Source organism: Terriglobus roseus (assembly GCF_900102185.1).
Classification (GTDB): Bacteria; Acidobacteriota; Terriglobia; order Terriglobales; family Acidobacteriaceae; genus Terriglobus; species Terriglobus roseus_A.
On sequence record NZ_LT629690.1, the window covers coordinates 4,258,732 to 4,316,402 of the forward strand.

General features: G+C 57.2%; 36 protein-coding genes (2 of these 36 only partly in view). 23 read left to right on the plus strand and 13 right to left on the minus strand.

All coding sequences use genetic code 11. The annotated features are described in order from the left end of the window. Positions 1 to 897: the 3' portion of a family 16 glycoside hydrolase gene (locus BLT38_RS17885; protein WP_156785197.1), read on the plus strand. It extends 282 nt beyond the left edge of the window; 897 of the gene's 1,179 nt are visible here — the last part of the coding sequence; the start codon falls outside the window, past its left edge; the stop codon is at positions 895 to 897. A gap of 151 nt (positions 898 to 1,048) precedes the next feature. Next, positions 1,049 to 1,687, plus strand: a complete 639-nt coding sequence (locus BLT38_RS17890) for an NAD(P)H-binding protein (protein ID WP_083346402.1) — start codon at positions 1,049 to 1,051, stop codon at positions 1,685 to 1,687. A gap of 78 nt (positions 1,688 to 1,765) precedes the next feature. Here BLT38_RS17890 and BLT38_RS17895 read toward each other — a convergent pair whose 3' ends face one another. After that, positions 1,766 to 2,326, minus strand: coding sequence for a TlpA family protein disulfide reductase (locus BLT38_RS17895; RefSeq protein ID WP_083346403.1), 561 nt, complete (start codon positions 2,324 to 2,326; stop codon positions 1,766 to 1,768). A gap of 209 nt (positions 2,327 to 2,535) precedes the next feature. On the opposite strand from BLT38_RS17895, the gene BLT38_RS17900 reads away from it, so the two are divergent. Both BLT38_RS17900 and BLT38_RS17905 read left to right on the plus strand, forming a co-directional pair. After that, a complete protein-coding gene (locus BLT38_RS17900; protein ID WP_083346404.1) occupies positions 2,536 to 3,363 on the plus strand; it encodes a DUF4159 domain-containing protein in 828 nt (275 codons plus the stop codon). 125 nt (positions 3,364 to 3,488) lie between these two features. Next, positions 3,489 to 4,271, plus strand: coding sequence for a TIGR03435 family protein (locus tag BLT38_RS17905; protein WP_172838336.1), 783 nt, complete (start codon positions 3,489 to 3,491; stop codon positions 4,269 to 4,271). A 6-nt stretch (positions 4,272 to 4,277) separates the two neighbouring features. Here the strand turns inward: BLT38_RS17905 and BLT38_RS17910 are convergent, their stop codons facing one another. Further along, a complete protein-coding gene (locus tag BLT38_RS17910; RefSeq protein WP_083347179.1) occupies positions 4,278 to 5,414 on the minus strand; it encodes an NAD(P)/FAD-dependent oxidoreductase in 1,137 nt (378 codons plus the stop codon). A gap of 104 nt (positions 5,415 to 5,518) precedes the next feature. Here BLT38_RS17910 and BLT38_RS17915 point away from each other — a divergent pair, with 104 nt between their 5' ends. The 6 genes from BLT38_RS17915 to BLT38_RS17940 all read left to right on the plus strand — a co-directional run bounded on the left by BLT38_RS17915 (position 5,519) and on the right by BLT38_RS17940 (position 24,169). Continuing rightward, on the plus strand, positions 5,519 to 6,499 hold the full coding sequence (locus BLT38_RS17915; RefSeq protein ID WP_172838337.1) for a mechanosensitive ion channel family protein: 981 nt from the start codon (positions 5,519 to 5,521) through the stop codon (positions 6,497 to 6,499). Between the two features lie 340 nt (positions 6,500 to 6,839). Continuing rightward, positions 6,840 to 10,328: a TonB-dependent receptor gene (locus BLT38_RS17920; protein WP_083346407.1), complete on the plus strand. Its 3,489-nt coding sequence runs from the start codon at positions 6,840 to 6,842 to the stop codon at positions 10,326 to 10,328. 380 nt (positions 10,329 to 10,708) lie between these two features. Then, positions 10,709 to 14,053, plus strand: coding sequence for a TonB-dependent receptor (locus BLT38_RS17925; protein ID WP_083346408.1), 3,345 nt, complete (start codon positions 10,709 to 10,711; stop codon positions 14,051 to 14,053). A 406-nt stretch (positions 14,054 to 14,459) separates the two neighbouring features. After that, complete coding sequence (locus BLT38_RS17930) at positions 14,460 to 17,756, plus strand: carboxypeptidase-like regulatory domain-containing protein (protein ID WP_231966601.1); 3,297 nt, start codon at positions 14,460 to 14,462, stop codon at positions 17,754 to 17,756. A gap of 116 nt (positions 17,757 to 17,872) precedes the next feature. After that, complete coding sequence (locus BLT38_RS17935) at positions 17,873 to 19,525, plus strand: M28 family peptidase (protein ID WP_083346410.1); 1,653 nt, start codon at positions 17,873 to 17,875, stop codon at positions 19,523 to 19,525. A 165-nt stretch (positions 19,526 to 19,690) separates the two neighbouring features. Next, on the plus strand, positions 19,691 to 24,169 hold the full coding sequence (locus BLT38_RS17940; RefSeq protein ID WP_083346411.1) for a beta strand repeat-containing protein: 4,479 nt from the start codon (positions 19,691 to 19,693) through the stop codon (positions 24,167 to 24,169). A gap of 76 nt (positions 24,170 to 24,245) precedes the next feature. Here BLT38_RS17940 and BLT38_RS17945 read toward each other — a convergent pair whose 3' ends face one another. The 3 genes from BLT38_RS17945 to BLT38_RS17955 all read right to left on the minus strand — a co-directional run bounded on the left by BLT38_RS17945 (position 24,246) and on the right by BLT38_RS17955 (position 29,456). Next, positions 24,246 to 26,882: an ABC transporter permease gene (locus BLT38_RS17945; protein WP_083346412.1), complete on the minus strand. Its 2,637-nt coding sequence runs from the start codon at positions 26,880 to 26,882 to the stop codon at positions 24,246 to 24,248. Next, positions 26,879 to 27,223: a PadR family transcriptional regulator gene (locus BLT38_RS17950; protein ID WP_047491323.1), complete on the minus strand. Its 345-nt coding sequence runs from the start codon at positions 27,221 to 27,223 to the stop codon at positions 26,879 to 26,881. The genes BLT38_RS17945 and BLT38_RS17950 overlap by 4 nt, the downstream gene beginning before the upstream one ends. A 160-nt stretch (positions 27,224 to 27,383) precedes the next feature. After that, positions 27,384 to 29,456, minus strand: coding sequence for a glutaminase family protein (locus BLT38_RS17955; protein WP_083346413.1), 2,073 nt, complete (start codon positions 29,454 to 29,456; stop codon positions 27,384 to 27,386). 332 nt (positions 29,457 to 29,788) lie between these two features. Between BLT38_RS17955 and BLT38_RS17960 the strand changes: the two genes are divergently transcribed. Both BLT38_RS17960 and BLT38_RS17965 read left to right on the plus strand, forming a co-directional pair. Beyond that, positions 29,789 to 30,547: a DUF305 domain-containing protein gene (locus BLT38_RS17960; protein WP_083346414.1), complete on the plus strand. Its 759-nt coding sequence runs from the start codon at positions 29,789 to 29,791 to the stop codon at positions 30,545 to 30,547. Beyond that, entirely contained in the window at positions 30,544 to 32,568 is a 2,025-nt protein-coding gene (locus BLT38_RS17965) for an LVIVD repeat-containing protein (protein WP_083346415.1), read from the plus strand. The genes BLT38_RS17960 and BLT38_RS17965 overlap by 4 nt, the downstream gene beginning before the upstream one ends. 78 nt (positions 32,569 to 32,646) lie before the next feature. Here BLT38_RS17965 and BLT38_RS17970 read toward each other — a convergent pair whose 3' ends face one another. From BLT38_RS17970 to BLT38_RS17980, 3 genes are all read right to left on the minus strand, one after another. Then, positions 32,647 to 32,964, minus strand: a complete 318-nt coding sequence (locus tag BLT38_RS17970; protein WP_083346416.1) for a DUF5666 domain-containing protein — start codon at positions 32,962 to 32,964, stop codon at positions 32,647 to 32,649. 34 nt (positions 32,965 to 32,998) lie between these two features. Next, the gene (locus tag BLT38_RS17975) at positions 32,999 to 33,589 is read right to left on the minus strand and encodes a c-type cytochrome (protein ID WP_156785198.1); all 591 of its coding nucleotides are present in this window, start codon (positions 33,587 to 33,589) and stop codon (positions 32,999 to 33,001) included. A gap of 432 nt (positions 33,590 to 34,021) precedes the next feature. Continuing rightward, positions 34,022 to 34,837 (minus strand): TIGR03435 family protein, encoded by an 816-nt coding sequence (locus tag BLT38_RS17980; RefSeq protein ID WP_083346417.1) that lies wholly within the window; start codon positions 34,835 to 34,837, stop codon positions 34,022 to 34,024. 220 nt (positions 34,838 to 35,057) lie between these two features. Between BLT38_RS17980 and yajC the strand changes: the two genes are divergently transcribed. From yajC to BLT38_RS18005, 5 genes are all read left to right on the plus strand, one after another. After that, the gene (gene yajC / locus BLT38_RS17985) at positions 35,058 to 35,381 is read left to right on the plus strand and encodes a preprotein translocase subunit YajC (protein WP_083347181.1); all 324 of its coding nucleotides are present in this window, start codon (positions 35,058 to 35,060) and stop codon (positions 35,379 to 35,381) included. A gap of 61 nt (positions 35,382 to 35,442) precedes the next feature. Then, positions 35,443 to 37,014, plus strand: coding sequence for a protein translocase subunit SecD (gene secD, locus BLT38_RS17990; protein WP_083346418.1), 1,572 nt, complete (start codon positions 35,443 to 35,445; stop codon positions 37,012 to 37,014). 33 nt (positions 37,015 to 37,047) lie between these two features. Continuing rightward, positions 37,048 to 37,995, plus strand: coding sequence for a protein translocase subunit SecF (gene secF / locus BLT38_RS17995; protein ID WP_083346419.1), 948 nt, complete (start codon positions 37,048 to 37,050; stop codon positions 37,993 to 37,995). Between the two features lie 82 nt (positions 37,996 to 38,077). Continuing rightward, positions 38,078 to 39,019: a hypothetical protein gene (locus tag BLT38_RS18000; protein WP_083346420.1), complete on the plus strand. Its 942-nt coding sequence runs from the start codon at positions 38,078 to 38,080 to the stop codon at positions 39,017 to 39,019. Between the two features lie 84 nt (positions 39,020 to 39,103). Continuing rightward, entirely contained in the window at positions 39,104 to 40,720 is a 1,617-nt protein-coding gene (locus BLT38_RS18005) for an energy transducer TonB (RefSeq protein ID WP_156785199.1), read from the plus strand. Positions 40,721 to 40,731: 11 nt separating this feature from the next. On the opposite strand, the gene BLT38_RS18010 is transcribed toward BLT38_RS18005, so the two are convergent. Continuing rightward, positions 40,732 to 41,703, minus strand: coding sequence for a quinone oxidoreductase family protein (locus BLT38_RS18010; RefSeq protein WP_083346422.1), 972 nt, complete (start codon positions 41,701 to 41,703; stop codon positions 40,732 to 40,734). 179 nt (positions 41,704 to 41,882) lie between these two features. Between BLT38_RS18010 and BLT38_RS18015 the strand changes: the two genes are divergently transcribed. After that, on the plus strand, positions 41,883 to 42,509 hold the full coding sequence (locus BLT38_RS18015; protein WP_083346423.1) for an FMN-dependent NADH-azoreductase: 627 nt from the start codon (positions 41,883 to 41,885) through the stop codon (positions 42,507 to 42,509). A gap of 49 nt (positions 42,510 to 42,558) precedes the next feature. Here the strand turns inward: BLT38_RS18015 and BLT38_RS18020 are convergent, their stop codons facing one another. Then, a complete protein-coding gene (locus BLT38_RS18020) occupies positions 42,559 to 43,473 on the minus strand; it encodes a hypothetical protein (protein WP_156785200.1) in 915 nt (304 codons plus the stop codon). 110 nt (positions 43,474 to 43,583) lie between these two features. Between BLT38_RS18020 and htpG the strand changes: the two genes are divergently transcribed. From htpG to BLT38_RS18035, 3 genes are all read left to right on the plus strand, one after another. Beyond that, entirely contained in the window at positions 43,584 to 45,473 is a 1,890-nt protein-coding gene (htpG, locus tag BLT38_RS18025) for a molecular chaperone HtpG (RefSeq protein WP_083346425.1), read from the plus strand. 149 nt (positions 45,474 to 45,622) lie between these two features. Next, positions 45,623 to 47,509: an alpha-L-arabinofuranosidase C-terminal domain-containing protein gene (locus tag BLT38_RS18030; RefSeq protein WP_083346426.1), complete on the plus strand. Its 1,887-nt coding sequence runs from the start codon at positions 45,623 to 45,625 to the stop codon at positions 47,507 to 47,509. A 126-nt stretch (positions 47,510 to 47,635) separates the two neighbouring features. Next, the gene (locus tag BLT38_RS18035) at positions 47,636 to 48,103 is read left to right on the plus strand and encodes a GreA/GreB family elongation factor (RefSeq protein ID WP_083346427.1); all 468 of its coding nucleotides are present in this window, start codon (positions 47,636 to 47,638) and stop codon (positions 48,101 to 48,103) included. Between the two features lie 68 nt (positions 48,104 to 48,171). Here BLT38_RS18035 and BLT38_RS18040 read toward each other — a convergent pair whose 3' ends face one another. From BLT38_RS18040 to BLT38_RS18050, 3 genes are all read right to left on the minus strand, one after another. Next, a complete protein-coding gene (locus BLT38_RS18040; protein ID WP_156785201.1) occupies positions 48,172 to 50,961 on the minus strand; it encodes a hypothetical protein in 2,790 nt (929 codons plus the stop codon). 206 nt (positions 50,962 to 51,167) lie between these two features. Continuing rightward, the gene (locus BLT38_RS18045) at positions 51,168 to 53,309 is read right to left on the minus strand and encodes a M28 family peptidase (protein ID WP_083346429.1); all 2,142 of its coding nucleotides are present in this window, start codon (positions 53,307 to 53,309) and stop codon (positions 51,168 to 51,170) included. Between the two features lie 65 nt (positions 53,310 to 53,374). Then, positions 53,375 to 54,727, minus strand: a complete 1,353-nt coding sequence (locus BLT38_RS18050; protein WP_083347182.1) for a dipeptidase — start codon at positions 54,725 to 54,727, stop codon at positions 53,375 to 53,377. Positions 54,728 to 55,021: 294 nt separating this feature from the next. Here BLT38_RS18050 and BLT38_RS18055 point away from each other — a divergent pair, with 294 nt between their 5' ends. Both BLT38_RS18055 and BLT38_RS21225 read left to right on the plus strand, forming a co-directional pair. After that, the gene (locus BLT38_RS18055; protein WP_083346430.1) at positions 55,022 to 56,539 is read left to right on the plus strand and encodes a sialate O-acetylesterase; all 1,518 of its coding nucleotides are present in this window, start codon (positions 55,022 to 55,024) and stop codon (positions 56,537 to 56,539) included. 656 nt (positions 56,540 to 57,195) lie between these two features. Then, positions 57,196 to 57,671, plus strand: partial view of a CDP-alcohol phosphatidyltransferase family protein gene (locus BLT38_RS21225; protein ID WP_083347183.1) — the 5' portion only. Its footprint extends 169 nt past the window's final position; only the first 476 of its 645 coding nucleotides appear in the window; its start codon is at positions 57,196 to 57,198; its stop codon lies off the right edge, out of view.

The window sequence follows — 57,671 nt, forward strand, 5'->3', positions numbered from 1 at the left end:
AAGCCGGACAGCTTCTTTCTTGGCGTGGGGTTCAGGGTCGAATCCGAAGCAAATATGGAGGTCATCTATTTGCGACCAGGAGCTTCTGACACGGTGGAGGCGGTGCAATATACGCCGCGACTTAATGGCGACGCGGTCTGGCAACTTCTCAACTCCACCCATGAAAAGGCCAGCGCACACATTCCGAAGAGTGAATGGTTCCATATCAAGATCGTTGTGCAGGGCCGATCCTGCAAACTTTTTATGAACGGAAGCAATGATCCGACGCTGGAAGTGACGAACCTGCGCAGGGAGCCCAATGAGGGCGGAATTGCTTTATGGGCGCTTGGTGGAGGTGGATATTTCAGCAATCTAAGCTATCGTCGTGATCCTGATCCAAAGCCCGTGTCCAAGTTGCCGCGCTATGAGCGTGCAGGTCTGTTGTCCGATTGGGAACTGTCGCCCGCATACGATACGAGCGAGGTTGCTGCGGACAAGTATCCGAATTTAGCCGGTCGATGGGAAAAGGTGTACGCGGAAGATCCCGGATTTGTTCTGGTCAATCGGTATCGAACCAGCCCGGCGATGTTTCCGATGCCGTCTCGTGACGAGATGCTGAAAGGGCGCGTGAAGGGAGCAAAGGTCGTGTTCGCACGTACTGATATCCGATCGGCGAAGGCGCAAGACAAGATACTCAAGATTGGCTATAGCGACGATATCGTTGTCTACCTGAACGGCAAGCAGATTTTTTCGGGCAAGAATGCTCTGTCCTATCGCAGCAATGACTCGCTTGGCACCTTTGGTCTTAATGACGAAGCACCGATCCATCTCAACGCGGGGGCGAATGAACTGCTCGTCGCAGTTACGGAATATAACGGCGGATGGGCATTCCAGTGCGAGCTCTCACCTGCTCCATAGCCGGATGAGATGGGTTAATCGGAAAGTTCTGTGCCGAGAAGTTTGCTTGTCATCATTGATCGACGGCTGACGAGAAGAGTGTTTATCGGGACTGATCACGGGTCTAGAATGTCTCAGGATTTCGGAGGCATGGTGAAGTGAGAGGACAGCGATGAATCTGCTTTTGCTTGGTGCTACTGGTCTGGTGGGGAAAAACGTATTGGCGCAGGCACTTGCGGATCCGACTGTAACCAGCGTGGTGGCGCCAACGCGTCGTGCGTTGGCGCCGCATCCGAAGCTGAGAAACCCTGTCGCTGATTCATTGGGTTCATTTTTATCGGACGGGTTCCCAGATGGAATCGACGGCGTGATCTGTGCGTTAGGGACGACGATCGCGAAGGCCGGTTCGAAAGAGGCATTTCGAGAAGTGGACTACCAGTTGCCTTTATCGTTTGCGAAGTCTGCGCGTGAGCATGACGTAGGAACGTTTGTTCTGGTCACGGCGAGTACGGCGAATGCCAATTCTTCCATCTTTTATTCGAAGACGAAGGGCGAAGTGGAAAGAGAGATTGAGCGCGTGGGATTCCCATCGCTCACCATCGTTCGCCCTGGCCTGATCGAAGGTGAACGAGAGGAGTCACGCTTCATGGAAAGCGTGGGTCTGCGATTGATGAGTCTCCTGGGGCCGCTTGTTCCGAAGAAGATGCGGATCAATCCTGCTCCTGTGATCGCAGCGGCTTGTCTGGGTGCATTTCGCGATGGCAAACCGGGAGTTCATTACTGTCTTGCTGAAAGTATGGTCGGAGCCTGATCGCGGGAAGTTGGCTTGTCGGCGGCTGTAGGCATGAGCTCCTTCGTCTGAAGGCGTTTTGTCTCTACTTGTTACGAGCTACTTTGCGCGGCTCTTCAGTCCATCAATGAAAGCGGAAACACTTGGATCGTTCCAATCAGCTCCCCCTGCATGCTGGGCGGCAATTCTGCCGTCTTTCGAATAGAGAAATGTTGCCGGGTATTGGTGAAAGTACATTGACGGCGGAATGTCTTCATCTCGCGTTACGAAGAACGGCAAGGAGTAGTGGCCGAGTCGCGCATAGTGTTCCACGCGTTGTGGCGTATCCAACCGGGAGACGATTAGAAAGACTACCTCTGGATCATTCTTGTATCGGTCGTAGAGTGCCTGCACCGTGGGCATTTCTGCTACACACTGTATGCACCATGTTCCCCAGAGATCGAGAAAGATCACCTTTCCTTTGTAGTCGCTGAGGTGCCGCTCGTGCCCATCGAATGTTTGGAACGCGAGGTCCGGCGCTGGCAGTGATACAGCGATGAGCCCAGGCGACCGCGATTCAACGTTTCTTCGGACGACGTGAAAGAGCAGGAACCCCGCGAGAGCCACGAGAACGCACAAAACGATAAAAGTTCCGCCGATCCACTTCCACGCTCGTTTCATGTGCTCCTCGTTGAAACCGAAAATCGAATGACAATGCAGGGCAGGCACAAATGCAGGGCAAGCATATCAGTCCTGTAAAGTGGGCCTGTCGGGCGGCTCTAGACATGAGTTGCTTCGTCTAAGTGATATCGGTATTGGCCGTGCTGAGGGTTGTCGCTACGGCTACTCGGTTTGCGTCTCATAGTGCCCTGGGAGGGATGCGGGTGAGAATGCGGTTGAAACTGGCTCTCGCGCTTGTCCTGCCGGCTGTTTTGATCACCGCTTTGTGGGCGCAGCGGGCGTTTCGGCAATATCCGTCTGTCGAGTATGGCTTGAGTATTCCTCTGCCGCCGGATTGGAATGTGCCCGCTGAATTTGTGTGGGCGCGGTTGATGTATGCCGGGGGGCCGCTGGACGGGTATCAGCGGACGGGACGGTTTACCGGGCCGTGGCAGGAGGGTCTTTCGCTGTGGACGCAGGATTATCCACGCGCGGACCGCTTGCTTGCTGCCACGCTGCGGCGGCTGACACGGATCGATGTGCGGTCGGTGGAGCAGTCGGTGAACCCGGACGATGGCGACGAGATTTACAACTGGCCGTTCATTTATGCGGTGGAAGTTGGTGAGTGGCAGTTGACCCAGGCGCAGGCTAATAAGCTGCGTGATTACCTCCTTCGCGGCGGATTCTTCATGGCTGACGGCTGCCATGGTGCAGAAGAGCGGGCCTTCTTCGAGAAGACGATGAAGATGGTGTTTCCTGAGCGGCAGCTCGTGGATATTCCGAATGATGACCCCATCTTTCATACCGTGTTCAACCTGGACGACCGGATGCAGATTGTGGGTGCGGAACATCTGCGGGAGGGGCACAAGAAGGATGGCTATGTGGCACGGTGGATGGGGATTTACGACGACAAAGGACGGCTGATGGTGGCGGCCGATCTGAACTCGGATATGGGTGATTCGTGGGAGTATCTGGATGATCCGCGGTATCCGGTGGATTACTCGATCATGGGCGCCAAGATCGCGACGAATTATGTGACGTATGCGATGACGCACTAGCGCGATTCGCTGGCTTGTGGGCGGCTGTGGACGTCGTGAGGAAAATGCGGATGAACGAATGTAGGTATCGATCTTCGCTTGTGATGTGTGCCGTTGCCTCGCTGTCCTTTTGGGGGCCGCAGGTTATGGGGCAGGCTAACGCGCAGCCGACAGCGCCTGTGTCTGCGCATTCGGCTTCGGATTCGACGCTGCCTGCATTTGACGTGATCACCATTAAGCCCAACAACTCCGACGAACGACCGAGCATTGATTTTGATGGTGGGAACTTTTCAGCGACCAACTTTTCTGTGAAGATGCTTGTCCTGTTCGCCTATGACCTCAAGGACGATCAACTTTTCGGCGTCCCCAAATGGGCGAGCGAACTGCATTTTGATATGAAGGCGAAGGTGCTCGACGCGGACCCCACCGTACTTCAGCAGCTCAGTAATGATCAGAAGCGCGTGATTGAGCAGACGATTCTGACGGAACGCTTCGGGCTGACATTCCATCGCGAGACGAAGGTGCTTGCCGTCTACGAACTGGTAGTGGATAAAGGTGGGCCAAGGTTCCAGCCGTCGAAGATTGAGGCGGGACAAAGAGGAGCGAACGGCCTGGGAGCCGGAAGCCTGCACACGAACAATCACAACGGGAATGCAGACATGACGTCTACCGCTGTTCCCATTGCCTCACTGGTGAATGTCCTGTCGCGACAGACGGAACGCATCGTGGTGGATCAGACCGGGCTGACAGGAAGGTACGACCTGAACCTGACCTGGTCACGCGATGATGGCGGGACACCGGCAACCGATCAAAATAGCCCGCCAATCGTGACTGCAATCCAGGAACAACTTGGTCTGCGTCTTCGTCCTGCGAAGCTTCCGGTCAGCACGTTTGTTGTTGACCATGTTGTATTGCCGTCCGGGAACTAGGCGCGACTAGCTGAGGAACCAGCGTTGTATGCGGCTTGATCCAAAGAGGCTCTTCTCCGCGGCCATTGCTTCTGAGGGAGCTTGATAGCTGCCTACTGGCGGTCCGTGCAGGAAGGTGACGTCTACGCGCGCGACCTTTTCGTCACCGAACTCGATGTAGCATGCGCCCTTGCCGCCGTACTCATCGGGAGCCGGGCTACCGGTCAGGTCGGCGAGGATTCTCTTGGCAACGACAGCCGCCGAACCCTCTGCGAAGATGCCGGCTTTTGGTGTGCCCACGCCGTTGACATCGCCAACGGCGTATACACCTGGGAAGCTGGTCTCCAATGTCTGCTTATTCACCGGCACCCATGCGAATGGATCGGCGGACAGGCCGGATTCGACGACGACCTGCGGCACGCGATGCACCGGTATACCGAGAAAGAGGTCGTAAGGAATTTCTTCGCCACCGCTCAACACGGCCACCTTACGCGCGGGGTCCAGGCTGGCAACGAGGTTGTCTTTCACGAAACGGATGCCGCGTTCTGCAAAGGCTGCGAGCAGAGCCTGCGATGTTTCCGGAGACGGCGGGATCGGTACGCCGAATGGCATTACGAGAGTGATCTGAGTGGCGTCGCGAAGGCCTCGTGACTGCAGAAAGTCATGGAGCATGAGGGCAGTTTCACTGGGTGCGGGCGGGCACTTGAACGACTTGCCTGTGACGCCAATGACAGCGTGGCCGCTTCGGAACTCTGCCAGCACGTCGCGCAAGGCGAAAGCGCCTGCGGGGGAATAGAACTCGTTGCCGCCTTCGGCGAGGCCGGGCGTGGCGGCGATGTCATAGTCCGCTCCGAGAGCGACTACCAGGTAGTCCGCTTCGAATGTCTGGGCGTCTGTGACGACAATTTTCGATGCTGGATCGATCGATCGCACGGTGGTCTGAAAGAAGCGCACGCCGGGCTTCAGGATCTGGCTATAGGGATGGCGTACTTCTGAGGGCAGGTGTCGACCAAACATGACGTCGAGCTTTGAGAATCCGAATACGAAGGCATCATTCTTGTCGATCAAGACGATGTCGATCTTGTCTCCCAAAGCTTCAGAAAGAGCAGTCGTCAATTCAAGGCCGCCGAATCCGGCTCCTAATACAACCACACGTGTGCGCATGGCCAGAAGCATACACCCGTGGAGTTGAATGCACTGCTGGATTTTCCTAAAAAGCTGGCATATCGGAAGTAGAATTTCGCCGAGACAATCACAAGGATTTCCGCGTGCGTTTAAAGGGATCGGGAAGGCTGCTTTTGCTTGCTGTGGGTGTCACGGCATGCCTTGTTGCGGCGCGACTCGTTCTGGAAGGCCATCACCTGCCTGATTTCGTTTATCGGTGGGGCGGCAGTTTGCAGGGAGTCCTGGCGACAGAGCTTTTCAGCGTTGGGAACAGCCCTGTTCGTTTGTTGTTTGTGATCAAGGTTGCGGTGTTCTTCTTTGTGCTGAGCCGCTTCACGCGGGTGGCTCGCTGGATTCTGAAAGGGCTGCTGCAGTCTGATCCTCGCTTTGATAACCACCGCATCTATGTTCTGTCGCGACTGCTGACGATCACGATCTTTGTGATCGGGTGCCTGCTGGGCATTCACGTGGAGCACATTAACCTGCACACGTTTGTGCTGGTAGGCGGAACGATTGGCGTTGCCGTTGGTCTGGGTGTGCAGCGGTACGTTGGCAATCTTGTTTCGGGGCTGTCCATATTGTTCGAGGGCCAGTTGCGGCTGGGAGACTTTGTTCAGTTTGGCGATCAGCAGGGCTTCATCGAGCGGCTTGGCGCGACGAGTTCGCAGATACGCACGCCGAACAATACGACTGTGGTGATTCCCAACACAGAGCTTTCGAACAGCAAGTTCATCAACTACAGCGGAAGGCATACGACATTCCGGTTGGTGTTGCCACTGACTGTCTCTTATGGAGTGGATGCAGAGATTGTTCTCTCGGAAGTGATGAAGACGATTGCTGCTCACCCGGCGGCGCTTGAGCGTCCTGAGCCGTCAGTGATTCTGACGGAGATGAAGCCGGACACGATGAACTTTCAGGCGCGGCTGTGGACGAAGACGCATCCGGAGGACTTCGACGTTCTGACTTCGGAGTTGTACGTGGCAATCAAGCGGATGTTCGAGGCGAACGGAATCACGCTGCCGCGTCCTGCGATGGATGTTTGGCTTGCTGGGAACGACGGTTCGGAGAACTCGCCGCGCGCGTAATCAGGCTTTGATATATCACCCTGTTGCCAATGTGGTTTTGACTCTGTCGAAAGCGGTGCGCCAGTTCCGTGGATTTAGGGCGCGTTTTATGCGGTTCCTTTCAGGGCACAAAATGTCCGATTTGGGCGTTGCACCAAAGATGGTGAAGGACTACGCTTTTTGCTATCCCGTTTCTGTTCACGGGATGTTCACATAACGGCCCCGCTGGCGTCTTACCTTCCCCCGATATGCAAGGAAGATAGCCGGCCCCCCACTTGCGCCGACTGGTCCACGGAAATCCCGATGGTCTCAGCAGCGTTTGACGGTCCCCTTAGCAGTAACACTTCTGGAGGCAGTACCCATGATGAATCGCAGGACGCAGAGCGCCTGTTGGGGCTTAGCCCTGATTGCGCCGCTCGCACTTTCCGCCACACTTGTCGCGCAGGACGTGAGTGGCTCCATTTCCGGTACCGTGCGTGATGCCAGCGGCGCCGTTATTCCCAATGCCACGGTGAAACTGACCAACACGGATCGCAACCTGGTGGTTCGTACGTTGAACACTGGCGGTTCCGGAACCTACAGCGCCCGTTCCCTTCCCCTGGGCAACTACACGGTTGAGATTGCTGCTCCGAACTTTGGCACGCAGACCGTCACCGGCGTTGTGGTGCACGTGAACGATTCGCTGACGATCAACGGTGATCTGAAGGCAGGCGGCGGCAATGAAGCTGTGACCGTGACCAGCGAACAGCAGTCCATCAACCTGGAGAATGCGACGCAGGCCGGTTTGATTAACGGCACGCAGGTGCGCGAACTGGTTCTGGGAACGCGTAACTATGAGCAGCTTGTTGGATTGCAGCCCGGTGTTTCCTATTCCGGTGGCGACCAGATCTACATTGGCAACAGCAGCCCGAATGGCGCGACGAACGTTGTGAACTTCAGCGTGAACGGCGCGCGTACCAGTGGCAATGCGTGGACTGTGGATGGTGCGGATAACGTGGACCGCGGATCGAACTTCACGTTGCTGACCTATCCCTCGGTGGATGCGATTGCCGAGTTCAAGACGTTGCGTGGACAGTACTCCGCAGAGTTTGGACGCAGCGCGAGCGGTCAGATCAACGTGGTGACCAAGAGCGGCACGAACAGCCTGCACGGCAGCGCGTACGAGTTTGTTCGCAACGATGTGTTCAATGCGAACGATGTATTGAACAAGTTGACGACGACGCCTGCGGGTGCGTCGAAGACGACGAGCGCACGCAGCAAGCTGCGTTACAACGACTTTGGTTACACCATTGGCGGACCGCTGTTCATTCCGAAGGTGTATGACGGCCGCAAGCACAAGACATACCTGTTCTTCTCGCAAGAGATTCGCCGTGTGATCACGTACAAGCCGGTGACATTGACCGGTGTGCCAACGATTGCTGAGCGTGGCGGAACGTTTGCTGCACCTGTCTGCGTGGCTGTGAGTCCGACTGGAACCTGCACGACGCAGAACACGCGTGTGACGAATTTCAGCCCGCTGGCGCAGGCGTATGTGAAGGACATTTACGCCGGTGTGCCTGCGCCTGATGCTTCGGGAACGCTAGTGACGCCGCCACTGCAGAACATCTTCAATGCGAACCAGCAGATTGGCCGCGTTGATCAGAGCTTTGGCGATAAGGTGCAGGTGTTCTTCCGCATCATCAATGACAGCATTCCCACGGTAGAGCCGGGCGGCCTGTTCCAGGGCTCGGGATATCCGGGTGTTGGCACGACGGCGACGAATGCACCTGGCCGTATCTATCTGGGTCATGCAACGTGGGTGATCTCGCCGACGTGGCTGATGGATGGTGGCTATGCGTTCTCGCAGGGCGCGCTGCTGAGCGATCCGATTGGATCGATGCGGAACTCGGCATCGCCGGATGTGGCGGCGTTGGTTAAGCTTCCTTACCAGTCGTCATTGGCGCGTGTTCCGGGCCTGACGTTCACGGGTGGAACTGGCCTGGCAACGTATGGTCCGTATCGCGATTACAGCCGCAATCACAACATCTTCCTGAACGTGACGAAGACGCTGGGAGCGCACACGCTGCGCTTTGGTGCGAACTACAACCACTATGAGAAGAAGGAAAACAACGCCAGCGCAAATGCGGGTTCGTTTGCGTTTACCGATGCGGGTGTGCCGACGGGGCAGCAATCGTATCGACAGAGCTGGGCGAACTTCCTGACGGGCTTTGTCACGACGTTCTCGCAGGCCAGCTATGACGTGACGCCGGACATCAAGGTGAACCAGTGGGAAGGCTACTTCCAGGATGACTGGAAGGCGACGCCGCGCCTGACGGTCAACCTGGGTATTCGTTACTCGAAGTTTGCGCAGCCGATCGATGCGAACCATCAGTTGACGACGTTTGATCCTTCGCTGTATGTGGCGGCGAATGCTCCGACGATTGATACGACGAACGCCGGCAACCTGTGCGTAGTGGGTGCACCATGTACGGGAGCGACGCCGAATCCGAATGCGAACCGGTTGAACGGTATCAGCATCAACAGCGGTTCAAGCCAGGCAGCTACGTCTCCTTATGGAAACAAGGTGGGCAAGAGCGACAACCTGAACTTTGCTCCACGCCTGGGCTTTGCCTATGACGTGTTTGGCAATGGCAAGACGAGCGTGCGTGGTGGTTACGGCATTGCGTATGATTCGTCGCTGTTCGGTATCTACGAACAGAACATCTTCCAGAACATTCCCTATGTGCAGACGCCCACGATTTCGAACACGAGCTTCGATAATCCTGCGGCTGTGTCAGCGAATGTGAGCTATGCGGCGCCGGTGTTGCGTGCAACATCGCCGAAGTTCCGCACGCCGTACAACCAGCAGTTCTCGCTGGGTGTGCAGCAGTCGCTGGGCTGGGGTGTGACGACGGACGTCAGCTACGTGGGTAGCCACCAGGTTCACCTGATTGGTCTGGTGGACATTAACCAGCCTGCACCGGGTGCGTTTGCTACACCCACCGTGGGTACGCCGAGCGGTGGTTATTACACGATCAATACGACGACGATTAACAAGATTAACCAGATTCGTCCGTATCGCGGCTATGGCGTGATCAACAGCGTCCAGCCCATCTTCGACGGTAACTACAACTCGCTGCAGATTGGCGGACGCAAGTCGTGGAAGCACGATTCGCTGGTGAGCGTGAACTATACGTGGTCGCGCGCGCTGACGAATGCGAATGCTGACCGTACCGGCGCACCGCAGATTTCGTCGCGCACGGACCTGGAATATGGCCGCAGCGCTGCGGATCGTACGCACATCTTCAACTTCAACGCGGTGTATGCACTGCCGTTCTTCTATGACCAGAAGGGCTTTGTGGGCCATCTGCTGGGAGGATGGGAGGTTTCGGCGCTGGGTTACTTCAACAGCGGCCTGCCGCTGGGTGTGACCACCAGTGGTCTTGATCCGGCGGGCGTGGGCGTGATCGTTTCGTCCAGCGCTGCGAGCGGACGTCCGGACCAGGTGGCGAATCCGAACGTAGCAAGCGCGACGAGCGGGCCGATCCACACACGGCAGCACTGGTTCAACATCAACGCTTACCAGGCAGTTCCGCTGGGCCAGTATCGCGGCGGCAACTCGCAGCGTAACGGTGTGAACGGACCGGGATGGTGGCGTGTTGATCCGGGTGTGTTCCGGAACATTCGCATCTGGCAGGAAGTGAACCTGCAGCTTCGCGGCGAAGCGTTCAACATCTTCAACCACACCAACCCCGACACCATCAGCACCAGTGGCCTGATCACGGCGAGCGGTTACAGCGCCACGGCAGGCAACATCACGGGCTATCGTGACAAGCGCATCCTGCAGCTTGGTGCGAAGCTGGTGTTCTAACAACTGTTCCAAAACGGACAGTATTCAAGAGGGAGGCGCTTCGGCGCTTCCCTCTTTTTGTCTTTTTGCGTAGTTCTGTTTCTTAACTGAATTGGTTCGTTTTGTGAACGAATTGTGCCTTCTACGGAACGATTTGCAACGTATTCAGTGCAAGCCACCAGAAATGATGACTTTTTTCAAAATGAACAGTTGCATTGTGAACGTTCCTTGAATAGGGTGATAGCTACCTTGTCAATTCAGATGTTCTGTCGTTCCTAACCGCCCCCGCATCGCTGGCAGTCAGCGTTACAGGAGGTTTTGGGACCGCATTGGGATACGTGTATCTCATTGCAGCCCCGTAGGTTCGGTACGACCCCCAGGCAGCAGGAGAAAAGAGCACCATGAGTATGTTCACTAAGAGGTCACACCTGGCGCTATTCGCGTCAGCAGTATTGGTAGGCAGCGTTACAGCAGGCGCACAGACGTACCGCGGCGGTATTGGCGGCACGGTTGTAGACGCTTCGGGCGCAGCCATCCCACAGGCAAAGATTGTTCTGAAGAACACGGAAACCGGCGAAACACGTACGACGAACAGCACGCAGGCCGGCACCTATGTGTTCCAGGATCTACAGCTGGGTACTTATGCGGTGACGATCTCCGCGCCTGGCTTCGGCGATTTGACCCTGAACAAGATCGATGTGAACCCGGGTGCGGTGACTCCGGCGAACGGCAAGATGTCTGTTGGTACATCGGAGGTTGTGGTCGATGTGGCTGCGGATACTACCTCTGAGATTCAGACGTTGTCGTCGGCGAACAACGCCGTTATTGGAAGCAAGGCCGTTTCGGAAATTCCTCTGAATGGTCGTAGCTTTACCTCGCTTCTGACGTTGGCTCCTGGTTATAACGCAAACGGCTCCTTGAACGGCGCCCGCAGCAACCAGATCAATTACCAGATTGACGGTACGGACAACAATGACATCTGGCAGGGCGGCACGGCCGCTAACCAGGGCGGCGTTGGTCCCATCGCAGGTGTAACCCTGCCCATTGAAGCGATCGACCAGTTCTCGATTCAGTCATCGGGTAACGCAGAGGTCGGTCACAGCGCCGGCGGTCTTGTTTCACTGGGCTTGAAGACCGGTACGAATAGCTTCCACGGCTCGGCCTACTTCTACGGTCGTAGCGAATTCTTCGCGGCGAATGACTTCTTCGCCAAGACCGGTGCGCGTAAGACGAAGACCCGCAACCAGCAGTTTGGTGGATCGATTGGCGGACCGGTTTTCAAGGACAAGCTGTTCTTCTTCACCAACTATGAGCGTCAGGCGTACGGCATTCAGCTCTCCAGCAACTCGCTGACGGAGCCCGGTGCGGCTTATGTGACGCAGGCTACGCAGTTGCTGGCGCGTCACGGTGTCAACTCAGTCAATCCGCTGTCGGTGAATTTGCTTCAGAACCTGTGGGCGGGTGGTAATGCCGCGGGACTTGCTGCGAACACCAACAACTATGTCGAGACCCACCAGCGGCATGGTTACAGCGATAACTTTGTGGGGAACCTGAATTACATCCTGTCGCCGAAGCAGACGATTCGTCTGCAGGCCTTTGTCGGCACTGGACGCCAGGCAGAACCCGCGAACAGCACCAGCACCTACTGGTATTACCAGGTGGCTCCGGATATCACGCAGAGCTTCTCGCTGTCAGATAACTGGGCACCGACGGATCGCCTGTCGAACCAGGTGATCATTGCAACCGGTATCTTCAACCAGACATTCAACGATCTCCGTCACGACTTCAACATGCCGGGCCTTGGTCTGAACACCGGCGTGACGAGTCCGGCGCTGTTCGGTGCTCCGTCCATCACGATGGGCAGCTTTGACACCGTGGGTGTCACGCAGCCTCTCGGACGTAAGGATTACACCGGCCACATCACCGATGCAGCAACGTGGGTGAAGGGTGCGCATCAGATCCGTTTCGGTGGTGAGTTCCGTCGCAGCTACATCGATCTGCAGTATCAGAGCGGTGTGCGCGGCAACTTTACCTTCAACGGATATGCTTCGCAGAACACGACCCTTGGAGCTGGCGTAACTGGATGGTCTTCCAGCAAGACGACGGCACAGGTGTGCGGTACGCCAAACGCGACAGCTACGGCGAGCTGCGGTGGCGTCAATGACTATAGCTACATCGGCTCACACAACGAAGTGCTGGCGCTGGCGGACTTCCTGAACGGTAGCTATTTCTCGGGATCGTTCGTGCAGGGCAACCTGCGTCGTGATCTGTACAGGACCGATCTGTCTTTCTTCCTGCAGGATCAGTTCAAAGCGACATCCAAGCTGGTGCTTAACTACGGCGTCCGGTATGACTACTTCGGAGCACTTTCATCCACCGGTCCTCTATCCATCTGGCGTCCCGGTGCCTCGGGTGCAGATGCGAACGGCCTGATCAGGGTCGGTACTCCTGGAAGTCCCTCCACCTATAGCCCGAGCAAGATCAACTTCTCTCCGCGCGTAGGTATCGCCTACACGGCTACGGACAAGCTGGTGATCCGCGGCGGCTATGGCCTCTACTTCGACGCGCCGCCGTTCAATGGCTTTGGTAACAACGGCAGCATCGCCACCGGTAGCACGGCGACTGGTCTGCAGGCCAATCCATTTGGCGGTGTGCAGAACGTGTCTCTGGGTGTAGGTACATGGCAGACGAACCAGTATGTCTGGGCAAGTGCTGCTGGCGCCTCCAACTACGGTTTGTTCTCCATCAATCCGAATCTGAAGACGGCCTATTCGCAGACCTTCAACCTGGGCACGGAGTATCAGCTCAGCCGCAATACCGTTGTCACTCTGGGATATGCCGGTTCCACTGGAACTCACCTGTATGGTCTCCGCGATGCGAACCAGGCTGCGCCGGGCGTAGGTACCTCGGCTACGGCTCTGATTCCACGCCGTCCTTGCTACATCAATAAGTGTGTTGCTAACTACGCTTCCATCGGCCCCGTGCAAGAGGTTGCGAGCTGGGGCGCATCGAACTTCAACTCGTTGCAAGCGACGATCAAGTCGAACAACTGGCACCATCTGACCAGCCAACTTTCCTGGACCTATGGCCATTCGCTGGATAATGGTTCGGGCTTCCGCAGCACCGGCCCGATCGATTCCAACAACCTTGGCCTGGACTACGGAAACGCCACCTTCGATATCCGTCACACGTTGAATGGATATCTTGTGTGGGAAGCCCCGCAGTTCACGAAGCATCTTGCTCCGTTGACCGCAGGTTGGCAGACGACGCTTAACGCTCAGCTTCACACTTCGGCCCCCATCAACATCACCGTCGGCGATAACACCGGCCTCGGTATGAACAACAAGGACCGTGTTAACTACAACGGCGGCGTCTATAAGACAGGCAGCCGGAACATTCAGACCAACCCAGACGGCAGCAAGTTCATCCAGTATTGGGCCACTGCCGCAGCAAATTCGGTCATTAGTGTTCCAACCTATGGATCGCATGGTAACGTGGGCCGCGACTTCTTCCGTGGACCTGGTTTCTATGTTGTCGACGCAGCACTGGCGAAGAACACGACGATCTATGAGAACGTCAAGTTCCAGTTCCGTGCGGATCTGTTCAACCTGTTCAACATCCTGAATCCGAATACGCCGACGACATCCGTCTCGAGCAATACGTTTGGTCAGATCTCGGGCGCTCCGACCGGTATTTCTTCGGGTGCTCCGTTCAACGTACAGTTCGCCGGAAAGATCATCTTCTAACTTCGGCGTAACGCAACACACTAGCCCGCATGGCTTCCAAGCCATGCGGGCTTTTTCTTTCTATCGCTCTGTTCCGGTTTGGGAATGTCTCACGATGTTGTGTCGCACATGCGGTGCAATGCTATCCGTGTGCAAGAAAAATATGAAAGTTACTTAACTTTATCTCTTGCGTCACGGGACGTTAACGATTACTGTGGGCCTATCGTTCAACCTTTTTCACCGGAATTACGTTCCGGGACTGCGATGTGCTGTGTTTCTTACAGCGCAAACGCTCTCTTGTATCTGCCCACAGGCGCAGGCTGCACAGACGCCATTGGGCTGAACTTTGCAGGACCTCAGGGAGATTCAGATGACCATGTATTCGAGGAGCAGCCGTTTTTCTTTCGGCAGGCGTGGCAGCATTGCATTGGCAACTTCAGCTGTTCTCATCGGCAGCGCTGTTGCAGGAGCTCAGACGTTTCGTGGAACGGTGAGCGGTACGGTTACTGACAGCACAGGCGCGATCGTTGCGAATGCTTCGGTGGAGTTGAAAAATCCCGCAACAGGTGCGGCGATTCAGAGCAAGACAAACGGTGCGGGTAACTATAGCTTTCCGGAAATTGCTCCGGGCAAATATGAGTTGACGGTAAGTGCTCCTGGTTTTGCGACGCGCAAGGTTTCGGACATTGATGTGCAGGTGACGAAGGTTGCCACCATTGATGTGCCATTGAGCGTTGGTGCAGAGAGCACGATTGTGGACGTTGCTGCTGGCAACACGGTCTCGCCTGATACGGAATCAAGCGCACTGGTGACAGTGGTTGATAACAAGGCTGTTGCGGAACTGCCGTTGAATGGCCGCGACTTCACGCGACTAGTGCGTTACTCGCCGGGTGTGGCTGCACTCTCGAACTCGGTGAATGGTTCGCGTACAGCGTCGATCAACTTCCAGGTGGACGGCGCGGATAACGTAGATGCGTGGCTTGGCATTGTGGCTTCGAATCAGGGCGGTATCGCGAGCGTTGCAGGTGGTCTGATTCCGATTGAAGCGATCGATCAGTTCTCCATGCAGAGCGGCGGCGCTGCCGATCAGGGCCGTAATGCTGGCGCGAACAGCAACATGGTGTTGAAGTCCGGTACGAACAATCTGCACGGCGACGTGTTCTACTTCGACCGCAACGAGTTCTTCGCTGCTATCTCGCCTGTGGCCCCTGTGGGAAGCCGCAAGCAGTTCCTGCGCAATCACCAGGGCGGATTTACGTTGGGTGGTCCAGTGTGGAAGGACAAGACGTTCTTCTTTGTTGCTGGTGAAATTCAGATTGCGAAGATCAACACTGCTCTGACGGATACGGTGCTGACCGACTCATGGATTTCGGGTGCAACATCGTTCATGAATGCGTGGCGTGGCGGGCTTGCGACTTCGCCAGGGGTGAGCCAGCTCAGCACGAATCTGTATGGCTTGCTATTCCCTGCGAATTCCAAGGGCGGCGCTGCGACGACGAGCAACTACTTTGCTCAAGGAACGACGAATTACAACTCATACAACGGCATCATCAAGCTGGACCAGCATTTTGGTGAGAAGAACACGCTGAGCGTGCGCTATCTGGGCACCACTGGTAAGCAGACCGCGCCGACGGGTTCGTATTATGCGGACTACTATCAGACCGCACCGATGCACATCCATAACTTCTCTGTTGTGGACAACCACATCTTCAGCAGCAAAATCTTGAACCAGTTGACGTTGGGCGTGAACTACTTCCTGCAGACGTTCAATGATGCGAATCAGAACTTCTTCCCACAGGCGAAGGCTGGTTTGAACCTGGGCATCACAAATCCGATTGTGGCGCAGGGCGCACCGACTATCAGCATCAGCAGCTTCGATATCACCGGCGCGACGCAGCCTTCAGGACGTACCGACGTAACGGGTCACATCACGGATTCACTTCACTGGACGCTGGGACGTCACCAGTTGGTATTTGGTGGTGAGTATCGCCGTGGCGATATCAACCAGCTTTACTTCTCGTCGTCGCGTGGCACGTTTAATTTTGATGGCACGCGTGGCCCGTGGTTCCGCGCCACGAATGGTACGGGTGCAACAGGTTCCACGTGCAATGCCAACTCGCTGACGTATGCGGCAAGCCTTGGCTTCAATACTGCTTCTGCATGCAACAACCTGGCGTACATTGCGGACTTCCTTGCAGGCCAGCCGACGGCATCGTCCGGTGCACGACTGTTGCAGGGTAATGCGCAGCGCGTGTGGTTGATGAACACGGAAGAGGCATGGGTCGCAGACACCTTTAAGGTGAATCCGAAGCTGACGTTGAACCTGGGGGTGCGCTACTCGGTTCCAGGCGTAATTCATTCGCAGGTGGATGACACGTACAGCTTCCGTCCAGCGAGTGGCTCGAATGCGGCAGGCTTCTACAAGCCGATGTACAACCAGTACTACGCTTCGGTTGCACCGCGTATCGGTTTTGCATACTCGCCACGTGAAGACAACTCCACTGTTATTCGCGGCTTTGTCGGGCGCTTCTACGATACGGTTGCGATGAGTGCGTTCGCCTCGGGCACTACGGGCAATGGCGGTGCAGCGTATTCGCAGAACAATCCTGCGGGTCCCGATGCAGCTGCTATCTATATCAACAATGCAGTGAGCTGGCAGGTAAATGTGAATCCATTCGTTGGAGCGGCTGCTCCCACGGTTGGTGCTGTTGGTGTCGATCCGAGCATCCGCATGCCGTATGCGGATGAGTTCAACCTGAACATTGAGCAGCAGGTGAGCAAGAAGACGCTGATGACGGTTGGTTACGTTGGAACGCTCGGCCGCAATCTGCTTACTTATTTCGATCTCAACCAGCCGCTTGCCAGCGGATCGACAACCTACAACGCTCGTCCTTACGCGACGCAGACCTCGTTCGTGAATGAGAATGCAGCGTTCGTTGGCGGTGCGTTGCAGGGCATCAATCAGCTTCGCGGATCTGCCACATCAAACTACAACGCGCTCCAGGTGAGCGTACGTCAGGCTGATTGGAAGGGCTTTTCTGGAAACCTGAACTACACATGGAGCAAGTCCATGGATACTAGTTCTGCAACCGGAACGCCGATGAACAGCTATAACCTGAAGGCGGATTACGGCCCGAGCACGTTCGATGGTCGTAACAACCTGAACGGATATGTCTTCTATACGGTGCCACAGTTCTTCCATGCGATGCCACGCGTGACGAAGGGCTTCCAGTTGAATGCGTCGTTCCAGTACTCGTCGGGTCTGCCGTTGAGCCCTACGGTGAGCACGGACAACAGCCGCACGTACCAGCTGAAGGATCGTCCGAATGTGAACGCCGGAGTGAATCCTTATACGGGTCTGCAGTTGTCTACCAGCACCAGCAGTGGACGGCAGTATCGCTGGATGCAGAATGCTGGAGCATTTACTGCGGCTCCTGTTGGTACTTACGGTAACGAACGTCGTGATGCGTATGTTGGTCCGAACTTCCGCACGATTGACTTCTCTCTGTTCAAGCACACGCCGATCACAGAGAAGATCAACACGGAGTTCCGTGCTGAGGTATTCAACATTTTCAACTTCAACAACTTTGCCAGCCCGAGCGTAAGCAATATCAGCAGCAGCACGTTCGGCCTGATCACCAATACGCGTAACGGTGCATCGGCTCCGGGTATCGGATTTGGCGAACCGTTCAATGTGCAGTTTGCCTTCAAAGTTACTTTCTAAAAACAGTGACTAACTGAAACAATGGCCGGGCCCGTTTCGTTCTGTATCTATCGACAGAATGCAGCGGGTCCGGATGTTTTCAGGGCATCGATGCGCTTTTTGCACCTTCAGGGGAGATGACAGTGATTGGTTTGAAAAACAAACTGGCGGCAGTTGCTTGCGCGGCTGCAGTGGTAATGGGACAAGGTTCGTTCGCGCAGGAAGCGGGCGGCGACAAGGTGGATCTGACCACGTTGAACGCGATTAAGCGCGAGGCGTTTGAGCGTTCGCAGGTGATGGAGAACCTGTATTACATGAGCGAGGTGTACGGCCCGCGTGTGAACAACAGCAGTAACCATCGCGCTGCTGCAGAGTGGGCCATGAAGCAGATGAAGGAATGGGGTCTGCAGAATGTTCACCTGGAATCGTGGGGACCGTTTGGATACGGCTGGCAGATCAAGAAGTTCTACGGCGCGCTTGAGACACCGGCGTATGCTTCGTTGATTGGATTCCCGCTGGCGTGGACGCCGGGCACGGAAGGCCCTGTGACGGCTGAGGCAGTGTGGGCACCGTTGCATACCGAGCGTGACTTTGAGAAGTACAAGGGCAAGCTGAAGGGCAAGATTGTTCTGATCTTCGATCCGCGGGAACTGGAGATGCACACCGAGGCGGAAGCCAAGCGGCTTACCGATGCTGAGGTGATGGCGCGCACGATTACGAATGATGTTTCGCGTCCTGGTGGTTTTGGTGGTGCGCGTCCGGGGGCTGCTGCTCCGCGTCCCGGTGACATTACTCCGACCACAACTTCAACCGCTGCGGCCACTGGCATGGTGTTGCGGAACAAGATCAACAAGTTTCTGAAGGACGAAGGCGCTGCAGTTGCGATCACACCGGGATACAACGGCGATGGTGGCACGGTATTCGCGTCGTATGGTGGTTCGCAGAATCCGAATGATCCTGTTGGTCCGCCGATGGCTGCGATCACTCCGGAACAGTACAACCGCGTGGTGCGTTTGCTACAGCATGGCGAGCATCCGAAGCTGACGTTCGATATCCAGGTGGATTATCAGAAGGATGATCTGAATGGCTTCAACGTGATCGGCGAGATTCCGGGAACGACGAAGGCTGACGAAGTTGTGATGGTTGGCGGTCACTTCGATAGCTGGCAGGGTGGCACAGGTGCAACTGACAACGGCACCGGTTCTTCTGTTGCAATGGAAGCGATGCGTATTCTTGCCACAATCAAGAAGCCGATGGCGCGTACGGTTCGTGTTGCGCTGTGGGGTGGCGAAGAAGAAGGTCTGTACGGATCGCTGGCGTATGTGCAGAAGCACTATGCACCGCGCACCACGATGGTGAAGACGCCAGAGTATGACAAGCTGGACGTCTACTTCAACGATGACTCGGGTTCGGGCCGCTTCCGTGCTGTGTCTGCGCTTGGATCGGACGAGATGGCATCAATCTTCCGTTCGTGGATTGAGCCGATCAAGGATGTGGGCATCATTGCTGTGACGGGACAGACCGCTGGTGCGACGAAGGCTCCGGGTGGTACGGATTCCACTTCGTTCTCGTGGATTGGCCTGAACGGCATTGGCTTCATGCAGGATCCGTTGGAATACGGCTCGCGCACGCATCACTCCAACATGGATCTGTATGACCGTGTGCAGAAGGGCGATGTGATGCAGGGCTCGATGATTGAAGCCTGGTTTGCTTACAACGCTGCGACGCGTGCTGAAATGCTGCCTCGCATTGAAACGCCGAAGCCGGATCCTACGGCGAAGGGTTTCTAAGATAGAAGCCTGAAGATAAGAGAGAGGGCAGGCCGCCAACAGGAGGCTTGCCCCCTTCGTCTTTAGGGCCAGAGCGCCTACCTTGGATGGGTCTTTCACTGCGGGAAACGATTCCAATTTTCACGATTCCTGTGACGCATTGCGACATATAATGGCGCAATTCGTATGACTTCGCTAAACTTGCGCCTTCGCTGCCTTCTTTCTCTTCTCCTAGTTGTCTTCTTGCAAGGATGTGCTGGTGGTGGTTCGGGTTCAGGCTCGAATCCGTCCGGCGGAACGACCACGCCGACACAGACAACGTTGACCGTGACGGGAATTAGTCCGACAAAGATACAGGCTGGTGCGTCTGATTTAACCCTGACGATTACAGGCACAGGGTTTCAGCAAAGCACTCAGTTACAGCTGGCAGGGGCGACTGTCACATCGGCCTATGTAAGCGGTACTCAGATGACTGCCCTTGTTCCGGCGAAGTCACTCACGAATGGAGCTCTGCTCACAGTGGTGGCCATGAACGGCAGCACAACTAGTAGTTCTCCTGCGAATGCTCTTTCGCTGGAAGTGGATAACCCTGTACCGCAGGTGACTGGATTTAGCCCTTCTTCATTGATGGCTGCTGCGGGCTCATCGACGATGTCGCTGAGCGGAAGCGGCTTTGTTCCCAGCAGTGTAGTGCAGATCAATGGCACACCAAGACCAACGGCATTCGGAAACTCCGGGCAAGTCACTTTTACCGTAACGGATGAAGATCTGGCTTCTGGGGGCTCGCTAAACCTGACCGTATTTAATCCAGCACCAGCTGGTGGTACGTCGTCCGCTGCATCTGTTCCAGTGCTTTATCCGTTACCGAGTCTTGTTTCGCTTTCACCGTCTTCGGTGCCACAGGGTAATACCTCAGCTAAGACCATCACGGTTACTGGCACTAACTTTATGTCTGGTTCAGTAGCCATGGTGAATGGCAGTGCTCGGCCGACGAGTGTTCTGAACAATTCGCAACTGACATTTGACCTGAGTGTCGCAGACCAGGCGACGGCTGGCACAGTGAGTGTGACGATCACCAATCCCACACCGGGGGGTGGAACTTCATCTGCCGCGACATTGACGATTGCAAAATCGACTCCGAGCTCCGTTGTGTCTTCGGTCACGCCCACACAATTTGTGGTGAACACCGCGGCGAGCTTCACGGTCCAGGCAACAAATATCTCCGCATCGTCAGTCGTTAACTGGAACGGAACACCGCTGACGACGACTTACACCTCCTATACCGTGTCAAACGCCACGTATTACTATCTGGTCGCGACGCTACCGGCCAGCTTAGTTCCAGCCGTAGGTACTGCCTCCGTGACGGTGACTAATCCGACCTCTGCACCTTCCAATGCGATAACTGTACAGGTTGTGAATCCGCCGGTTCCAGTGCTAACAAGCATCGCACCCAACGGAACTCCCCTCGGTACTGGTACGACGGTGACTGTCACTGGCACTAGTTTTACTTCGAGTTCATCTGTCTTCTGGGACGGTGTTGCACAACCCACTACGTTTAAGAATTCCGCAACGTTGACTTTCCAAGTTGCGGCATCGCAGGTAACACTGCCGGGCAATCACCAGGTCACGGTCAGCACTCCGGCACCGGGCGGTGGAGCGTCAGCGCCGGCAGGATTTACCGCGTACATCTCGATTCCCACCAACGCGATGGTGAAGCATCCCACGAATGGTCTCCTGTACGTGTCTGTTCCAGGTTCGGCGGGACCGCCATATGGTAATACGGTCGTTTCAGTGGATCCAGCAACGGGGACGTTCGGAAAGCCCATTCTGGTGGGCAGTGAGCCGAACAAGCTGGCTATTTCGTCGGATGGCACCACGATGTGGGTTGGTTTGGATGGCGTAAGTGCTGTACAGAAGGTTGATCTAACGACGGGAACTCTTGGGATGCAGTTCTCATTGGGTGGCGGCGTGGGCACATACAGCTATACACCGGTCGTCCATGCTATTGCGGTGTTACCGGGAACTACCAATTCCGTTGCGATCAGCGCGTTGGCGAGCCCGTATCTCTACGAAGACTATTTAACGATCTATGACAACGGCGTTGCACGCACGAACAACGCACTGCTTTCCACCGTCGGCACCATGCCGGCGATTGCAGTTGATCCGTCGCAGTCGTTGTTGTATGCGACAAGCTATGAATCTGGTTACCAGGTGTTCTCGTATGACTCCACTGGTCTGCATCATCAGGCGGGCGATAGCGGGACAGCTGTGCTCGACGGCAACTATGGTTCAGCTTTGCAAATTGATAGGGGACGGGCCTATCTGAATCTTGGCAAAGTGCTGAATTCCGCGGACGGAACGCTATTGGGCACGTTTTACAGCGCAGGCACTACGGTGGCGGTAGGTCCCATTGTGTCTGACAGTGCACAAGGCAAGGTGTTTATTCTGAATGTCCCGCCAACGTATTACTACGGGACTCCGGTTACGGCGACGATCCAGGCTTTCCGCCAATCAGACTTTACCGCTATTGCCAACGCTTCGATCCCGATGGGCGGTGCAATGGTAGGAACGAAGTATGGCGGGGGAGGTTCCTCAGTAACTGCGTTCAATGCAAGCAACGGTATCGATACGTTAGTGCGGTGGGGCAGTAACGGATTGGCATTCCGGGCAGCGAATGGTATCTTCAGCGTTCGCTCGAACGTGGTGCAGGACCTTAGCAACACTAATGCAGATCTGGCAGTTGCAGTTAACACGCCAGCCAGCGCGACCACAGGGACCAGCTATACCGCAACCATTAACGTAACCAACAATGGTCCATCGGCGGCAACGGCTGTTGCGCTGTCCGGAGTCCTGCCGACGAATGCATTGCAGGTATCCACATCCAGCTCTGTTGGTAACTGCACGGCGGTTAACACGCTCACGTGCAGCCTCGGCAATCTGGCATCTGGCGCCAGCGCAACCATCACGGTGGTGCTGAAAGGTACTGATAACGGCAGTGCAACGATTGCAGCGAATGTGCAGGCCGGGGAGAACGACCCGACGTCTTCAAACAACAGCGCCAGCGCTTCTACCACTCTGTCGGGAGGAACGTATGCTGCTGTACCAAGGATTGGTGCCATCGCGCCGAACGCTGCTGCCCTGGGCTCGGATGACGTTACTGTCACAGTGTCGGGAGCAGGGTTTATCAGTGGTTCGGTGGTGAACTGGAATGGCACCGCACTGAACACGTCGGTAGTCAGCAGCACACAACTTAAGGCAACGGTACCGGCCGCGTCGTTGAAGACGCTAAGCTGGGCATCGATTACTGTGTCTACTCCAGCACCGGGTGGCGGCCTCAGCGCAGCGCTACCGTTCACGGTTTACAACGTGTTGAAGTTAACCGCAAATCGAATTGCAGTGGAGCCCTTTACCGGGAAGCTGTATGCGACAGTCAACTCGGCAGCTACGGAAACCACGGGTAATTCTCTGGTTACAGTAGACCCTGTCGGCGGTACGTTCTCAACGGGTATCAGCATAGGCAGCCAGCCCACGAAGATGGCATTCACGGATAGCGGTAACTACATGTATGTTCTGCAGACCGGTGCAACCTCCGTGGGCCGCTATAACCTGCAAACTAAGACGCTGGATTTCTCCTTCCCGGTATCTACTACGGACGGTACTAGCAGCGCCGGATATACGCCACGCGATCTGGCTGTGGTCCCAGGATCAGAGACGAGCCTCTCGGTCGATCTAGGCTCATGGCCTGGCATTGCGATGTATGACGTGAATCCAACGAGCCACACTGCGACAACGCGAACAGGAACGTACGGGCAAAATGCAACGGGTCCATACACAGGTTCAAGTTTGCAATTCCTGAACAGCAACACCATGTTCAGCTTCAACATTGACACTACTGGTGGCACGTTGAACAAGTTCTCTGTCGCGTCTACCGGGCTGGTGGGTTCTTCTCAGCAGCAATATACTCTCAACAGCTTTAACTCGTTCAGCTTGAAAAACGGGATTGGCTATGCCAATGCAGGTGGTGTGGCGAACCTAGGTCTGCCGATGCCTGCTTCACTGGGTGTGTTCCTGCACACCGCGTCGAACATAACTGCGAGTACGACCTCAACATCTAGCCAGTTAACCGCGCCAGATCCGTCGCTAGGTCGTTCTTTCTTTGCGTTGACCACCGCGCAGGGATCTGCGCCAACGCAGCAGACGTTCTATGCCTTCGATCAGAAGTCTTACCAGCAGACGGATGCACTCACCACCACGGTTACAGGATCAACCGCGACGTCGAGTTCCATCACGGATGTGGACTTTGTCCGATGGGGACAGGACGGCCTCGCCTTATTACAGTCGGACGGCTACATTGTTTTTCTGCGTGGCCCGTTTGTTGTACCCGGCCTGATGTGGCAGAATGCAGCGGCCACTCTTACTTCTGCCTCCAGTAATATGCTGACGCATGGTAGTGGCAATGTCACGCTAACGTTTACCGGTACCGGTTTCCTGCCAGGTATGGCAGTGCTCTGGAACGGAAGTTATCGCACCACAACGTTGGTCGACTCAACACATGCGGCGGTAGCCATTCCAGCGTCGGACCTGGCAAGTGCTGGCTCGGCAACGGTGACTGCCGTGAATCCCGGTGCATCTGCTTCCACGGGACTTACGATCACCATTCAGTAACACGGAAGCAAAATACAGAGGCCCGGCAATCTTTGCCGGGCCTCTGTACGTTCAGTCTTTTTTCCAACGCTCCACCTTACTGAGTGCGCAAAGCAGCCATGGGGTCGATTTGTGAGGCTCGTCTTGCTGGCAGATAGCCTGCGAGGAGGGCTACTGCGAGCAGCAGTATGAGTGTTGCGGTGAAGGTGGTTGCATCTGTTGGTTGGGTTCCGTAGAGCATGGCGCTGATGCTTTGCGCGACGATGAAGGATGCGATGGAGCCCACGATGATGCCGATGGCGGCGAGTTGTAGAGTTCTGCCGATGATGCCGCGCAGCACCACGTCGCGTGATGCGCCGAGAGCCATGCGGATGCCGATCTCTTGTGTTTTACGCGTGACGGAGTACGAGATGACGCCGTAGATGCCGAGGCAGGCGAGGATTAATCCTGTTCCTGCGAATGCTGCGACGAGGATTGCGAAGAAGCGCCGCGGTGAAGTGGAGTGATCCACGAATTCCTGCAAGGGGCGCAGTTGCATGGCGGGTTGGCCGGGGTTCAGTTTGCGCAGGGTTTGCATGATGGTGGCGCCGAGTGTGTCTGCGGGTAACGTGCTGCGCACAACGAGTTCTGCTCCGTCTTCTCCCCAGCCCTGCGTGAGCGGAAGGTAGAGTTGCCATGCGGAACTGGCTTCTACGTCCGTCTCGTGAATGTCTGAGACAACTCCCACGATGCGTATTTCCTTATCGCCCTGCATTACTTTGTGATCGATTGCGTCGCCGTTGGGGAAGAGGAATCGTGCGGCTTTTTCGTTGATAATGGCGACGTTTTCGCTGGTCGAATTGTCGGTCCAGGCGATGTCGCGTCCGCGAAGATGCATGCCCATGGTTTTCACATAGCCGGGCGTGACGATGTAAATGAACGTGGGTTGTAGCTCATGCGGTTTGTAATCTACGCCCTTGATGCGTGGCGCTCCCCACGTGCGATTGCGTGCCAACGGAAGATTGTCTGAGAGGCCAACGCTTTGTATGCCGGGTATGTTTGAGACTTCGTTGAGCATGTTGCGATAGAAGGCGTAGCGAGGTTCATCCTTCAGATTGGGGACGTCGACTGAGATGGCTGCGGCTTGCGTGGGCCGATAGCCGAGATCGACGTCCATGACGTGCAGGAAGCTGCGCAGTAGAAGGCCCGCGCTTATGATGAGCACGCACGCCAGAGCGATTTCGCTGACGACCAATGTGTTGCGCAGACGATCGTGCGAACGGCCTTCACTGGTGCCGGGGCCGCTGTCTTTCAGTTGCGATTGCAGATCGCCGCCAGTGACGCGAAGGCTTGGCATGACGCCGAAGAGCAGCGTCGCACCGAAGGCAAGCACTAGCGTCCACAGTAGGGACGAGGTGTCGATACGCAGTTCTGAGAGTAGCGGAAGTGCGACGGAGCCTTGATGTGCGAGCCACTGCACGATGATTGCTGCGAGTCCGATGCCGAGCAGAGCTCCGAAGAATGAGAGTAGAGCACTCTCTGTAAGGAGTTGGCGGATCAGGCGGCCGCGACTGGCACCGAGAGCGAAGCGCAATGAAAACTCTTTGCTACGCGTGGCTGCGCGACCCAACAGAAGGTTGGAGAGATTGACGCAGACGATGAGCAGAATCATTGCAACAGCGCCCCACAGCATATAGAGCGAACGGCGTATCTGGCCTGCTACATGTTCTTTAATCGGCGTTGCGACGGTGGGGCCGTAGTCGCCTTTGGAGTTGGGATACTTCTTGTTGTTGTAGAACTGCGGAAACAGGATCGCTGCTTCTGAGCTGGCCTGTTGTACGGTCACGCCGGGTTTCAGGCGCGCAATGAATGTGATGATGTTGCCCCAGTTGCGACCCATGTCGAGACTGAATGGGCTGAGGACATCCACGCGTGTGCCTGGCGAGAAGGTTGCGCCAAAATCAAAGCTCTGCGGTAGGACTCCAACGATGGTCAGTGGCTTGTCGTCGACGGAGATTGCTTTGCCCACGATGTTGGGATCGCCCTGAAAGTGAGTCTTCCAGAAAGCATGTGAGAGCAGTGCGACGGCGGGCGCATTCATCTTGCCTTCGCCGGGTAGGAAGTTGCGACCGAGTTCGGGCTTGATGCCGAGCACATCCAGAAAGTTTGGAACTACGCCGATGCCCGTGATGGGCTGCGGTATGCCGTTGCCCGTGAGCTTCATGTTGTTGGGCGACGAGAATGCGAAGTAGCCGGTGATGCCGTCGTACGAACGGTTCATTGCAACAAGATCGTCGTATGCGTCTGAGGAGTACGTAGAGCCTGAGAGACCGCCGGCTTTCTTTGCAGGCTCAAGCCAGACAAGTTGTTGCGGATCCTTGAACGGCAGCGGCCGTAGAAGGATGGTGTTGACGAGGCTGAAGACGGCAACGTTGGCACCAATACCCAGCGCGAGGATCAGGATGGAGACGATTGCAAAGCCACGGTCGCGACTGAGAGAGCGCAGACCAAAGCGCAGGTCCTGCTGAAGGACGCCGAACCATGAGCGCGGATGTGCGCCTGCCGATTGTTCGCGTGCGGCTTCCATGCTGCCGAACTCAATGCCTGCCTGACGACGTGCTTCTTCTGGCAACATGCCGGATGCGATTTTGCTTTCGATGGACTGTTCCATGTGCGTGCGAAGCTCCTCGTCGAGGTCGTTAGCGGGTCGGCGGCGGAAAAGGAAACCGAGGCGAGTGAAGAGTTCGTGGATCATGCGAAGTCCTCCTTCGGTGCAGCGAGCACGAGAGAGATGGCAGAGCTGAGGCGGTTCCACTGATCGATTTCGCTACGCAGTTGTTTGCGGCCGACGGCGGTGAGTGCGTAGAACTTTGCCTTGCGATTGTTATCGCTGGCGCCCCACGAGGATTCAATCCAGCCTTTGTATTCCAGGCGATGCAGCGCGGGGTAAAGCGAGCCCTGGCCCACTTGCAACACGTCGTCCGACACCTGCTGGATGCGCGAGGCGATGCCCCATCCGTGCATTTCGCCGTGAGCAAGTGTTTTCAGGATCAGCACATCGAGCGTGCCCTGCAGAAGGTCTGTGGATGGTGGCATTTAGCTTTCCCCTTGATACTCGACAAGAGTGGCGCTTCTTCTGTCGGATGTCAAGGGGAAGTACGTTTGGTTCTCGGATGAAGTTCCGTGGTTTTTTGTAGCGCACGCGAAAGCCCCGCTTTTGGCGGGGCTTTCGTTTTACTTCCTATTCGGTTTGGAGTTACTTGGCTTCTTTGCGGTATTTGTCTGCCAGCGGTTTGTCGGCGAGGGCCTTGATGAAGAGGCCGCCGACTACGCTGCGGGCCTGGAAGCCAACCTGCTTGCCGGTGATGGTGTCGTACCAGTCCGTCATGGGGACGCGGCTGGTGGTCTCATTGGCCCATGTGTAGAGCGGGTCAACGAGTGTGTTGAAGTCTTTATCGTTGTCTGCGAGTGTGGCGGTCCACATCTCCCAATCGAGCTTGGTGTAGTCCTTGCGGCTGTCGAGCGGCAGACCGTACTTGTTCAGCTTCGTCTTGTAGAAGGCGATTTCGCTTTCACGCACGCTCTTGGGGAAGAGGTCGAAGCCAAGGAGCTTGTCCCAGATGAGGTTGTACTTCTGGCTCCAGGTGTTGGGCGAGTCATAGGCGAGTTTGTAGTGATCGCCTTCCTTGTCCATCTCCATCCACTTCTTCGCGTAGGCGTGTGCATCGTCGTTGTATTTCTTTGCTTCTGCGTCGTGATGCAGGAGCTTTGCGAGGTCGGCGTATGCGGCCATCGCGTCGATGGCTTTCAGCGCGAGATTCGCGTTATGCGTGACGTGTCCAGCGAAGTCGTCGGTGGTGAGCTGGTTCTCAGGATCGAGGCCGTGCTCGTGCAGGAAGTTGGCCCATTGCGAAAGCTGCGGCCAGAACTGCTCGGCGAGTTTCACGCCTGCGTTGTTCGGTTCGAAGCGTGCCAGCGCGTCGACGAGCAGGATCATGTTGCCCGACTCTTCGACAGGCATCTGGTTCTCTTCTGTCTTTTCACCGCCGCCGTAGTCCTGTCCGTTGGCCAATGGGTAGCGGCCAAGGTCATGCGGAGCGAACGGGAACTTCCAGCGATTGGGCAGCGCGGAGTACTCGAGAATCGGCAACACCTGCGCGTGCAGCAGACGCGGGTTGAAGAAGAGGAAGATGGGCGCAGAGGGGTAGAAGACGTCGACGGTTGCCGTGTCGCCGTTGCTGAAGTTTTCTTTTGCGAAGAGCAATGGTTGGCCGTCGGAGTCGGCAATGAGTTTGTGTGCGGCGATGCTCTGGCGATAGGACAGCGTGCAGAGCCATGCGTACTTCTCGCCTGCACTCTTGGTCAGGTCATCCTTCAGCTTTGTGTCGAAGGCGTTGCCCTTTGCGTCGAGCTTGGTCTGTTCTGCGAGCGCCTCTTCCAGCATTTGCGAGACGGGCTTGCCTTCACGCTGCCACCACGGGCGCAGGCGCTTGTTCAGCACTTCCATGCTGTAGCCATCGGTGTAGCTGACCAGTGCGGTTTTGGATACAGCCTGTGCGCTGACGGAGCCGAATGGGATCGCGACGGCCATTTCTGTCTGGCCCTTGGTGAAGGGTGCGGGGCCGTCGATGTCGTCGTTGGCGGGCAGAATGCCGTCGGTGGCGAAGGCGCGTGCCGTGCCGCTGGCGAGTGCGGTCTTTGGCTGTTCCTCATTCGGCACGGCGATGTGGAAATAGCCCCAGTCAATCTTGAGGTCGTCGCCGCTGCGGTTCAGCACCTGCTGCGACTGCGTGCCAACGGAGAGCACGGTGAGGTTTGCGGTCTGCTGGCGCGAGTAGGTGACGGGCTGGCCGCTGTAGCTGGTGGCCATCTCGGCGTTCGCGTTGAGGAAGACGCTGACCTGGTGGGATGCGCCGTCGGTGCTCTTGGCAGTCCACGTCAGGTAGGTGACGGGGCGCGAGAGCGTGTCGAGGTCGTCGAGGAACGCCGGTGTGAAGAAGGTCAGGTCGATCGACACGCCTGCGCCAGCAAACTGATAGCGCGTGTGGGTGAAGGTGAGCTGGCTGCCGGTCTGTTGCAATGCAGGGATATCGCGGCTGTTGCCCATGATGCGATAGGCCTTGCCGTCGATGCGGACCAGGCTGTTCAGCGGTTGCGGATGACCTGTCCAGTGCTTCGTCGGCTCCGCGGTGAGCGTGTCGGCCGTGGACCACACGGAGAAGTACGGGTCATGCGCGATGAGCGGCGTGGCGGGCGGACGCTCCGTGGTTTGGGCGTTGAGCGTGGCAGCGGCGACGAGAAGCAATGGTGCAACGTAGCGAGAGAGCATTTGGGGACGTGTTTTCTCCGGAAAGTTGAGCGAGGAAAGGATATCGCGAGCGTCGTCATCGTGCCGTTGTGCACGTGATCCTTCGCGAGTCTGAGTGTTCGTGCTGCGTTGTAGTGGCTTGAAAAGAAAGCAGGATTCTGCTGTTGCCCAGGATGACGACCTTTGGTCGCATGCGCTTCACAGTCGCGAAGCTGATATCGCCGATGTCATACAACGTGTCATAACAACGCAGCGCTGAAGTTTGACGTTGCGGTGATGCGCAGTGTGAGACATACTGAGTCACCGCTATTTTTCATCAACTGTTTTTGAACCGTTCCCCTGAGGGTTGGTGTATGGCCGTTCTTTCACGCGTTGTTGGCGTTCTGCTTTGCGGATGCGCTTCACTGGCGTTCGCGCAGGCGCCGAACATTGTGCAGCCGGGTGCTCCCGGAAAACCCACGCAGGAACTGTCTGCGGTAACAGCAGCTCCTCCAGCCAAGGAGCCAAGCGAAGCTGATGTGAAGTTCATGCAAGACATGATCATGCACCACAGCCAGGCCATTGAGATGACAGAGCTTGCGAAGACGCGAGCGACGAACCCCGATGTGCAGGCACTGGCATCGAAGATCGATCTGAGTCAGGGCGATGAGATTCGCTGGATGAAGCAGTGGCTGGCGGAGCGTGGCTATCCCGAGGCTGCTGCAGGCGGTATGGATCACATGGCAGGCATGGACCATTCGCAGATGGCGGGGATGGACCACGGCGACATGGCGGGGATGGACCACTCTCAGATGCAGGGCATGGATCACTCCGCTATGAATCACGATGGCGCGAAGAAGACCGATCCGATGGACGTGGCGCCGATGGTTGGCATGCTAACGCCGCGGCAGATGCAGGCGTTGCGCGCAGCGCATGGCGCAGAGTTTGACCGGTTGTTTCTAACCGGCATGATGCAACACCACGGCGGCGCATTGCTGATGGTGAAGGAGTTGTTTCAACAGCCGGGGGCAGGACAGGACCCACAGCTATTTGACTTTGCAAACGACGTGGACAACACGCAGCTTGCAGAGATCGACATTATGAAGGGCATTCTTCGAAAGGTGAATCCATGAAACAGTTCTCCTCGCTCAAAGCCGCGTTTGCAGTCGCCGCGGTCTTCGCCTGTTCGCTGCCGGTGCTTACCGCGCAGATGGACCATGAAAAACCGATGGCGACTCCTCCCACTCCGACCGTTTATGTAAACCCGCGCGCTCCAGAGAGCGATCCGCGCGTAGGCCTGAAGGCTGGTCTGTATGACTCGGGCGTTGCCGCCAAGGGCATCGAACTGGTGCAGACGATTGCCAAGCCGAGCGGCTTTGCTCCGGACGTCGACAAGATTCCTGCATGGGAGAATGCTGCTCCTCCCGCACCGGGCGCGCCGCGTGGCGCTGCGATTCCGGCTCCGTACGGCACCACGAACTCCGATCTTGCGTTCAAAGGCAAGTACGTGTTCGTAGGCAACTACTACGGTGTGAACACCTATGACATCACCGATCCTGCACACACGAAGCTGGTGACCAGCATGGTGTGCCCCGGCGGTCAGGGTGACGTTTCTGTCTACGGCAACCTGCTGTTCATGAGCGTGGAAGCTGCAAACGGCCGTGTTGACTGCGGCGTGCAGGGCTTTGCTTCGCTGGAAGAGGCGCAGAAGGCTCAGGCCGCTCAGCGCGAGCAGATGGCAAACATGTCGGCAGAAGAGCGGCAGAAGGCAATGGCCGGCATGATGGCCAACCGTAAGCCGGAGCCTGCTGAAAAGGACCGCGTACGTGGCGTGCGTATCTTCGACATCAGCGACGTAACCAAGCCGAAGCAGATCACCGACGTGCAGACCTGCCGTGGATCGCACACGCATACCGTGGTTATCGATCCGAAGGATAAGGACAACGTGTACATCTACGTGTCCGGTTCCGCGGGTGTGCGCGATGCGAAGGAACTAACTGGCTGCTCGGGCGCTTCTCCTGACGAAGATCCGAACACCGCTCTGTTCACCATCGTTGTGATCCAGGTGCCGTTGGCGCATCCGGAGCTGGCAAAGGTTGTGAACTCGCCGCGCATCTTCAGCGATCCGGCCACTGGCAATGCAAACGGCCTGTGGAAGGGCGGTAACCACGGTGAAGGCACGCAGACCACCAGCGCAACGCGTGGCTGCCATGACATCACGGTGTATTCGGCAGTCGGTCTGGCTGCGGGCGCATGCTCGGGCAACGGCATCCTGCTGGATATTTCAGATGTGGTTCATCCCAAGCGTCTGGATGCAGTGAGCGATCCGAACTATGCGTTCTGGCACTCGGCAAACTTCACCAACGATGGCAAGGCAATTCTCTTCTCTGACGAGTGGGGCGGTGGTGGTCAGCCGCGTTGCCGTGCAACCGATCCCATGCAGTGGGGCGCAGACGCCATCTTCTCCATTGGTCCCGACAAGAAGATGACGCTGAAGAGCTACTACAAGATGCCAGCGGCGCAGACCGACAAGGAAAACTGCGTGGCGCACAACGGTTCTGAGATTCCGGTTCCGGGACGCGCACTGCACGTGCAGAGCTGGTATCAGGGCGGTATCTCGCTGGTGGACTGGACCGATCCGGCACACCCGTTTGAAGTTGCTTACTTTGACCGCGGACCCATCAGCGGCAATAAGTTCGCCATGGGCGGACAGTGGTCAACCTACTGGTACAACGGCATGATCTACGGTTCAGAGATTGCCCGCGGACTGGATGTGTTGAAGCTGACACCGACGGAGTTCATGACGGAAGACGAGATTGCCGCAGCGAACCAGATTTCCTTCAAGGAACTGAACGTTCAGGATCAGCCGAAGGTTGTTTGGCCTGCAACGTACATCACTGCGAAGGCTTATCTGGATCAGCTTGGCCGTGGTGATTCGCTGTCGAAGGACAAGGTCGCTTCCATCAAGGCGCTGGTCAACCAGGCTGGAACGGACAAGAAGGCTGCCGCGAAGCTGAAGGGCATGGCTGGCGAGCTGGATAAGGCTGCCGCCACTGCCAAGACTCCTGCGGATGCAAAGCGCCTGCAGGGATTGGCAGAGATCTTCCGCAAGAATGCGGACGGCGCTCCCCTCGTGTTGGCTTCGCTTAACTAACTTCAACGCATAACAACAAGAGCCGCGGCCTTTACGGTCGCGGCTCTTTATTTGTCGCTTGCTGTTGCAGCTGAATTTCTAGTGGCTGTGCGCTGCTGCCGTTGTTGTTCCCACTTCCACTTCCGCCGCGAAGAACTTACCGTCTACCTTCTTTGCGTGGATGGCCACGCGGTCACCGGTGTGGACGTCTTTTGCGGTGATCATGTCTTTGCCGCGCATCCACATGGTTTTGGCGTCGGTTACGACGGGAGTGACCTTGCCGTCCTTCGGGTTCTTTACGTCGATGGAAGTCGCCGTGATGGCGGTAACCGTGCCCATGATGTGTTCCATGCCGTTGTGGGCGAAGGCAGATACGCTGAGGACGAGAGCGAGAGGTGCAGCAAGCAAGCGCTTCACGAGTGGTTCGTTTCCTTTCCTAACTACTTCCAAGTTACTTCGCGGCGGGGGCACCGTTCAGAAATTCCTGTTCCTGTTTTTCTTCTTGTAATTCATCCGGGCCCTTGGGATTCATGCCATTCATCTCTTCGACTTCAGTTGGCGTGATCTTCGGCAGATGTCGAATGAAACGGACCAGCTTCCAGGAGTCTGCGCCTTCGTCGCCGGGTGAGCCGAAGGCGGGCATTCCGGTGAGCCGCACGCCGTTCTGGATGATGAAGAAGAGTTCTCCATCGCTCAGGTTCTGCGTAGCAGCAAGTCGAAGATCGGGCGGTTTGGGGTACAGACCTTTGCCGTACATAGTGTCGCCGGAGCCGTCGTTGGCGTGGCAGGAGGCGCAGTGGTCCGCGTAGTGCGCCATGGCATCGTGCTGCACTAGCGGTGAATCTGCAATGGGGTTCTGCAGTGACTTTGCAGAGCCGGGTATGGCAAGGCTGCGGGTGTATCGTGCCAGCGCTGTTTCAAGCGCGGAGGGCGTTGTCCGCGCACTGAATCCCCCCGCATGTCGCGCCCATGCCACGACTGCCAGGGCGGCGAGGGCCACCAACAGCAGAAGGCACGCGAGCATTCGCAGCAAGGTCTTCATAGCGATGTTTCCCTCATCGGCCACGGATGAAATCAGAGTGAGTGTGCCTACAGCATACGGCGTGGAAGGCGATATGTTCGCATGCAAACGTGCGTCATTGCCCGGTGTAAGCGTCCGTCATCAACCTGCAAGGCCCCTGTAATATCACCGGCGAAATTAGCGGTCATATCAGACGTGCAACCATCTGGAAGGTGAGCGAAATGGCGTTTGCATGTCCTTTATTTTCAAGCGTAAAGTCTTCCGATGTTGTTTTCTTGCAAGTGTCCGGGACGTGTTCTACGCAGGTGGCCAAAGCGGACGTGGCTAGAGCGCCACGTCTTGTGGAGATTTGGGTTGTATCCATGGGAGTGCGTGCAGTGTCGCCGCACCTTCTACAGAACGGACGGTAGGTCTGAAGACAGAAAGAAGCGGACTTCAGGCGAACACTCGCAATCAGTCGGGTGAAGGTTTGCTGATGCTATCCACCTGGATGGCGGGAACGGCAGTCTTTGCCGAGACCAATTGCAGGCCAAGTTGCTGTTTCAGGGCTTCAAATAAACCGGGCAGATCGCTGTTCTCAGCGGTGGGAGCAGTTAGTTCGGGTGTCCAGTTCAACTTCCAGCTGTATTCCCCAGTCAACCCGGTGTGATCCACGATGGGATGGCGTTGCACCTCCGGCATGAAGCCCATGCGCATCACCAGCAGCGTCATCGATGCACCGTTGGCCGTGATGTGGCCGTCGGGACCGTCCAGCCCGTGGAACCCCTGGATGACGGCATCGGCAGGTTGGGCTTTTAGGCCAGATTTGGCGACGGTCAACTCATAGGCAGACAGAACGCGGGTGGTCTTTGACTCGCGCAGGCCGAAGCGGTCGTGCAGCAGTTCCAGAATCAGTGAGTCCATCAGGGCCATGCGCTGATTCAGTGGACCCGTCTCCAGGTCATGGGAGATGTCTACTTCTTCCGTTGCCTTAATGTCCCAGCGGTCCTTCTTTGCCCAGTCCGGCAGGTTCACAATCTGGTCGTTGGTGGTCAGGCGGTAGCAATGCCGGATCATGTCTGCCACGGTGATGCGCGTCATTTCCGCATGGCCGCCGTCAAAATTGAGCTCGTACGCGGGAGTTTCGCCCACATACGGCTTGACCGAGGTGACAGCGAAGCTGGGGTGGTCAGATTTTTGTGCCGAAATGCCAACCGGTGCTGCGGAGAGCAACAGAAGCGCCAGCAAGCTTTTACAGGTTGCAGAAGTCAGGCCAAGGGGCGAAGGCATACCCCAAGATACGTTGGGGGTGACCAGTATCTATGCGGAAATCTTGACACTGTGGCGGTATTCCTTGAGCATATTGGACTAGCACCCCTCTGTCTTTTGCCGGCTGGTGTTTCCGTCGTCCCGGTGGGAGCGGGTACTTCTGCCGTGCAAATCCACTGACATCTGGTGCATGAATTTCGCCCGCGAACCGGTTGCGGGCGTGGAATCAAGGATGTTCCCTGTGCACGCTTTGTTCGCGCTCTACTTCTTGCAATCCAGCGGCGGTTCCGCATTTGGCGGATTCAGCCTGCTGCTGCCTGTTCTTCTCATCGGCATGGTGCTGCTCACGGCTATCCCCAACCAGCGTAAGCAGAAGAAGTGGAACGAGCAGCTTTCGCAGCTGAAGTCCGGCGACCGCGTTGCTACGACGGGCGGCATCCGCGGCACCATCGTCAGCCTGAAGGATGATGTAGTGGTCCTGCGCACGCAGCCGGACGGTATCAAGCTTGAGTTTCTGAAGACCGCCATCGCATCCGTGACCACGGAGGAAGAGGCGGGACAGTAAGTTCCGGGTGAGAAAGATCAGCGCCTTCCGGCGCGGTCCTCACAGCCTTAGATAGATATCCATGCAGAAGAATCTGAACGGCAAAATCGCGCTCATCATCGCCATCCTGGTGGTGTTTCTATACGGCATCTTCGGTATCCCGCACGGCGGGCTGAAGGAGTCCATCACACGGCGCATTCACCTGGGCCTGGACCTTCGCGGCGGTACGCACATCGTGTTGCAGGTAAAGACGGCGGAAGCCGTTGCAGCCAGCAGCGACAACGATATGGTGCGCGCGCAGGACGCAGCCAGCAAGGTGGCTCCCGGAGCACACGCCACCAAGCCTGATCCGTCGCAGCCGGTCATCGTGGTCAGCGGCGTATCGCAGAACAATATGTCTGCGGTTAAGGACGCGCTGAGCGCGACTGAGTTCTCCGCATACGACCTTGCCTCCACCGCTGATGGTTACAAGATGACCATGAAGCTGGCCGAGGTGAAGGACCTGCGCGAACGCACGCTGGAGACGTCGATTGAGACGATCCGTAGCCGTGTTGACTCGTTGGGTGTGGCTGAGCCCGTGATCCAGAAGTATGGCTTGGGTGAGGATCAGATCCTTGTCGAACTGCCAGGCATTGACAATGCCGACCACGTCCGCGATGTGATCCAGTCCACCGCTCGCCTTGAGATTCACGAAGTGACCGGCGGCCCGTTCACCACGCAGCAGGACGCTCAGATGCAGCTTCAGCCGGACAGCGTTCTGGTGCAGGGCGGCAACGCGCTGGGCGACCAGTCGTGGTGGAGCCTGAAGCGCATTGCTGTCGTGCAGGGACCGGACTTCCGTGATGCTCGCGCATCGCAGGATGAAGCCGGACGCCCGGACGTTTCGTTTACGCTGACCACCGGCGCAGGCGACCGCTTCTACGCGTACACCAGCACCAACATTGGCAAGCAGATGGCCATTGTTCTGGACAACAAGGTGCGCGAAGTGGCGAACATCAACGGCGCCATCCGCGACCAGGGCCAGATCAGCGGCGGTGGATTCACGAAGCAGACAGCAAGCGATCTCTCGCTGATGCTGCGCACGGGTTCGCTGCCTGCGTCGATTGTGTTCCTGGAGACGCACACCGTCGGACCTTCGCTGGGTGCCACGAGCATTCGTCAGGGCGTGATCGCATCGGTCGTCGGCATGATGGCCGTGATGATCTTCATGTTGATCTACTACCGCGGCGCAGGCATCAATGCAGATCTCGCACTGATCCTGAACCTGGTTATCCTGCTGGGCTTCATGGGCTTCACCGGATCGACGCTGACACTGCCGGGTATCGCTGGTGTGATCCTCACGATCGGTATGGGCGTCGACTCGAACGTGCTGATCTTTGAGCGCATCCGTGAAGAGATTCGTGCAGGCAAGAACGCCAGCGCGTCCGTCTTCGGCGGATTCGAACATGCGTGGCAAACCATTCTGGATACTCACGTAACGACCATCGTCTCCGCGCTGATCCTGTTCTTTGTGGGAACGGGCCCGGTGCGTGGCTTTGCTGTAACGCTGATGTTTGGTCTGTTGGCCAACCTGTTTACGGCTGTGTTCGTTTCGCGAGTGATCTTTGACAGCATTCTGCAGCGCAAGACGCGCGGCGAAGCATTGTCGATCTAACGTTTCTGTTTCTGTAGTACCGAGGTTTCGCAAGTGGAATTCTTTCGCGATAGCAACATCGACTGGCTCAGCAAGAAGTGGTTGTTTCTTGGCTTCTCGCTGATCTTCTCCGTGGCGGGCGTGCTGAGCATGCTGTTCTGGCACCACATTCCCGTGGGCATTGACTTCAAGGGCGGCACGCAGGTGCGCGTGTCGTTTCCGCAGCAGCCTAATGAAGAGCATCTGCGCACGGCGATGGACCGCGCCGGCATTCACGATGCCAGCATCCAGCGCCTGAACGGCGCCAATGGCTACGAGGCTGTGATCACGCTGCCGGAGACGAGCGACAGCAACTCTGACTCGGCTCGTGCGACTGTGGTCAAGGCTCTGGCCACCAACTACACCGACTCCACCAGCAAGGTGGAAGATGCATATACCGTGGGACCCACGGCTGGTAAGCAGCTTACGCGTCAGGCAGGCTGGGCCATTCTGTGGTCGCTGCTGGGCATGCTGGCGTACCTGTGGTTCCGCTTTGAGTTCATCTACGGTGCAGCGGCTGTGATCGCGGTCTTCCATGACACGTTGATCACCATCGGCGCGTTCTCACTGACGAATCAGGAAATCACGCTGACGGTCATCGCTGCCATCCTGACGCTGGTGGGTTACTCCATGAACGATACGATCGTGGTTTTCGACCGTATCCGCGAGAACCTGCAGTTGATGCGTCGCGCCACGTTGAGCGAAGTGGTGAACAAGAGCATCAATCAGACGCTGTCGCGAACCCTGCTGACGTCAGGACTGACGTTCCTCACGGTGCTGGCGCTGTACCTGTTCGGCGGCGAAGTGCTGCACGGCTTCTCATTCGCGCTGGTCATCGGCATCCTGATCGGTACGTACTCGTCCATCGCGGTGGCGGCGCCCATGTTGGTGGCCTACACCGACTGGCGCTCCAGCAAGGGCAAGAGCACTGGCCTTCAGGCAGGACGCAAGGCTACGGCTTAATCCTGTCTTGCAATGCTTTACGGAAACGGACGCCGAGGCGTCCGTTTTCTGTTTTCGTAGGACATGCGATACGCTCCCTTGCATGCGTCGTTCCGTTTTTGTCCTTATTGCGCTGCACGTCGGACTTGTACCGCTCATGTCTGCGCAAAAGCAGGCTTGTCTCGCAATGGATATGCAGGAACAGAGACAGACTGCGGGATTCACTCTAAGAACATTTCTCAATGATGATTCGGAGGACTCCTGCTTTCAGATCTTGCGCAACCGTCGAGTAATCCACCAGGAAATAAATCATGAGGGTTTTCGCTACACGCTCGGCCAGAAGGCTGTGCCTGAAGTGGGCGTGCCTGCGATTCCCGATGGCACTGACTTAACCGGCAGTGGTCATCCCGACATGATTGTGACTCTCAATACGCGAGGCGCGCATTGCTGTCTGACGGTGATGGTGTACGAGTTGAAGGATGTACCGAAACGCATTGCGAAGTTCGAAGTGACGGATACGGAATACCCTTACTTCGAACGTGGCGGCAATGGCTTCTATCGCTTTCACGCACAGGATTGGTCGCTGGCGTATTGGCCCTCAAGCTTTGCTGGCTCTCCAAGTGCTTCGGTTATCTTGCGTTACACAAGCCGTGGGTATCACCTTGATCTGGATGCGATGCGAGCTCCCATGCCGTCTGAGCAGGATGTGGAGAAGGCTCGAACTGATGCCAAGGAATTGTTTGCCAATTTCGGAGCCTCGGAGTCAGGCATCTTCTGGTATTGGGTGATGCAGTGGATTTACAGCGGGCACGATGACTTAGCTTGGAATTTTGTGGATGAGCAATGGCCGGCGAACGTTCCGGGCAAGGAGGAATGGACCGGGAACTTTTGCGCCATGCTGGCCGATAGCCCGTATTGGGCTGATCTGCAACCCTTTGTGACCCACGCACCGGCCACCTGCATTTCAGCTGCAGAGGATGAGTTGCGCCAGGTGAAGGTCATCCCGAGCGGTTCAATAAAGCCGAATCTATTGCGAACGCCGTAAAACGGCAACGCTTGCAGGAATTCCGTGTCTGTACGCTTATAGATGGGTAATTCGTCCATCCCCAAGGAAGGGTTTACGCCGAGAATGCTTCAGCCGTCGCAACTTGAGGATGTGTCCGTCCGTTACGCGGATGAGATCGCGGAGATGTCCGAGTTTTTCACCACAGCCGGTATCGCTGTGGAAAAGCCCCAAGCGCTGGCGCAGGTAGCCGGTCGGTTGCGTGAGGATCGTGGGTTTCATCGTGACCTGACGTCGCATGTGTGGGTCATGCTGCATCGCCGCGGTAGTGCGGTTCGTTATGGCGAAACGCTGGGCGTGATCGCGCTGGCAGCGGCTGGCAAGCGGTTGGCTGCAGAGGCCGATGAGAACGTGGCGCATGATCTTCTGCGCTTTGTTATGGAAGCGCATGACGAGTTGAACCCACCAACTGGCCGCGCTACGACTTCCCTCCCGCCTTCGCCTGTCGTTGCGCCGATTATTCCAGCGGAGACCTTGAAGGAAGATATTGCGGAAGAATCCACAGTTCCCGCTCCGACTGTGGTTAACATTCCACGAATTGCGCCCATTGCTCAGTCCCCTGCTGTTGTCGCGGCAAATCGCACCGAGAAAGAAGCGTTACCCACTTTTCCTGAGGCTGTTGAAAAGCCGTCGGCAAGGCCCGTGTTGGACACGCCGATTCGGTTTTCACGAGTGGATGTGGAGCCTGCCGACGAACCCCGGCGCAAATCCTTTGTGTGGGCTGGCCTGGCGGCTGTACTTCTGCTGACCGCGTTGGCCGGATGGTGGTTCTATCGCAACACTTCCGCCGCGCCTGAGGCTGTTGCGGCTCCCGCTCCGGTGGTTGAGGGGAATGCCACTCCGACGCCTGCGCCCGAAGCGCCGGTTGTGACGCAGTCTGTGCCGGAAACGCGTGCCGCAGAACAACCCTCAATGACCATTGCGCCGATCAAGCCTTCGGCAGCGCCGAAGGGCAGCCGTCCGTCACGTGCTGCGGTGCCTTCGCATCATCAGGCTGTTCCTCCGCGACAGACGTATGCGGCACCTTCTTCCGCGAGCGCTGCTCCGTCCGGTTCCCAGCAGGTGGCTGCCGTTACGCCTCCCCCGATGGGCGTTTCGCGTCCTCCTGCGGCAGCGTCTGCACCGACTACGTCTTCGCCTGCGCCCATCGTACGGTCCCCTGCAAGTGCGTCGAAGCCAGCGGCCCCCACAACCGTTTCCCCCGGCGTCCTGTCGAAGCAGCTTGACCGCCCTGGTCTAACGCCGGAGCAGGAAGCCGAGTTCGATAACACGGGGCGTCGCTACCCGCATCTGTTGCGCCGCACTCCGCTGAACAACAACGACGTCTTGATGGCGAAGGCCAATGTGCCGCCTCTTAATGCAGCGAATACCGTGGCAGTGTCAGCGCCGACAGGAACGGTGCGGCCCACGTCGCTGGGAGTGATGTCCTCAAACCTCATCTACAGCCCGGCGGCCGCTTATCCCCCTGCGGCCTCGGCCGCGCATGTGGCGGGTGCGGTCAAGGTGGAGGCTGTGGTGGACAAATCCGGCAATGTGGCCGCCGCGCGTGTGATCAGCGGTCCGCCGCAGCTTCGTGATGCCGCATTGAACGCAGTGCAGCAGTGGCGCTACAAGCCTTATGTGCTGGGTGGCAAGGCTCGCCAGTTCACTACACAGGCGCTGATGGAGTTTGAACTCCAATAAGGTTGGAACGGCTAAATCGTGACGACCATGCGCGGCTCGCCGGGTGCCTGCCATGCTTCGGCAATCTTCTCCAGCGGTAGAGTTGCTATGGCGATTTGAAATGCGCCCTCCGCCGCGCCTTCGAAGACGTGCGCAATGCCTTCCATCAGCTTGTTCATCGGAACCGATTTCAAGCCGCTTCCCATGAGCTCGATTGCGGAAGAACGCAACGCGGCTGCGGGCAGATCAATGCTGTTTTCGCCTGAGGCAGAGCCAATCTGTACAAAGCGAACGCGGTGACCATCTTCCACGTTGCGCGCAACTGACGCGATGATGGCGCGTGCGCTGCCGCCCCACAGATAATCCAGCACCACGTCGATATCGTTGCGGAAATGTGGTTTTAACGCCTGTTCGAATGCGTCTGCGCCTTCGGGATGATCGGCGTCGATGGTGAATGGGATCGCCTCATCCGCGCCCAATTTGCGGAGCGCCTCCAGCTTTTCCGCGTTGCGACCACTGACCAGAATTCGTCCAGCGCCAAGATACTTCGCGATCTGTACGGCCATGCTGCCTGCGGAACCGGTGGCGCCGTTGATCAGCACTGTTTCGCCGCGGACGAACTTTGCGCGTTCCACTAACGCGGCCCATGCGGACATACCGGGATTCGCGATCGCCGCGGCGGTCACGTCGTCCAAGCCATCGGGGAGTGGGATACAGAGCTTTTGGTCTACCAACGACTGTTCCGCAAGTGCGCCGAACGGTGTTTCCGGGAGGGCGAAATAGACGCGTCGACCATCCTGCGTGGTGCCTGTGCCATCCACGCCGGGGACCGAGGGAAACACGCCCTCAGAACTGTAGTGAGCGCCGGAGGAGCGCATCTTGCTGAGGTGGCTCAGGGCCGATGCGCTTACGTTCACAACCACTTTGCCGTCAGTGGCTTCCGGCTTACGGAATTCGCCGAAGACGGGAGGTGCACCTGCTGCTGGAATGATGGCTGATTTCATGGTGTTCTTGATCCTCACGATTACGGGCGATGTAAGGTTTGGATGCCGCCGAGGTGTGGCGCGACGCGGCGAGGCTTGTCATGGAAAATTCTCTTTCATGCCGAATCCTTCGATATAGAAATGTCATCAGAAAGAGCGCACGATCAGAATCCATTTCTCGTTTCGGAGATTTTTCGCACATGGCATCGCTATTGAAGATTGACGTCAGCCCACGCGGCGGCTACTCGTATTCGCGTCAGCTTGGACAAACATTTGTGGAAGGCTGGCAGGCAGCGCATGCGGGCGGCACCGTGGTGGAGCGCGATCTGGCGAAGAATCAGCCCACGTTTCTGGACCTGCCGTGGATTGCCGGCGCATTCACGCCGCCCGATCAGCACTCGGACGAGAGCAAGGCTGCGCTGAAGGTCTCGAATGAGATCATTGCCGAAGTGCAGGCTGCAGATCACATCCTGATCACCACGCCCATGTACAACTTCCAGATTCCTGCTGTTCTGAAGGCGTGGATTGATCACCTGGTGCGCGTTGGCGTTACGGTGAACTACACGGAGAGCGGTCCCGTGGGCACGCTGCTGGGCAAGAAGGTTACTGTCATTGTGGCCAGCGCGGGTGCATATCCCAAGGGCGAGCCCAGCGAAGCGTACGACCACCTGACGCCGTACCTGAAGCACATCCTGGGCTTCATCGGCCTGACCGATGTGACGTTCCTGGCGGCTGGCGGCGCATCTGGCATCCAGTACGGCAAGATCAGCGAAGAGGATTGGAAGAAGCCGTTTGTAGAAAAGGCAAAGGAACTGGCCAAGGCGTAATCCTTCATCCAAGAACGAAAAGCTAAGCGAGGAGATTGTTTGTCTTCGCTTAGCTTTTTTGTTGGTAGAGCGCTTTAACGGCGGAGAAGCGCCTCTGCACAGTCGGTGAGCTCATCGGCTCGATCGAAAGGATCGTTTGTTCCTGCGTACGCAAAGTGATGCGATACGGTTCGTGCAGCACTTGGGTAAGGTGATACAGGGCGACCAGTTCGGCTGAGTCGTCGTACCAGTTTTTACTGCCATACAAAGAAGCAAATGGTGAGGACTGAAGCGCCTTATAGGTGTCCTGGGCGTTGTCCATGCTGCCGGGCGTACCGGTGCGAAAACATGCCCCCTCTAGAAATGGCGACCGATAAGGAGGATTCACTGTGAGTGAGTCATTCCAGATGTCTGCTGCAAGAGATCGCGGTGTCGTATAAGCGGCTGTTGATTGAACAGGCGGGATGCCGTCCACCACGTGCATCGCCTCATGCAAAAGAACGTACAACACCGCATCCTGCGAGCCCGCCTCTATCGCGATCGTCTCCCCTGACGTGGATGCTCGATAGCAACCCTGTTCCTTGCGCGTGAAGAAGGCGGATACGGTTTCGTCGAGTACAGATGCGTGAATGACAATGTCGTAGATTGTTCCCGACGGCGTCGCCAATGGAATTGTCATTCCATTGGTGACACGCCCCTCTACAAAGCTGATGGACCGTACATGGGCGGCGAGGGCATTCGTTTCGAATGCTGGAAGTGCAGCCAATGCTTTGATGACCTTGTCACGCTCTGCAACAGACAAGGTATGGGGCTCCAAGTGCGCACGAATGGGCCGCAGTACAGAGGCAGGCGTCTCCACAATCCTCTGTTCTAAGGGGATGGTCGTATCGATTGTCGTGGATTCGTTCTGCGCATGTAGCCCGGAGCCAGTCAGGCAGCACGCGAGCAATATGCCCAGGAAGAAAGTCCTGCCCCGGATCCGCATGGTGGGAATCTTACAGGAGCCGACCGACCCCGCGAGAAGCCGCTAAAAACGATCGTCGTTTGTTGAACTCTTCATTCCTTCATTGAAGTTTGGCGATAATAGTCGGTGCCATGGCAAAACAGGAATTTCAGACAGAAGTATCGCAACTCCTTCAGCTCATCGTTCATTCGCTGTATTCGCACCCGGAGATCTTTCTCCGCGAACTGATTTCCAACTCGTCGGACGCGCTGGATAAGCTGCGCCACCTGAGCCTGACGGATGAGAAGTTCAAGGCGTTGGTGGGCAACGGCATTGATGCACCGCGCATTGATCTGGAGCTGGATGAAGCGAACAAGCTGCTGACGCTGTCCGACACGGGCGTTGGCATGAACCAGGAAGATTTGATTTCGCACCTGGGTACCATTGCGCGTTCGGGAACGAAGAACTTCCTCTCGCACCTTTCCGGCGATGCGCGTAAGGACTCCAACCTGATCGGTCAGTTCGGTGTGGGTTTCTACTCCGTGTTTATGGTCGCGGATAAGGTGGATGTCTACTCGCGCAAGGCGGGTGAAGAGAGCACGTGGAAGTGGACCAGTGATGGCAAGACGGGCTTTGATCTTGAGGAAGTCACGGGCGAGCATGCGCGCAGTGTGGCTGGAACGACCATCGTTATCCATCTGAATGAAGAGGGCGCGCAGTACGCCAATGGATATCGGCTGCAGGAGATTGTGAAGAAGTATTCCAATCACATCGCCTTCCCCATCTTCCTGACGTATGACAAGAGCGAATGGGACGCGGAGAAGAAGGAATCCATCAAGACGCGCACCACGGAGCAGGTGAATGCTGCGAGCGCGATGTGGCGTCGTTCCAAGTCAGAGCTGAAGGATGACGACTACAAGGAGATGTACAAATCGCTTACCGGCGATTGGGATGATCCGCTGTTCTGGTTCCACACACGCGCAGAAGGCACGCTGGAATACACCACGCTGTTTTACATTCCGTCGAAGGCGCCAATGGACCTGTATCAACAGGACTACAAGGGCGGCGTGAAGCTGTATGTGAAGCGCGTGTTCATCATGGACGACTCGAAGGATCTGCTGCCGCCGTATCTGCGTTTTGTGCGCGGCATCATTGATTCTGAAGATCTGCCGCTGAATGTGTCGCGCGAGATTCTGCAGCAGAACAAGGTGTTGACCAGCATCAAGACAGCCAGCGTGAAGAAGATCCTGTCGGAGTTGAAGACCATTGCAACGAACGACAAGGAGAAGTACGCGCAGTTCATCGCAGAGTACAACCGTCCGCTGAAGGAAGGCGTGTACGGCGATTACGCGAATCGTGACACGCTGCTGGACCTGGTGCGCTTCAAGTCGACGAAGGTAGAAGGCCTGACATCGCTTGCGGAAGCAAAAGAGCGCATGCAGCCTGAGCAGAAGGCGCTGTATTACATCACCGGTGGATCAGATAGCATGCTGCGCAACTCGCCGTTGTTGGAGATCTACAAGAAGAAGGGCATCGAAGTTCTGATTCTTGATGACGAGATTGATGAGATCGTCTTTTCCGCAGTGCCGCAGTACGGCGATGTGGAATTCAAGGCGGTGAATAAGTCGTCGACCTCAGAAGACCTAAAGGATGAAGCGACTCCGGAGAAGACGGAAGAACTGAAGCCGTTGCTGGAGAAGATCAAGGCCACGCTGGGCGATGCAGTGAAGGATGTGCGTGCGTCGTCGCGTTTGGCGGATAGTCCTTCGGTCATCGTCAGCGATGAGGACGAGCCTTCCGCGCGTATGCGACGCATGATGGAGGCAATGGGGCAGAAGGATCTGCCCGCGATGCAGCCCACGCTGGAGATCAATCCGGATCACGAGATCATTCGCAAGCTGCTGGCTGACCCAAGCAACAGCCGCGTGGACGATGCAGCGTGGTTGTTGTTCGATCAGGCTCTGCTGTTGGAGGGCGTGCCGTTGAAGGATCCCACAACGTTTGTGCAGCGATTGAATCGCGTGTTGAACCAGTCGATCTAGTGCCTGAGGGAGTGAGTATCAACTCACTCCCTTTCGCTTTTGCACGGTCGGCATACGCACTGAAGCTTGGCTCGTAATACCCAATAAATTTCGTGGCATGTAAAAAACAAATTCGTTTTGCGATAGCATCGTACCGCTCGGGGAAATCCATGCTCACAAGACTCTCTGCCATTGCCACTGCTGCTGTTCTTACTGCGTCCCTTGCGCACGCGCAGGCCACGCTAACCATTCAGGCCGATAAGCCGGCACATCCCGTCAGTCCCATGCTTTACGGCCTGATGACGGAGGAGATCAATTACTCCTACGACGGCGGCCTGTATGCGGAGATGGTGCGCAATCGCACGTTCCACCATGACTGGAGCGGCATGCAGCATTGGATCGTAGATAACGCAGGCGACTCCGCCGCGACGATCAAGATGGTGGCCGGTGATGGCCCGTCCGAAGCATTGCTGGACAGCATGCGTGTGGATATTACAACCGCGACGGATGCCGCGCCTGCCGGTGTGCGCAACGATGGATGGTGGGGCATGGCGTTGAAGCCCGACACCACCTACGAAGGCTCGTTCTATGCGCGTGGCGATCTAGGTTCTGTGACGGTCTCGCTGGTGAACAACACTACGGGCAGAGTCGTTGCAACCACCACCGTGGATGGCATCACTGGCGATTGGAAGCAGCACACGTTTTCATTGAAAACGGCAAGGATTGAGGCCAGTGCGAACAATCATCTGCTGCTGAGTTTCAAGAAACCGGGCAGCGTCATGTTTCAGCTCGTGTCGTTGTTTCCGCCAACCTATAAGAACCGCGCGAATGGCAACCGTACTGACCTGATGGAGATGATGGCGGGGATGCATCCGAAGTTCCTGCGTCTGCCGGGCGGCAACTACCTTGAAGGCGACACGGTGGAAGAGCGCTTTGATTGGAAGGCCACGCTAGGGCCGCTGGCGGATCGTCCGGGACATCGCAGTCCATGGAATTACCCGTCGACCGACGGCATGGGCCTGCTGGAGTTCCTGGAGTGGACTGAGGATCTGAACATTGAGCCGGTATTGGCGGTCTACGCGGGGTATTCGCTGAAGGGAACGCACATTGCCGCAGGCGCGCACATGCAGCCATTTGTGGATGACGCGCTGGACGAGATTGAGTTCACCATGGGCAGCGCCGATACCAAATGGGGCGCGGTGCGCGCGAAACTGGGGCATCCGCAGCCGTTTCCGCTGCATTACGTGGAGATCGGTAACGAGGATAATCTCGACCACTCCGGTAGTTATGAAGAGCGCTGGCCGCAGTTTGCGAAGGCGATCCACGACAAGTATCCGAATCTGAAACTGATCGCGACTGCGCCGGTGAAGCGTGGTCTGCAACCGGACCTCATTGACGATCACTATTACAAGCGCGCGGAAGAGTTTTACACCATGACCGATCATTACGATCATGTGCCGCGTACGGGACCGAAGATTTTTGTTGGCGAGTGGGCCACACGTGAAGGTTCGCCAACCACGGATCTTGGCGCTGCTCTTGCCGATGCTGCCTGGATGACAGGCATGGAGCGCAACAGCGACCTTATTGAAATGTCTGCGTATGCGCCGCTGTTTGTGAATGTGAATCCCGGCGGCATGCAGTGGGAGAGCGATCTCATTGGTTATGACGCGGCGAAGAGCTACGGTTCGCCCTCGTATTATGCGCAGAGCATGTTTGCGCAGTACCTGGGCACTGAGGTTTCGCAGACTCAGTTGACCGGCGGCGTGCACACGCGGTTCTTCACCTCGGTCACACGCGATCCTGCAAAGGGCGAGATTTACGTGAAGCTGGTGAACGGCTCAACGGATCCTCAGCCGCTGGATGTGAAGGTGGAGGGTGCTGCTGTCACCGGCCCCGCAGCGGTTATCACGCTGAAGGGCGACGCACGCACGGCCACTAACAGCATTGACGATCCCACACGCATCGTCCCGCAAACCTCGCGTCTGCGTACCTCGGCGGGCATTCACCATACGGTGCCACCGTTAAGTGTGCAGGTGCTGGTGCTTACGGCGAAGTAGCTGCCGGAAGCCAGCATATGTGTCCGGCTGGTAAAATCAAACCTTACGTCCGGAGCCTTTCTCGTTGCCGTATGGCGCGACCTGGCCGCGCTCCCAGATTCCTATTGCCTGATTGGAAGCATAGCTATGCTCGACATTACGAAGAAGCTCGAAGAAGAGATCAAACTCCTGGAACACGAGTTGACTACGGAACTGCCTGCAGAGATCAAGAAGGCAGTTGCGCTGGGTGACCTGAGCGAGAACGCCGAATATCACTCTGCCAAGCAGCGGCAGGAGTTTGTAAACGCTCGCCTGGGTCAGTTGAAAAAGCGTATGGGTGAACTGTCACTGGTGAACCTGACGAACATTCCCGCTGACCGCGTCGGTTTCGGCTCGACCATCGTTGTTTTCGACAACACCAAAGGCGAAGAGATTACCTATCGACTGGTGACCAGCGAAGAGAGCGACGTGACCAAGGGGCTGATCAGCACTACATCGCCAATTGGTAAAGCTCTCGTCGGCAAGAAGGTGGGTGATGAAACCACCGTCGTTACGCCGAATGGCAAGCGCGAGTTGGAGATTCTGAAGCTGACGACGATCCACGATGAAGCGTAGTCAAACTTCGTCTGACAACACAGAAACAGCCGCCTCACTGGCGGCTGTTTCTCTTTGGTGAACGTTTCTTATCGTGCGCAGGGAACGACTGCCGGGGTTCCGTCGATAATCTTTTCCCCGCTCTGCGCTAAAGCGGTTTGAACCCAATCGACCGCTATCTTGATGCAGGGAGTGACCCGGTTCTTCGCAGTATCTAAGTCGCTCACCTGGCTGGGTGTCAGCGACCAGGAGAGCGGTTGCGAAGCTCCTTGCGGCGCTTTCGTGCCATCGCCCTTGGCTTTCTTGTAATCCAGAACGATGTGTTCAAACGCCACGTGACGGCTTTCCAGCAGGTCCATCAACACTTCCAGTTCGCGGCGGTTTCTGCGTGTAACGGCGCTGTGTCCTGCCGACCAGAACGCGCCCAGTGGAGCCCCCAACTGGCTCATGGTGTCCCATGCAAACTGGGCCTTCGGTTTCTTCCCTGACGTGCTTTCCGACTCATCAACCGGAACGTTGGCATCTTCTTCCGGGCTGATGGTTGTGATGTCGCTGCCGTCGCGAATTTCAATCAACAGGACGGGCAGATTCATTGGCTTCTGTTTCTTCTCAGCAGTGACGGGTTTGGTTGCATTCTGTTGAGGCTCAGCCTTTGTGCTTTCCTCCGGCTTTGGAACGGTGCCCAGTGCAGACTGTCCGGCAAGCAGAAATTCGACCACCGTGGCGACACCATCGTTGTCGTAGTAACCGCCGTCCACAAAGTGCAGTGTGTCTTCATCCACCTTCATCTGGTCGCTGCGGGCGGCAGACGAAACATATGGGAATGTGGCGGAAAGCCGAGCTGCTGTCGTGATCCGAATATCGGGGAAGAAGCCTCTGTTCGGTCTGGCACCGTAGGCAGTGAGGAAGTCCTGCGCAGGCGCCACGCCGGAACTCAACGCGATGCTCGATGGCACATGGTAGTTCGACAGCAGAAAGCGTCCGCCTGTTTCCGCAGCGGTGGTGTTCATGGCGAACGCTGGAATGTGCTCTGCGGATGATTGTGCGCTCGGGTGTGACGATGCGTAGAGACCATCCGCGAACTCCGCTAGCGTTCGCTCTGTTTTGAACAGCGGTTGCCGATTGTTTGCATCCTGATTCTTCAGTAACGGATCACACCCCACCTCAAATAGATGGCGTCGCATGCTGGCTTCCAGAGCTGCGCTGCGGTCCCACTCGGGTGAAAATGCGCCCGAGGTGAAGGGAGCCATGAACGTGTCAAAGTCGCGATACTCCAATCCCCAGGCCACGCCTTCAAGACTGGAACAGGCTGATGCGGTCACCATTCGTTGCTTGGTGGTGTCCCATTGCTTAGGGTCAAACGGCGTTGGTGAGTAGTACTCGCTCAGGAAAGGCAGCAGCCCCGCACTGCCACCGGACACGGTGCTAAAGAGAGCCACGTGATCGTGGAAGTTGTAGTTGTTACCCGTCGCCGCCGCTTGTTTCTGAAAGGCGGCTTCGAGCTCCGTCAGCATCTCCGTGGTCCAGGCCGCTGCGTGAATGCCACCGCCAGTAGCGCTGATGAAAATGATGGGACAAGGAGTTCCTTGCGTCAGGCCAGCGCATTGATTCGCTGCAATGATCTCTTCCGGCGTGGCGATCTTCGGTGTGGTCTTGTGCGCAAAGACATTGAAGTAATGATCGCTGGCACCACGAAGACGAGTGTGAGCCATCCCAGGCAAGCTGTAGAGCGCGGCGGTAAGGGAGTGCGCAAGGAAGATAAGCGCACATGAAGCAAGGATCACCGGAATGTGGAAGCGATCCAGAAAAAATGCCAACGCACACACCAACAGCGCAATGAGAGAAAACATTACCAGTAGCGAACACAGCAATGGAAAGCTCTGTGCAGGCTTCAGTATGCCGAGATGCTCCGGTGCAAAATACGACATCAACAGCAGCAGAGCGCCAATGGCAAGCAACAGAAGCTCGCTTGCGATGAGGTACTTCGCCCACGGAATGGAAGGCGGCTTCAGCTTGAGAGCCTGTATGCCCAGATACGTGGCGACGATGAGGAACAGCGTCAACCCCAACGGATAACCGAAGCCTGAGGTGAAGGGAGAGGTCAGCGGAAAGAGTGCGCCGTAGACCAGCAGAAAGCCGACTGTGGCAATTGCGGCGAACTGGTGTCCGCTGTACAGCAGGCCGCGTTGGCTTGAATAGCCTGCACCCAATCCGGCAATGCGGGCCCATGTTCTCGACACGAATCTGGGCGGCTCCAGAACAGATGATCCGGTCTGCGAGGCCGAGCCCAGGAAGCGACGAGGCAGCAGGATGGTCCTCGCCGGAAAGCCTGTTCCGTCGTTCGCTGTCCAGTAGTACAGAATGTTGAGGCTTGCCCAGAAGATGAATCCGAGGACGCAGCCGATCAGGCTCATCGCAAGCGCACTCCACGCGGAATACAGAGCGTTCTCCTGCTGCGAGACGAATAGCAGGTATGCCAGAACGCAGATGCCGGGGACCTGATAAGCAAACAGAATCCAACCCGCAGAGCGATCCGTGCAGACTCCAAGCAAGTCCGTAAGCAGCGGAGGAGGCTCAACGCCGAAGCGATCTTCTCCGTTCAACACAACCAGGCGGCTGGTCACCAATGCGAGCGCGCCCGCCGAGATGAGAAAGAACACTTCTCCTATAAAGTCGTAGGCCTTGGCCGGAACGAAGAAGCCGCGCGTCAGGCTATTGAAGCCACTGAAGTGGTCCACAAGTGCCAATATCGGGGCGATGGCCAACAGCAGAATGCTGAAGCGCAGAAAGTACACATATTGAATGCCTGCGACCACGCGATCACCCAAAGAGCGCGGTGGTGGCGGCTGTGGTGGTGGTGGGACGGGTGCGTCGCTCATGAACACCTCGGTACGCATGGACACTACGCGGTGCACAGCAAGACTTCCGCAAGCGTCACAACAATGGCATGCGCAGGATTTGGTCTCCCTTGTACAGCAGGGCAAGATGCGCCGCAACCCTCAAAACATGAAATCGTGGGAAGTGTTGCCACATGAAAAAGCCCACCTGCTGTTGTGCAGGTGGGCTTTCTGTTGAGTGTTTAGGGTTACTTCTTCTTCTTGCCCTTTGCTGCAACCGGAGCTTCAGCAGGCTTCTGCGTCAGCTTAACCATTCCAGCCTTCTCGCGTGCGTGCAGCACTTCCATCAGATCTGCCAGCGGCAGCGGTGTGAATTCGCCAGAGAGGAAGTCGCGGATTTCCAGTGCGGTCATGTGCTTGGGCAACAGCAGCTGGAACTCTGCGTTCATCTCTGTCGGAAGCTGAGGACCGGTCGGCGGTCCACCACGACGTCCACCACCAGCACCGCCTCCGGGGCCACCCGGTCCACCGGCGCGAGCAACAGATTCCACCAGAATGCCGGCGGCTTCCTTCTCTTCTGCCGTTTGCACGGGCTCGCTCGGCGTAATGCCGCGCTGTGCAGCCTGAAGCGTGTACGCTGCCTTCACTTCAGCAAGTAGTTCCGTTGCACGCGCATCAATCAGCGGAGCAAAGGACGAGGTGCTCTTCTTGCCTGTGTCTGTGTTGGTCCACAGAACGCTGGCTGAATCCACAACACCCTTCTCTACCGCGGCCTGATGCAGGATGGCGATGCGTGCTTCCTTGTACGCCGTGTTCAACGAGGCAGCATCGGCAGCATCTGCAATGTAGCCAAGGCCCTTGGTGTGCGACTCACCCATACGGGCAAGACCACGACCCAGGTTCTCATTCAGGATGCGTGCAGCTTCTTCATCCGTGCCGGACGCTAGTGCTGCAAGCGAACCTGTTGCCACAGCGGCAGCACGCTTGTACTGCGTGGGGTCCTGCTTGTCTGGTGTGTCCTGCGACGAGTGGTACCACATGTCCGGCCAGGTAATGAACATGATGGCCGGGATACCGTGCTGCATGTACGTCACGTGATCGCTGGAGCCGTAGTGCTTGTCCACCTTGATGTAGAAGGCGTCCTGGCTGCCATTGGGCGATTCCACGGGCTGCGACGCGCCGTAGCCCGTACCGCGATAGCGCACGCGTTCACGCGACACTTCCGCGATGTACTCCAGCATGCTCTGGCCAATGTCGTTGATGTACGACGGGAAGGTATCTGGCGTGCGCTGCAGAATCCAGAGGCTCCGGCTCGCTGTCAGGCGCAGGGCTTCCATGTCAAAGTTCAGGTCGCCGATGATGACCTTCGCCTTTTCAGGATGCGCGTTGAACCATGCGTTGGTGCCGCTGATCTCCTGCACCCATTGGAAGTTGATGGTGCGCTTCGGCTTGGGCAGCTTGCCCTCAGCGATGAGCTTCAAGTACGCGCGACCCACTTCCAGCGTGAGTGCAACACCGGAGTTGTCGTCGTTCGCACCCTGCTTGATGTAGGCCTCAAACAAGTGGCCGCCGATCGCGACTTCCTGCGTGGTGCTGCCATCGCCAGGGATTTCTGCGTGGACCAGTTCCTGCTTGTTCGGCACCTGCTCACTCTTGGTGATGGAGCGGATGGTGACCTTCTGGCCGCGGTTCAACTGCGTTTCCAACTCACGCGCCACACGCGGCGACACGGCCCATGCAACAGTTCCGGGCTTGGCAACAACGGTGGTCCAGACCACTTCGTTGGGATAGTCAACAGCGCGATCACCCGCGCCAATGGCGCTGATGCCTACGACGCCGATAGCACCAGCATCGACAGCGCGGTTGTAAATCTGTGCAAGGCCGCTGGGAGCCAGCGACAGAACAAACTTGCCTTTGACGTCCTTGCCTTCAAAGTCCTTTGCGGTGCCCTGGCCCACGTCGACCAGGTCGGCGCTGATGTCGCCATTGGCATTGGTGGAAGCAAGCGTCTCTGGAATATCGTGAACGTCGTAAATCTTCACGCTCTTGGGCGAGGTCGTCCAAAGTTCGCCCACAGTGGGCTGATAAGTGGTGCCGCTGGGATAGTCCTCAATGGATACCTTGCTGAAACCGTATTCCTTCGCCATTTTGGCAACGGCTTCGGCTTCGCGGAAGTGTCCCTGATACTCCGACGGCGGACGCACAAACTGATACGGCACCTGCTCCATTACGTTGTGCATCGCGCGCTCGCCCGACACTTCGTTAATGATGGCCGTCATCTGCTCCTGCGTGAGCAGCGTGCGGTCTTCCTTTTCCTGCCCCATCAGGACTCCGGCATGGCAACCCACCAGGGCAATGCCAGCCACAGCCGCTATCCATTTCGTCTTCATGCTTCTCCTCTTGCTTTTTCTGTGGGGCATGGCATGAAGCCACACCCTTACAAAATCCATCACGCTTACTTCTGCGCCTTTTGCAACTGCTTGGCTACCTTATCGACCTCGCCCCATACACGCAGCAGGTTGCCGCTCCACAGCTTGCCAATCTGCTCTTCGCTGTAGCCACGGCGCACCAGTTCCAGCGTCACGTTGAACGACTGGTCGGTGCTGTTCCATCCGTCAATGCCGCCACCACCGTCGAAGTCCGATGCCAGACCCACATGGTCAATGCCGATCTTCTTCACGGCGTAGTCCACGTGGTCGATCAGGTCCTTCACGTTGGCGCGAGGCGCGGGCGGATACTTCGCATCAATCTCGGCTAGCTGCTTCGTGAAGTCGGCGCGCTTGTCTTCCGGCAGCATGTTTGCATAGGCGGCAAGGCCCCCACGGCGTCCACCCTTTGCCTCGGTTGCACTTTCCACTGGGCAAGGACGCGGAGCACCTTCACCTCGCGCACCTCGACGCGCCATCTCGCCAAAGAACTCCTTCTGAAGCTTGGTCAGCGCCTCGGTGCGTTCCGGCGAATCCGGCTTCAAGTAGCTGGCGAAGCCCACTACCTGGATCACGCCGCCGTTCTTCTTCAGCGCCTCCAACTGTTCGTCGTCCATGTCGCGGCTCACACTGGGGGCCAGCGCACGAACAGCCGAGTGCGATGCGATGACTGGAGCCTTCGACAGCTTGATGGCTTCCAGGTTCGCGCCCTTTGCCGGATGCGACAGGTCCACCATGATGCCGTACTTGTTCATCTCAGCGATAACCTTGCGGCCTTCATCGGACAGGCCATTGTTGTAGCTGTAGCCATCCTTCTCGCCGGTGTTGGAGTCTGCAAGCTGGCTGTTGCCGTTGTGTGCCAATGACATGTACCGCGCGCCGCGGTCATAAAACTCCTTCACGCGGGCCACTTCCAGGCCAATGGGGTAGCCATTCTCTACACCAATGACGGCAATCTTCTTGCCCTGCTTGTGCAGGCGGATCACGTCTTCCGGCGTAAGGGCCAGGCCAATCTTGTCAGGCGCAATCTTCTCCGTCAGGCGGTGGATCGCGTCGAACTTGGCAATGGCCTGCTTGTAAGCATCGTCATAGCCTTCGGGGGTCAGCGGCCCTTGTCCCACGTAGACGATCATGAACGACACGTCCATGCCACCGGCAATCATCTTGGGGATGTTTACCTGCGTGGTCAGCGGCATGCTGTAGTTACACTCCGCCGTGAAGTTTGAGGGCTCGATGTCGTTATGCGTGTCGAGTGTGATCACGTGGTCATGGATCTTGTGCGCTTTGGCAATCAGGGCGGCGTCGCTGTTGGATTGCGCCAGGCTGGCCTGTGGTGTGATCAGTAGAGCCGCACTCAGGGAAAGAGCTATCAGGTGTCTCAAGCGAACCTCCAGCAAACGTGGATGAAACAACAAACAGACTGAAGCGGAATTCCCTCAAAGACGGGGAAAGCCAGTGGAAATTGTGCGAGGTAGCGCCAATTGTAACCCGGCTTTTACGGGCTTAGAACGCTAAACGCAGCCAAATTTGCAGATAGAGAAGAAGACGTAACAACAGGTTCGTAAGACTCGCGCTTTGATCTTCGGAAACGCTTGCGGGAACCTTGTTACACTCCTCCTGCCTTGTGCCACGGGCACTCCGCTGTCACCAAATCTCAGTTTTTAGGAGCAATCCTGATGCGTCGTCTGCTGCTTTCCGCTTCGCTTGTGTTGTGCAGCCTTCCCATGGCCGCGGAGGTTCGCCTGCCGCACCTGTTTTCTGACCACGCAGTGCTGCAACGCGACCGTCCGGTGCGGGTGTGGGGATGGGCGCGGCCCGGAGAGACTGTTTCCGTCAGTTTCCATCAACAGAAGCTGAGCATTATGGCGAATAGCTATGGTCAGTGGGAGACGTGGCTCAAGCCGGAGTCTGCGGGTGGCCCGTACACGCTGACCGTTACTGGCGATGCCACGGCCTCGCCCATCACGCGCAATGACCTGCTGGTGGGTGACGTCTGGATTGCCAGCGGCCAGTCGAACATGGAAATGCCGCTGAAGGGATTCAACCCGGATACCCAGATCAAGGATCACGAGAAGGAGATTGCAGCGGCGAATCATCCGAAGATTCGCCTGCTCTTCCAGCACAAGCGCCCGGCTGCGGTGCCGCTGTCCGACACGGACGATACATGGACCGTTTGCACCCCCGAGACTGCGGCTGGCTTTTCGGCCGTGGCCTATTTCTTCGGACGCGATCTGCAGGAGCACGAAAAGGGCGTTCCCATTGGCCTTATCGATACAAGCTGGGGCGGCACGCCTGCCATGACGTGGATGAGCGCGGGCGGCGCAGGCTTCCTGGGCCAGGGTAGCCTGTTCACCAACGGCGCGGGTATGGTCGCGGATCAGGGCGCGACAGACGAGATCAAGGCCAACCTGGCCGCGCAGGACGACGCGGATAAAGCAGCCGGAAGAACGCCGGTGCCGCACGCGAAGTTCACCGATCGCAACAGTTCATGGAACCCGGCCGCTCTGTACAACGGCATGCTGGCCCCGTACACGAAGTACGCCATCCGCGGTGCCATCTGGTATCAGGGCGAAGCGGACCAGAGCATGCCGTACGCGCCGTATTACGGACGCATCTTCGGCGGCATGATTCAGGATTGGCGGCACCAGTGGGCGCAGGGTGACTTCCCGTTCCTGTTCGTGCAGCTTTCCAGCTACGGCACAAACACGGTGGACGGATGGAGCACAGTGCGTGATGCGCAGCGCAAGACGCTGTCGCTGGTGAACACGGGCATGGCCGTCACGCTGGATGTGGGGCATCCCACCAACATCCATCCGGGCGACAAGCAGGCCGTGGGCGCGCGATTGGCTGCTGCCGCATTGAGCATCAGCTACGGCGCAAAGGCCGAGGGGTTCTCGCCCATGTTTGAGCAGGCCACCACGGAACCCAACGGCATGCGCGCCTGGTTCACCCATGCCGAAGGCCTCGCACCGAAGGCCGGAGCGGTCGGCGGATTTGAAATTGCTGGTGCCGACCACAAGTTTGCTCCTGCAGAAGCGCGCGTGGAGAAAATTGGCGACCACGTAACGGTGGTGGCGACCTCCTCCACCGTGAAGGAGCCAAAATACATCCGCTACGGCTGGGCCGCCGTGGTCACGGACTATCTGTACAACAGCGCAGGTCTGCCCATGGGCACGTTTACGTCCGAGCCATAGGGCAAACGGCGTAAACTTAACAAATGCTCAAGTTTGGTTGTGCGGCGATGTCGGATGGGGATTTCCTGCGTGCGTTTCAGGACCGCGACATCGCCACCAGCCAGTTTCATCACGGCGACCACCTACGCCTAGCCTGGCTGCTGCTGGAGCGCCTGCCGTTTGACGATGCTCTGGACAGCGTCCGCAAGGGGCTGCAGAACTTCGCACTGCGCACCGGCAATGCCGCGCATTACAACGAGACTGTGACGCAGGCCTGGATGCGTCTTCTGGCCGCGCAGGAAGCAAAGACCTTTGCCGAAGCCATGGCGAGTTATCCCGAAGACGAAAGCAATCCGCTGCATGCCTTTTGGCTGCCGGACACGCTGAAGTCCGAGGCGGCGCGGACGGGCTGGGTGCCGCCGGACGTAGCCCCGTTGCCACCCATGAGCGGCCGCTGGAAGCTTCGCGCAACGGCCCCACGCACCCGCAGATCGACGCCTCTACCAGTGGATTCGCTACCGGAATCCCCGTCTTCACAGACACTTCCACTGCCTTTTGTAGAGGAAGCAGACCCGGAAAATCCTCGCGAGGCACTGGCCGCTGCCGTCCGCGACACGTTTCGACTCCCCGCGCGCCGCCCCGAACGGGCTACACTGGAAGAGGATACGCACGGAAGCATGAGCTCTCGATTCACCTGGACCAGCGCCTTTGGCAAGGGCAGCGGATGGCTGCTGCAGAAGATCGTCAACGGTTTGGCGCTGTCGAAAATCTCGCCAAACACGCTGACCTTTATCGGCCTCATCATCAACATTGTGGCCGCGTTCTTCTTCGGTTACGCGCGCAGCGAAAACGCGCACCGCATGTTCCTGTACGCGGGCCTCATCCTGATCGGCGCCGGTCTGTTCGACATGGTCGATGGTCGCGTGGCCCGTCAGACGAACCAGGTCAGTGTCTTCGGTGCGTTCTTTGATTCCGTGATCGACCGCTACAGCGATGTGGCCATCTTCTTCGGCCTGCTGGTTTACTACGCGCGCGGCAACCGCTTTGTGTACGTGGTGCTGGTGGCGTTTGTGATGACGGCGTCCCTGATGGTCAGCTATACGCGCGCCCGCGCTGAAGCGCTCATCGGATCGTGCAAGGTAGGCTTCATGGA

Excerpts from the sequence above, each read along its gene's own strand:
- BLT38_RS17890 (WP_083346402.1), top strand. The coding sequence starts at position 1,049 with ATGAATCTGCTTTTGCTTGGTGCTACTGGTCTGGTGGGGAAAAACGTA.
- BLT38_RS17895 (WP_083346403.1), bottom strand. The coding sequence starts at position 2,326 with ATGAAACGAGCGTGGAAGTGGATCGGCGGAACTTTTATCGTTTTGTGC.
- BLT38_RS17900 (WP_083346404.1), top strand. The coding sequence starts at position 2,536 with ATGCGGTTGAAACTGGCTCTCGCGCTTGTCCTGCCGGCTGTTTTGATC.
- BLT38_RS17905 (WP_172838336.1), top strand. The coding sequence starts at position 3,489 with ATGGGGCAGGCTAACGCGCAGCCGACAGCGCCTGTGTCTGCGCATTCG.
- BLT38_RS17910 (WP_083347179.1), bottom strand. The coding sequence starts at position 5,414 with ATGCGCACACGTGTGGTTGTATTAGGAGCCGGATTCGGCGGCCTTGAA.
- BLT38_RS17920 (WP_083346407.1), top strand. The coding sequence starts at position 6,840 with ATGATGAATCGCAGGACGCAGAGCGCCTGTTGGGGCTTAGCCCTGATT.
- BLT38_RS17925 (WP_083346408.1), top strand. The coding sequence starts at position 10,709 with ATGAGTATGTTCACTAAGAGGTCACACCTGGCGCTATTCGCGTCAGCA.
- BLT38_RS17935 (WP_083346410.1), top strand. The coding sequence starts at position 17,873 with ATGACAGTGATTGGTTTGAAAAACAAACTGGCGGCAGTTGCTTGCGCG.
- BLT38_RS17940 (WP_083346411.1), top strand. The coding sequence starts at position 19,691 with ATGACTTCGCTAAACTTGCGCCTTCGCTGCCTTCTTTCTCTTCTCCTA.
- BLT38_RS17945 (WP_083346412.1), bottom strand. The coding sequence starts at position 26,882 with ATGATCCACGAACTCTTCACTCGCCTCGGTTTCCTTTTCCGCCGCCGA.
- BLT38_RS17950 (WP_047491323.1), bottom strand. The coding sequence starts at position 27,223 with ATGCCACCATCCACAGACCTTCTGCAGGGCACGCTCGATGTGCTGATC.
- BLT38_RS17955 (WP_083346413.1), bottom strand. The coding sequence starts at position 29,456 with ATGCTCTCTCGCTACGTTGCACCATTGCTTCTCGTCGCCGCTGCCACG.
- BLT38_RS17960 (WP_083346414.1), top strand. The coding sequence starts at position 29,789 with ATGGCCGTTCTTTCACGCGTTGTTGGCGTTCTGCTTTGCGGATGCGCT.
- BLT38_RS17965 (WP_083346415.1), top strand. The coding sequence starts at position 30,544 with ATGAAACAGTTCTCCTCGCTCAAAGCCGCGTTTGCAGTCGCCGCGGTC.
- BLT38_RS17975 (WP_156785198.1), bottom strand. The coding sequence starts at position 33,589 with ATGAAGACCTTGCTGCGAATGCTCGCGTGCCTTCTGCTGTTGGTGGCC.
- BLT38_RS17980 (WP_083346417.1), bottom strand. The coding sequence starts at position 34,837 with ATGCCTTCGCCCCTTGGCCTGACTTCTGCAACCTGTAAAAGCTTGCTG.
- secD (WP_083346418.1), top strand. The coding sequence starts at position 35,443 with ATGCAGAAGAATCTGAACGGCAAAATCGCGCTCATCATCGCCATCCTG.
- BLT38_RS18000 (WP_083346420.1), top strand. The coding sequence starts at position 38,078 with ATGCGTCGTTCCGTTTTTGTCCTTATTGCGCTGCACGTCGGACTTGTA.
- BLT38_RS18005 (WP_156785199.1), top strand. The coding sequence starts at position 39,104 with ATGCTTCAGCCGTCGCAACTTGAGGATGTGTCCGTCCGTTACGCGGAT.
- BLT38_RS18010 (WP_083346422.1), bottom strand. The coding sequence starts at position 41,703 with ATGAAATCAGCCATCATTCCAGCAGCAGGTGCACCTCCCGTCTTCGGC.
- BLT38_RS18015 (WP_083346423.1), top strand. The coding sequence starts at position 41,883 with ATGGCATCGCTATTGAAGATTGACGTCAGCCCACGCGGCGGCTACTCG.
- BLT38_RS18020 (WP_156785200.1), bottom strand. The coding sequence starts at position 43,473 with ATGCGGATCCGGGGCAGGACTTTCTTCCTGGGCATATTGCTCGCGTGC.
- htpG (WP_083346425.1), top strand. The coding sequence starts at position 43,584 with ATGGCAAAACAGGAATTTCAGACAGAAGTATCGCAACTCCTTCAGCTC.
- BLT38_RS18030 (WP_083346426.1), top strand. The coding sequence starts at position 45,623 with ATGCTCACAAGACTCTCTGCCATTGCCACTGCTGCTGTTCTTACTGCG.
- BLT38_RS18035 (WP_083346427.1), top strand. The coding sequence starts at position 47,636 with ATGCTCGACATTACGAAGAAGCTCGAAGAAGAGATCAAACTCCTGGAA.
- BLT38_RS18040 (WP_156785201.1), bottom strand. The coding sequence starts at position 50,961 with ATGAGCGACGCACCCGTCCCACCACCACCACAGCCGCCACCACCGCGC.
- BLT38_RS18045 (WP_083346429.1), bottom strand. The coding sequence starts at position 53,309 with ATGAAGACGAAATGGATAGCGGCTGTGGCTGGCATTGCCCTGGTGGGT.
- BLT38_RS18055 (WP_083346430.1), top strand. The coding sequence starts at position 55,022 with ATGCGTCGTCTGCTGCTTTCCGCTTCGCTTGTGTTGTGCAGCCTTCCC.